This is a genomic window from Klebsiella sp. K-Nf6 (genome assembly GCF_002806655.1).
In the GTDB taxonomy this organism is placed as follows: domain Bacteria; phylum Pseudomonadota; class Gammaproteobacteria; order Enterobacterales; family Enterobacteriaceae; genus Klebsiella; species Klebsiella variicola.
The window spans coordinates 112,152-160,023 of record NZ_PIBN01000012.1; the positions used below are offsets into that span (position 1 = coordinate 112,152).

At 53.9% G+C, this 47,872-nt stretch carries 45 protein-coding genes and 3 pseudogenes (1 of these 48 running past the window's edge); 10 read left to right on the top strand and 38 right to left on the bottom strand.

Annotation, left to right across the window (positions count from 1 at the left end; all coding sequences use genetic code 11):
- The 3 genes in view from CWM61_RS19390 to CWM61_RS19400 are tightly spaced (each overlapping or abutting the next) and all read left to right on the top strand, a layout consistent with a single transcriptional unit that may run on beyond the window.
- Positions 1–303, top strand: the 3' portion of a protein-coding gene (locus tag CWM61_RS19390; protein ID WP_100631735.1) for an FUSC family protein. Its footprint begins 1,749 nt before the window's first position; the window shows 303 of its 2,052 coding nt (coding positions 1,750–2,052); its start codon lies beyond the left edge, outside the window; its stop codon occupies positions 301–303.
- Positions 296–508, top strand: a complete 213-nt coding sequence (locus tag CWM61_RS19395; protein WP_100631736.1) for a DUF1656 domain-containing protein — start codon at positions 296–298, stop codon at positions 506–508. The genes CWM61_RS19390 and CWM61_RS19395 overlap by 8 nt, the downstream gene beginning before the upstream one ends.
- Positions 505–1,425 carry an HlyD family secretion protein gene (locus CWM61_RS19400; RefSeq protein ID WP_100631737.1) on the top strand — a complete coding sequence of 307 codons (921 nt, stop codon included), beginning with the start codon at positions 505–507 and terminating at the stop codon, positions 1,423–1,425. The genes CWM61_RS19395 and CWM61_RS19400 overlap by 4 nt, the downstream gene beginning before the upstream one ends.
- On the opposite strand, the gene cydB is transcribed toward CWM61_RS19400, so the two are convergent.
- From cydB to CWM61_RS19430, 6 genes are all read right to left on the bottom strand, one after another.
- Positions 1,419–2,429, bottom strand: coding sequence for a cytochrome d ubiquinol oxidase subunit II (gene cydB, locus CWM61_RS19405; RefSeq protein WP_100631738.1), 1,011 nt, complete (start codon positions 2,427–2,429; stop codon positions 1,419–1,421). The genes CWM61_RS19400 and cydB overlap by 7 nt on opposite strands.
- Entirely contained in the window at positions 2,426–3,832 is a 1,407-nt protein-coding gene (locus CWM61_RS19410; RefSeq protein WP_012542145.1) for a cytochrome ubiquinol oxidase subunit I, read from the bottom strand. The genes cydB and CWM61_RS19410 overlap by 4 nt, the downstream gene beginning before the upstream one ends.
- Positions 3,833–3,887: 55 nt before the next feature.
- The gene (locus tag CWM61_RS19415) at positions 3,888–4,775 is read right to left on the bottom strand and encodes a manganese catalase family protein (protein WP_100631739.1); all 888 of its coding nucleotides are present in this window, start codon (positions 4,773–4,775) and stop codon (positions 3,888–3,890) included.
- A 16-nt stretch (positions 4,776–4,791) separates the two neighbouring features.
- On the bottom strand, positions 4,792–5,298 hold the full coding sequence (locus tag CWM61_RS19420; RefSeq protein ID WP_074386277.1) for a ferritin-like domain-containing protein: 507 nt from the start codon (positions 5,296–5,298) through the stop codon (positions 4,792–4,794).
- Positions 5,299–5,324: 26 nt separating this feature from the next.
- Entirely contained in the window at positions 5,325–5,819 is a 495-nt protein-coding gene (locus CWM61_RS19425; RefSeq protein ID WP_008807707.1) for a ferritin-like domain-containing protein, read from the bottom strand.
- 89 nt (positions 5,820–5,908) lie between these two features.
- Positions 5,909–6,094, bottom strand: coding sequence for a general stress protein (locus tag CWM61_RS19430; protein ID WP_004150795.1), 186 nt, complete (start codon positions 6,092–6,094; stop codon positions 5,909–5,911).
- Between the two features lie 610 nt (positions 6,095–6,704).
- Between CWM61_RS19430 and CWM61_RS19435 the strand changes: the two genes are divergently transcribed.
- Complete coding sequence (locus CWM61_RS19435) at positions 6,705–7,898, top strand: zinc-dependent alcohol dehydrogenase (protein WP_074386279.1); 1,194 nt, start codon at positions 6,705–6,707, stop codon at positions 7,896–7,898.
- Between the two features lie 107 nt (positions 7,899–8,005).
- Positions 8,006–8,233, top strand: a complete 228-nt coding sequence (locus CWM61_RS19440) for a DUF1272 domain-containing protein (protein WP_012542149.1) — start codon at positions 8,006–8,008, stop codon at positions 8,231–8,233.
- A 54-nt stretch (positions 8,234–8,287) separates the two neighbouring features.
- Here the strand turns inward: CWM61_RS19440 and CWM61_RS19445 are convergent, their stop codons facing one another.
- Positions 8,288–8,833, bottom strand: a complete 546-nt coding sequence (locus tag CWM61_RS19445) for a cysteine hydrolase family protein (protein WP_074386280.1) — start codon at positions 8,831–8,833, stop codon at positions 8,288–8,290.
- 321 nt (positions 8,834–9,154) lie between these two features.
- Here CWM61_RS19445 and CWM61_RS19450 point away from each other — a divergent pair, with 321 nt between their 5' ends.
- From CWM61_RS19450 to CWM61_RS19465, 4 genes are all read left to right on the top strand, one after another.
- Positions 9,155–9,628 carry an OsmC family protein gene (locus tag CWM61_RS19450; RefSeq protein WP_100631740.1) on the top strand — a complete coding sequence of 158 codons (474 nt, stop codon included), beginning with the start codon at positions 9,155–9,157 and terminating at the stop codon, positions 9,626–9,628.
- Between the two features lie 136 nt (positions 9,629–9,764).
- Positions 9,765–10,088: an antibiotic biosynthesis monooxygenase family protein gene (locus CWM61_RS19455; protein WP_012542151.1), complete on the top strand. Its 324-nt coding sequence runs from the start codon at positions 9,765–9,767 to the stop codon at positions 10,086–10,088.
- Positions 10,081–10,473, top strand: coding sequence for an amino acid-binding protein (locus tag CWM61_RS19460; protein ID WP_074386283.1), 393 nt, complete (start codon positions 10,081–10,083; stop codon positions 10,471–10,473). The genes CWM61_RS19455 and CWM61_RS19460 overlap by 8 nt, the downstream gene beginning before the upstream one ends.
- Positions 10,470–11,183 carry an ArsR/SmtB family transcription factor gene (locus CWM61_RS19465; protein ID WP_100631741.1) on the top strand — a complete coding sequence of 238 codons (714 nt, stop codon included), beginning with the start codon at positions 10,470–10,472 and terminating at the stop codon, positions 11,181–11,183. Before CWM61_RS19460 ends, CWM61_RS19465 begins: the two co-directional genes overlap by 4 nt.
- Positions 11,184–11,328: 145 nt before the next feature.
- Here CWM61_RS19465 and CWM61_RS19470 read toward each other — a convergent pair whose 3' ends face one another.
- The 8 genes and pseudogenes from CWM61_RS19470 to CWM61_RS19505 all read right to left on the bottom strand — a co-directional run bounded on the left by CWM61_RS19470 (position 11,329) and on the right by CWM61_RS19505 (position 30,092).
- Entirely contained in the window at positions 11,329–11,769 is a 441-nt protein-coding gene (locus CWM61_RS19470; RefSeq protein WP_008807715.1) for a GNAT family N-acetyltransferase, read from the bottom strand.
- Between the two features lie 281 nt (positions 11,770–12,050).
- A pseudogene (locus CWM61_RS19475) lies at positions 12,051–12,218 on the bottom strand (isocitrate/isopropylmalate family dehydrogenase); the annotation flags it as partial.
- A gap of 317 nt (positions 12,219–12,535) precedes the next feature.
- A complete protein-coding gene (locus tag CWM61_RS28840) occupies positions 12,536–12,859 on the bottom strand; it encodes a hypothetical protein (protein ID WP_123806412.1) in 324 nt (107 codons plus the stop codon).
- A 5-nt stretch (positions 12,860–12,864) separates the two neighbouring features.
- Positions 12,865–13,557: an EAL domain-containing protein gene (locus tag CWM61_RS19485; protein ID WP_021462616.1), complete on the bottom strand. Its 693-nt coding sequence runs from the start codon at positions 13,555–13,557 to the stop codon at positions 12,865–12,867.
- A gap of 355 nt (positions 13,558–13,912) precedes the next feature.
- Entirely contained in the window at positions 13,913–14,971 is a 1,059-nt protein-coding gene (locus CWM61_RS19490; RefSeq protein WP_023322373.1) for a diguanylate cyclase, read from the bottom strand.
- A gap of 422 nt (positions 14,972–15,393) precedes the next feature.
- Entirely contained in the window at positions 15,394–16,803 is a 1,410-nt protein-coding gene (locus tag CWM61_RS19495; RefSeq protein WP_100631742.1) for a tail fiber domain-containing protein, read from the bottom strand.
- A gap of 61 nt (positions 16,804–16,864) precedes the next feature.
- Positions 16,865–29,452, bottom strand: coding sequence for a DUF1983 domain-containing protein (locus tag CWM61_RS19500; protein WP_100631743.1), 12,588 nt, complete (start codon positions 29,450–29,452; stop codon positions 16,865–16,867).
- 62 nt (positions 29,453–29,514) lie between these two features.
- Positions 29,515–30,092 (bottom strand): annotated as a pseudogene (locus CWM61_RS19505) (tail assembly protein).
- Positions 30,093–30,424: 332 nt separating this feature from the next.
- Between CWM61_RS19505 and CWM61_RS19510 the strand changes: the two are divergent.
- Positions 30,425–30,778 (top strand): YebF family protein, encoded by a 354-nt coding sequence (locus CWM61_RS19510; protein ID WP_100631744.1) that lies wholly within the window; start codon positions 30,425–30,427, stop codon positions 30,776–30,778.
- A gap of 25 nt (positions 30,779–30,803) precedes the next feature.
- Here the strand turns inward: CWM61_RS19510 and CWM61_RS19515 are convergent, their stop codons facing one another.
- The 23 genes and pseudogenes from CWM61_RS19515 to CWM61_RS19630 form a co-directional block, all read right to left on the bottom strand.
- On the bottom strand, positions 30,804–31,622 hold the full coding sequence (locus tag CWM61_RS19515; protein ID WP_106426819.1) for a lipid II-degrading bacteriocin: 819 nt from the start codon (positions 31,620–31,622) through the stop codon (positions 30,804–30,806).
- A 113-nt stretch (positions 31,623–31,735) separates the two neighbouring features.
- Positions 31,736–32,449, bottom strand: a complete 714-nt coding sequence (locus CWM61_RS19520; protein ID WP_100631745.1) for a C40 family peptidase — start codon at positions 32,447–32,449, stop codon at positions 31,736–31,738.
- A gap of 1 nt (position 32,450) precedes the next feature.
- Entirely contained in the window at positions 32,451–33,206 is a 756-nt protein-coding gene (locus CWM61_RS19525; protein ID WP_100631746.1) for a phage minor tail protein L, read from the bottom strand.
- Positions 33,203–33,541 (bottom strand): phage tail protein, encoded by a 339-nt coding sequence (locus tag CWM61_RS19530; RefSeq protein ID WP_017880254.1) that lies wholly within the window; start codon positions 33,539–33,541, stop codon positions 33,203–33,205. The genes CWM61_RS19525 and CWM61_RS19530 overlap by 4 nt, the downstream gene beginning before the upstream one ends.
- Positions 33,541–36,876, bottom strand: a complete 3,336-nt coding sequence (locus CWM61_RS19535) for a phage tail tape measure protein (protein ID WP_100631747.1) — start codon at positions 36,874–36,876, stop codon at positions 33,541–33,543. The genes CWM61_RS19530 and CWM61_RS19535 overlap by 1 nt, the downstream gene beginning before the upstream one ends.
- A gap of 232 nt (positions 36,877–37,108) precedes the next feature.
- A complete protein-coding gene (locus CWM61_RS19545; RefSeq protein ID WP_014228914.1) occupies positions 37,109–37,474 on the bottom strand; it encodes a phage tail protein in 366 nt (121 codons plus the stop codon).
- A 57-nt stretch (positions 37,475–37,531) separates the two neighbouring features.
- Complete coding sequence (locus tag CWM61_RS19550) at positions 37,532–37,993, bottom strand: hypothetical protein (RefSeq protein WP_023328090.1); 462 nt, start codon at positions 37,991–37,993, stop codon at positions 37,532–37,534.
- Positions 37,994–38,024: 31 nt separating this feature from the next.
- On the bottom strand, positions 38,025–38,417 hold the full coding sequence (locus CWM61_RS19555) for an HK97-gp10 family putative phage morphogenesis protein (RefSeq protein ID WP_014907811.1): 393 nt from the start codon (positions 38,415–38,417) through the stop codon (positions 38,025–38,027).
- 5 nt (positions 38,418–38,422) lie between these two features.
- A complete protein-coding gene (locus CWM61_RS19560) occupies positions 38,423–38,812 on the bottom strand; it encodes a hypothetical protein (RefSeq protein WP_017880258.1) in 390 nt (129 codons plus the stop codon).
- Positions 38,793–39,131, bottom strand: coding sequence for a phage head closure protein (locus tag CWM61_RS19565; RefSeq protein ID WP_048290172.1), 339 nt, complete (start codon positions 39,129–39,131; stop codon positions 38,793–38,795). Before CWM61_RS19565 ends, CWM61_RS19560 begins: the two co-directional genes overlap by 20 nt.
- Positions 39,128–39,445 (bottom strand): head-tail connector protein, encoded by a 318-nt coding sequence (locus CWM61_RS19570; RefSeq protein ID WP_020317538.1) that lies wholly within the window; start codon positions 39,443–39,445, stop codon positions 39,128–39,130. The genes CWM61_RS19565 and CWM61_RS19570 overlap by 4 nt, the downstream gene beginning before the upstream one ends.
- Positions 39,426–39,713: a hypothetical protein gene (locus CWM61_RS19575; protein WP_100631748.1), complete on the bottom strand. Its 288-nt coding sequence runs from the start codon at positions 39,711–39,713 to the stop codon at positions 39,426–39,428. Before CWM61_RS19575 ends, CWM61_RS19570 begins: the two co-directional genes overlap by 20 nt.
- Positions 39,714–39,771: 58 nt before the next feature.
- Positions 39,772–41,058, bottom strand: a complete 1,287-nt coding sequence (locus CWM61_RS19580; RefSeq protein WP_100631749.1) for a phage major capsid protein — start codon at positions 41,056–41,058, stop codon at positions 39,772–39,774.
- Between the two features lie 77 nt (positions 41,059–41,135).
- On the bottom strand, positions 41,136–42,056 hold the full coding sequence (locus tag CWM61_RS19585; protein WP_100631750.1) for a S49 family peptidase: 921 nt from the start codon (positions 42,054–42,056) through the stop codon (positions 41,136–41,138).
- Positions 42,057–42,092: 36 nt separating this feature from the next.
- On the bottom strand, positions 42,093–43,352 hold the full coding sequence (locus CWM61_RS19590) for a phage portal protein (protein WP_004148010.1): 1,260 nt from the start codon (positions 43,350–43,352) through the stop codon (positions 42,093–42,095).
- Complete coding sequence (locus tag CWM61_RS19595) at positions 43,352–43,531, bottom strand: hypothetical protein (protein WP_020318187.1); 180 nt, start codon at positions 43,529–43,531, stop codon at positions 43,352–43,354. The genes CWM61_RS19590 and CWM61_RS19595 overlap by 1 nt, the downstream gene beginning before the upstream one ends.
- Entirely contained in the window at positions 43,525–45,246 is a 1,722-nt protein-coding gene (locus tag CWM61_RS19600; protein WP_021462603.1) for a terminase large subunit, read from the bottom strand. The genes CWM61_RS19595 and CWM61_RS19600 overlap by 7 nt, the downstream gene beginning before the upstream one ends.
- Positions 45,246–45,680 carry a phage terminase small subunit P27 family gene (locus tag CWM61_RS19605; protein WP_012542168.1) on the bottom strand — a complete coding sequence of 145 codons (435 nt, stop codon included), beginning with the start codon at positions 45,678–45,680 and terminating at the stop codon, positions 45,246–45,248. The genes CWM61_RS19600 and CWM61_RS19605 overlap by 1 nt, the downstream gene beginning before the upstream one ends.
- 248 nt (positions 45,681–45,928) lie before the next feature.
- On the bottom strand, positions 45,929–46,360 hold the full coding sequence (locus CWM61_RS19610; protein ID WP_100631751.1) for a hypothetical protein: 432 nt from the start codon (positions 46,358–46,360) through the stop codon (positions 45,929–45,931).
- A complete protein-coding gene (locus tag CWM61_RS19615; protein ID WP_014228902.1) occupies positions 46,357–46,674 on the bottom strand; it encodes a hypothetical protein in 318 nt (105 codons plus the stop codon). Before CWM61_RS19615 ends, CWM61_RS19610 begins: the two co-directional genes overlap by 4 nt.
- Positions 46,626–46,988 (bottom strand): HNH endonuclease, encoded by a 363-nt coding sequence (locus tag CWM61_RS19620; protein ID WP_100631752.1) that lies wholly within the window; start codon positions 46,986–46,988, stop codon positions 46,626–46,628. Before CWM61_RS19620 ends, CWM61_RS19615 begins: the two co-directional genes overlap by 49 nt.
- A gap of 226 nt (positions 46,989–47,214) precedes the next feature.
- Entirely contained in the window at positions 47,215–47,691 is a 477-nt protein-coding gene (locus CWM61_RS19625) for a DUF2514 domain-containing protein (RefSeq protein WP_100631755.1), read from the bottom strand.
- Between the two features lie 32 nt (positions 47,692–47,723).
- Positions 47,724–47,872 (bottom strand): annotated as a pseudogene (locus CWM61_RS19630) (lysozyme); the annotation flags it as partial.

Genomic DNA, 47,872 nt, shown 5'->3' on the forward strand with positions numbered 1-47,872 from the left:
CCGCAGAGCGGGCCGGCCGCAGGTCAACTGCTGGACAAGATGCTGCACGATATTCGTACCGGCCTGGCGGTGATCCACCTGCGCCGTAGCTATCAGCCGATGGATCGAGAAGCGGCTACCGCTGTGCAGACGCTGCTTGACGCCCTTAAGCAGGAGCCTGATATAGGGGCCCTCGCGCAGCCTGTTGACGCGCTGTTGGCCCACGGTTTACCGGCTGATGCCGCCTCACATGAGCGCGCGGAAGCGCTCATTTCCCTGTATTGCGCCTTACACCGGCCTGAGGAGAGCCAAAGCCATGCGTGATCTCGCGATGGGCGGGGTATTTTTCCCCGGCCTGCTGGTTGTCGGCCTTATCGCCCTGCTCGCGACGCTGCTGTTGCAACCGCTTATTTTCTCCACCCGGGGACTGGGCCGCTTGCCCTGCCGCCCGCTGTGGGGGTTTTCCCTCTATATCGCACTCTTTTTCCTGCTCCTGCAGGAGGTTAACACGCTGGGGTTTGCCGTATGACAGTTTATCTCACTCTTCTGGGCCGCTACGCCCTGACCTTAGGCGCCGTTGCCGCCGCCGCGCTACTGGCTTTCATTCTCTGGAAACAGGAGGCGCAAACGCCCTGGACCCGCGATGGTCGGATGCGGGCCGACGTGGTGCAGATCGCCCCCGATGTCTCGGGGCCGGTGGCCAGCGTGGCGGTGAAAGACAACCAGTGGGTCAATCGGGGAGATGTGCTCTATTCCATCGATCCGCGCTGGCTGAAGCTGGCGGTCAGTAGCGCCCAGGCGGAGGTGGAAGCCCGACGCCAGGAGATGGCGATGCGCCAGGATGCCGCCAGACGACGGGCGCAGATCCAGGGCGTCATCTCCAGCGAAGATCTGAAACAGACCACCAGCGCGGCCAGCGTCGCGGCCGCTAACTACCAGGGCGCGCTGGCGGCACTGGCGCTGGCGCAACTGAATTTAGCGCATGCCACCGTGCGGACGCCGGTGGCCGGGTACGTCACCCATCTGCGGCTACGCCCGGGCGACTATGCCACTGCCGGGGTGACGAAAGTGGCCATTATCGATGGCCAGAGTTTCTGGGTGGTGGGATATTTTGAAGAGACCCGCCTGCGCCACATCCACGTTGGCGATACCGCACACATCACGCTGATGGGGTATGATCCGGTCATTACCGGCCATGTGGAGAGTATCGGACACGGGATCGGCGATACCAATGATGAGACCGGCGCCCTGGGCCTGCCGCAGGTCGAGCCGACCTTCAGCTGGGTGCGGCTGGCGCAGCGTGTGCCAGTGCGCATCCATATCGATACCCTGCCCGAGGGGGTGGAACGGGTCGCCGGTTTGTCCGCGACTGTCTCGGTCATTCCCACGCGGTTGGCGCGACGCGCCGGCAAATCCTCACCTGCCGGCGCGAGTCAGGCTCAGTGATAGCCCTCGCTGCCGGAGACTTTGCCGCGAAAGACGTAATAGCTCCAGGCGGTATACATCAGGATCACCGGGATAATGAGCAGCGCCCCCGGCAGCATAAATACCTGGCTGGAGGGCGGCGCGGCGGCATCCCACAGGGAGATATTCGGTGGAATAATGTTCGGCCAGACGCTGATCCCCAACCCGCTGAAGCCGAGGAAAATCAGGCCCAGCGTCAGGATAAAGGGACGAGCGTGGCTGGCGGGACGCGCGCTCAGGCGCCAGATCCACAGGCTCAGCGCCAACACCAGAATCGGTACCGGCACGAACCAGAAGAAATTGGGCAGCATGAACCAGCGCTCCGCCACGTAGCGCCAGCCCAACGGCGTCCAGACGCTGACCACCGCGATCACCACCATCAGCGCCAGCAGCACTTTGCGGGTCAGCTCGCGCATCCGCTGCTGCAGCGCGCCTTCGCTTTTCATGATCAGCCACGTGGTGCCGAGCAGCAGATAGGCCACCACCAGCCCCAGACCGCAGAACAGGTTAAAGGGGGTAAGCCAGTCCAGCGTCGAACCGGCGAAGCGGCGGTCAGCCACCGCAAAGCCATTGATAAACGCGCCGACGACAATCCCCTGGCTGAAGGTCGCCAGCAGCGAGCCGCCGGCGAAGGCAGAGTCCCAGAAGGTGCGATGCGAGGGAACCGCTTTAAAACGAAATTCAAACGCCACGCCGCGAAAAATCAGGCCGATGAGCATCGCCGTCAGCGGGATGACCAGCGCATCGGTGATCACCGCATAGGCCAGCGGAAAGGCGCCGAACAGCCCAGCCCCGCCGAGTACCAGCCAGGTTTCATTTCCATCCCAGACGGGCGCCACGCTGTTGACCATCACGTCGCGCTCTTCGCCATCATGCACCACGCTGAACAGCATCCCAATACCTAAATCGAAACCATCCATCACGATATACATCAGCGTGGCGAAGACGATGATGACAAACCAAATCACCGAGATATCGATGCTCATGATGCGTTCTCCTCATCCCGCACCGGCTCTGCCGCCGAGAGCGGACGCGCCGGGGTGCCGGCGGTTTGCGAGGTCAGCTCCGTCACCGGTTGCGGCCCTTTTTTAATCAGCCGGAAAATGTAGTAATACCCCACCCCAAATACCGCGCAGTAGACCACGATAAACACCAGCAGGCTGATGGCCATCTGCAGCGTGCTGTGCAACGACACCGCATCCCGGGTGCGCAGCAAGCCGTAAATCACCCACGGCTGGCGGCCCATCTCGGTGGTCACCCACCCGGCGACCAGGGCAATAAGGCCAGCAGGCCCCATGCAGAGCGCAAACCACTGAAAGGGACGCGAGTGATACAGCCGCCGCCGATAGCGCAGCCAGGCGCTGCAGATCCCTAGGGCGATCATCAACACGCCCATCCCAACCATGATGCGAAACGACCAGAAAACGGCGGGCGAATAGGGTCGGTCCTCTTTCGGGAAGTCTTTCAGGGCCGGCACCTGCTTATGCAGACTGTGGGTGAGGATCAGGCTGCCGAGAGCGGGGATCTCGAGACCATAGCGGGTGCGCTCCTGTTCCATATCCGGCAGACCAAACAGCAGCAGCGGCGTGGCCTCGCCGGGTCGGTTTTCCCAGTGCCCCTCAATGGCGGCGATCTTCGCTGGCTGATGCTCAAGGGTGTTAAGACCATGCATATCCCCCACCACCGCCTGGATTGGCGCCACCAGCAGCGCCATCCACATCGCCATCGACAGCATTTTGCGGATGGCCGGCGAGTCGTTGCCACGCAGAAGATGCCACGCGGCAGAGGCCCCGACGAACATGGCGCTGCTGAGAAACGCGGCTATCGCCATATGAAACAAACGATACGGGAACGAGGGGTTAAAGATAATCGCCAGCCAGTCTTGCGGAATGAGATGGCCATTTTCGATGGTAAAACCCTGCGGCGTCTGCATCCAGCTGTTGGAGGCGAGGATCCAGAAAGTGGAGACCAGGGTGCCAAGCGCCACCATGCAGGTGGTAAAAAAATGCAGCGCCGGCGGCACTTTATTCCAGCCAAACAGCATCACCCCGAGGAATCCCGCTTCGAGGAAAAAGGCGGTCAGCACTTCGTACAGCAGCAGCGGGCCGGTAATGCTGCCGGCAAACTGGGAGAATCCGCTCCAGTTGGTGCCGAACTGATAGGACATGACTAATCCGGAAACCACGCCCATCCCAAAATTGACGGCAAAAATTTTCAGCCAGAAATTGTAGAGTGAACGCCAGACATTATCCCGGGTTCGCAGCCACATCCCCTCAAGCACCACCAGGTAGCTGGCAAGGCCGATAGTGATAGCCGGAAACAGGATATGGAAGGAAACGGTAAAGGCAAATTGCAGTCGGGCCAGATGAAACGCGTCAAATTCAAACATAATCCGCACCCATCATTGTGAATCGCCCCGGCGGCAGCCGGGGCTCATGCGAACATCACTTAGCCGATGATGACGTGTTTTGCTTACCAGCACCGAGTTCGGCGCCGGTCAAAGGATCACCCTGCGGGTCAGACTGCGTTCGCTTCAGCATCGCTTTGCACAGCGCTTCCTGCTCTGGCGTCAGGCCGACAGAAGCGCTGCCATCTCCGCCATCCACGGCCGGCTGCGGATCCTTGACATAATCGAAGTGTTTGTCACTGTTCCAGCTGCCGCGTACTTCTCCACCTTCAGACATATTGTAGTAGGTGTTAGCGTACTCGCTAATGGGCGGCAGTTTGCCCGGCGGATAGTTGTTGCGAATCGACTGCAGCGCCTTCTCAAAAGAGAGCTGATGCGCCGCTTCGCGGGTCATCAGGAACGCCAGCGCGTCTTTCACGCCGGGATCGTCGGTCACGTTGATCAGGCGTTCATAGACGATCTTCGCCCTCGCCTCTGCGGCGACATTCGACCGCAGGTCGGCGGTGGGTTCACCGATAGTATCAATGTAGGCCGCCGTCCACGGCACGCCCGCCGAGTTGGTCAGCGGGGGACCGCCGCCGTACAGCAGCGAGGTAATATGGCTGTCATTGCCGTTGGCGGTGAGCGAACGATAGAGTTCCGCCTCGCTCTCGGTGCCCTCCGCCAGAGCTCCTTTGGCCCCTTTATTCAGCATGCCGACCAGGGTGCCAATGATCTCCAGATGGCTCAGCTCTTCTGTCGCGATATCCATCAGCATATCTTTGCGGCCGGGATCGTCATCGCTTAATCCCTGGGTGAAATAACGACACGCGGCGGCCAGCTCGCCCTGAGGACCGCCAAACTGTTCGAGCAGTAAATTCGCGAGCCCCGGATTGGGTTCAGCAACGCGCACGGTATACTGCAGTTGTTTCACATGACGAAACATAGGCCTGCCTCCTGGGTTATTTTTTCGCTTCTACGCCGTCAGCATCTGAACGCAGGAGAAACTGTTCCGTGGTCTGAGGAATATGTTTGATCAGCCAGTCAGCCATGGCCTGCTCTTCTGCCAGAATGGCTTCGATAGCCGGGATGGAGGCGGTATCGCCCGCTTTTTCAGCCGCCGCCAGCAGAGAGGTGTAGCAGGCGATCTCAAATTGCTCGAAGACGTACCCGCTGATCGAGCCTTTGACGATTTCATCGGAAGGAAAGATCCCGCCGATGGACTGGCCGAGAGCCGCCATTTTACTCATCGAATCTTTAATCACCGAGCGCGAAATGTCGTTGCGGTCGAGGATCTCTTCCAGCACGGTAATTTGCCGTTTGGTCTCATTAATATGCTGTTCAATTCTGGCACGGAGATCCGGATAATTATCGATACGGCCAGCCATCGATTCCAGCATGGATTCTGCCTGCTTTTCCATGGCATGCGCATCGCGTAGCCAGTCATGATAATGTTCAACGTGATTCATCGTCATTTCCTCGTGTCAGGGAGCGTTTATTTTTCCGCTTTTTTATTAATATTACCTACCGCCAAATCGGTTAATTTAACGTCGGTTTGCTTTTCTTCTTCCAGCGTTTCGGCCAGCAATTTGACCGCTTTTTTATAGCCCAGCTGTTCTGCCAGGGTGACCAGGGTACCGTAACTGGCTATTTCGTAATGCTCGACCTTTTGCGCAGCGGCAATTAGCGCAGCATCTCGTACCTCATTTTTTTCCGTGCTCTCAACAACTTCATTGGCCTCTTCGATTAATCCTTCCATGGCCACGCATTTCATGCGTTTGATTTTCAGGCCGGATTCCTGCTCAATAATCTGGTCAATACGTTCAATCTGGCCCTGGGTTTCTTCGAGATGAGCATTGAACGCCGCGCTGAGTTTTTCACTGGACGCCGCTCTGGCCAGTTTAGCCAGCCCGCGGGTTAATTGTTTCTCTGCGCTGTAGGTATCTGAGAGCAGGTGAATAAATACATCTTCAATGCTTTTCATATTCATAGAAATACCTTCTGGAGTCAGAAAATAACTGCGAGTCTATATAGACTCGCAGGAGATACTTTCACTTCAGGGTGCAAGGAAAAGGATAATCAGGAATTATCGGACTTGCGGCCACCGCCGTGGCTGTTTTGTCCGCCTTTTTTACCCGCTTCGGACGCACGCTGCGGATCATTTTTAAAGTTCCCGCCGCTGTGCTGACCACCTTTACGACCTGCTTCAGAAGCTTTTTCACGGTCTTCAGCAAAATTACCGGAACCACCACGATGCTCTGCCATATTTCACCTCATGTATATTGGTTATGTCAGTACGATACGAAAATATTCCGTATCACTCGTCGTTCGATATTTAACTCTAGCGGGTAATGCTGGTTAGTCAAATTATTATTCCGTTTTCACGACGTCTTTCAGCAGTAATTCTGAATAATTCTACAACACACATTAAAAATAACCAGACGGCACATCACCGCTAACTTACTGTGTTCAGGAAAATAATACCTGCAGTCCTCACGTTATCTATACAGACGAAGTACCCCTGTTGAGGTATATAACGAAGCGGCGCGGCGAGGCTTCGTCGGCATGAAATTAAGAACTTTTCTAAAGATGACCAATAAAAAAAGCCGCTGGGGGAGCGGCTATCAAATAAAAAAATGGAGCGAATATCATGCATGATTAAGGCTAGCCTTCTTCATCCGAATATGCAAATAGCCCAACAAACCAAACGTAAAATAAGCGAAGCGTAAAATCCATTCAGCAACTTAAATATCACACGCTTCCATTATTTGTACTCTACGCTTTATTTTTACGGTGGTTTATCGGTGGCCATCGCGTCAGGTCAATATGCCTTTGTGCCTGATGCGGTCAGCCGTTCTCTCCAGGAGACTACGCTATGAAAGCACTCACTTATCATGGTCCCCATCATGTCAGCGTCGACACCATGCCCGACCCGGCCCTTGAAGCGCCGGACGATATTATACTGCGCGTCACCGCGACGGCGATTTGCGGTTCCGATCTCCATCTTTACCGCGGAAAGATCCCCGGCACGCACCACGGCGATATTTTCGGCCATGAATTTATGGGGGAAGTGGTGGAAGCGGGTTCCGAGGTCACCGCGGTCCGCAAAGGCGACCGGGTGGTTATCCCGTTTGTGATCGCCTGCGGAGACTGCTTCTTTTGTCGCCTGCAGCAGTATGCCGCCTGCGAAAGCACCAATAGCGGCCAGGGGGCGACGCTCAACCGAAAAGGCATTTCGCCACCGGCGGCCCTGTTTGGCTATAGCGATTTGTACGGCGGCATCCCGGGCGGCCAGGCAGAATATGTACGGGTCCCCAAAGCCAATACCGGACCATTTAAAGTGCCTGACACCTTACCCGATGAAAAGGTGCTGTTTCTGTCAGATATTCTGCCCACCGCCTGGCAGGCAGTAAAAAACGCCGAGATCAAACCCGGCAGCAGCGTGGCTATTTTTGGCGCCGGCCCGGTAGGCCTGCTGTGCGCCTCCTGCGCCAGGCTCAATGGCGCAGAGCAGATATTTATCATCGATCATAACGATTACCGACTCGATTTCGCGCAGCAGCGCTATGGCGCGATCCCGATAAACTTCGACACCCATGACGACCCGGCGCAGTGGATTATCGATAACACGCCGGGACATCGCGGCGTCGACGCGGTGATTGACGCCGTGGGCTTCGAGGCGAAAGGCAGCCTCACGGAAACCGTCCTCAGCAACCTGAAAATCGAGGGCAGCAGCGGAAAAGCCCTGCGCCAGTGCATCGCCGCCGTGCGCCGCGGCGGTATCGTCAGCGTGCCCGGGGTTTACGCCGGTTTCATTCATGGGTTTATGTTTGGTGATGCCTTTGATAAGGGGCTGACCTTCAGGATGGGGCAAACCCACGTCCATGCCTGGCTGCCGGACCTGCTGGCGCTAATTGAGCAAGGGCTGCTCACCCCGGAGGAGATCGTCACTCACCATATGCCGCTGGAGGAGGCCGCGCGCGGCTATCAGATCTTTGAGAAACGCGAAGAGGCATGCCGCAAAGTCATCCTTGTGCCGGGGATGCGGCCCGGGAAGGCAACGCTTTGAGGCGGAAGTTAATCCGCCCTTCTCGGCAGCCAGTTCGGGCCGTGATATAAAAACAGCATGCGTTGACCCGCCGTCGCTGATACAGCCGTTAACCACAGGAGAAGTTAATGCTCGAGTTACGCCCGAATTGCGAATGCTGTGATAAAGATCTGCCGCCAGACTCACCCGAGGCGTTTATCTGCTCGTTCGAGTGTACTTTTTGCCGGGACTGCATGACGGCGCGGCTGCACGGTCGTTGCCCAAACTGTGGCGGCGAACTGGTGCGGCGCCCTGTGCGTCCGGAAGAGGCGCTGCGGCGGCACCCCGCCTCCACCCTGCGCCGCCATGCACAGTAAAATCGGATGAACTGGCGTGGCAAACGGGAGCCATCGAGCTCCCTTTCTTCACCCTTATTTCTCTGCAGAAAAGTGCCACTCTGCGGCGGTCGATAGCGTCACAAATGGCCCGGCAAGCGTGATATTGTGATGGCCGATAATGTCAGGCGCTGACAACCGTTCGTTATCCATGGTTGAGTGCGCATCCGAGATCAGCACCGTCCGCCATCCCAGCGCCGATGCCGCACGGCAGGTCGTGTCCACGCAGAATTCGGTTTTCATCCCGGCAATAACCAGCTGTTTTACGCCGGCCTGGGCGAGCCGATGTGCAAGGTCAGTGTGCTGGAAACAGGAAGGGTACTTTTTAATAAAGACGATATCCCGCTCGCCGTTAACACCCATCTCAGGCAGCAGTTGGGTTAATGGACTTTGTGCTGAGAACGGAGAATCGTCCGGCCCGGTATGGCGGGCAAAGAAGACGGGCACCTCAGCCTGTCTCGCTTTTTCAATCAGCAGGCAAACGTTCGCCAGAAGCGCATCGGCCTGATACGGAGAAACCGGGCTATGGAAAAGCCCCTGCTGCATATCGATAATTAAAAGGGCATGCTCAGATGAAATCATGATGGGTCTCCATTCAGTGTGTCACGAACGGAGAGGTCTCTCCCCGTCCACATTGGCGGGGAGTGAGGATCTGTTTGTCAGGAGCCGGTCACAGATACGCCCACATCACCGCAGGTTACGGTCGTGGTGGTGGTGACGGTGGTGGTAGGCTGAACTGACGTAATCATTATCTGACCTTCACTGATTCCTTACCGATAAAACATAAGCACCATTAAAACGGCTCTTTTCTTATAGCATTGAGCAGATACGGATGGCAATTTATGCGCGATCAACGCAGCCGCCAGCGCATAAATCCCCCCTCCACAGAGAAAAGGCAAACCTATGCAACATGCTTATACCAGCCATATCACATGGACCGGCAATCAGGGCACGGGTACTTCGGGTTACAAGGCTTATGCCCGGACCTGGGATATCGCGGTAAAGGGAAAAAAACCCATTCATTGCTCAAATGACCCATTGCTGGGCGGCGATCCCGGCAAAATGAACCCGGAAGATCTCGTGCTCTCTTCTCTTTCAGCCTGTCACATGCTGTGGTACTTACATCTGGCCTCCGATGCCGGCATTACGGTCATGGAATATCAGGACTCGCCGGTGGCAATGGGTGAAGTGTTAAAAGGGGGCGCGGGTCGCTTTATTTCTGCCACCCTCAGGCCGAAAATCACCGTACTACCAGGTACCGATCTCGACGCCGCCACGGCCATTCATCAGCAGATCCATCACGTCTGTTTTATCGCCCGTTCGGTCAATTTCCCGGTCAGTTACCAGCCTGAATTTATTATCTTTAACGCAGAGTAACGCGTTTCTGGGACGGTAATTCGGCGCGCAGGCGCTGTGGCTGAGGGTATCCCCCTCAGGCATATTTCGCTACAGACCGAAGCATCCTGCTCGGGCCGTCAGTAGACTGAGGGGAAATTCACCACGGAGCAGACTGATGATTGCGGTACTTTTTGAGGCCGACGCCTTACCAGAAGCACAGGAAAGATATTTACAGCTTGCGGCCGGGCTGACGCCTTTGCTTTCAGACACGCCGGGGTTTATTGCCATTGAGCGCTTTCAGAGCCTGAGTACGCCCGGCAAAATCCTCTCGCTATCCTGGTGGGAAGATGAAGCATCGGTGGCCAACTGGCAGCAAAATGAGCGGCATCTGGCTGCTCAGCGCGAAGGCAAAGCATCGATTTTTTCTTACTACAGAATACGCGTTGCCCGCGTGTTCCGGGATTACGCATCGGATCGGGGAGCGCAGCCAGATGTATGACATTCACGTAATTCTCAGCAACACGCCGGGCTCACTAGGCGCAATGGGTATGGCACTGGGTAACAACGGCGTGGGCCTCGAAGGCGGTGGCGTATTCACCACGCCTGAGGCCGGACATGCGCATTTTCTGGTGGAAGACGGTGAGAAAGCCCGCAGGGTACTGATCGAGGCCGGCTTTGTCGTCAGCAGCGTATGCCATCCTCTGATCAGAAAGTTACCTCAGGAGCGACCAGGGGAACTGGGCGACATCGCAGACACCCTTGCCCGCAACGGCATTAATATTCTGGTACAGTACAGCGACCACCGTAACCGGCTCATTCTCATTACCGATGATGACACCCGGGCAGCGGAAGTGACCAAAAAATGGGCCATACTTTCTGAATGAATCGCCTGAAAACGCAGCAAGACAGTGAGCCAGAGGAGGCGCTGGAAACCTCTATGGCGATGGTAGCCTCAGCCCTCTCTGACCCGTCAAGGGTCAGTATTCTGTGCGCGCTGATGGACGGGCGCGCATGGACGGCCACGGAGCTTAGCACAGTCGCCGAGGTGTCTGCCTCCACCACCAGCGGGCATCTTGCCCGTTTGCTCAGCAACGGGCTGGTGGTGTGTCTCGCGCAGGGGCGCCACCGCTATTACCGCCTGGCGGGCCCGCATATCGCCGCGCTGCTGGAAAACCTGATGGGCGTCTCTATGCAAGCGCATAAGACGCTTCTCCCCAGCACGCCAGTTAATCTTCGTTACGCCCGAACTTGCTACGACCATCTGGCTGGCGAACTGGCGGTGAACATTTATGAATTTATGTTGCGGGAAAAATGGCTGGCGACCGATGGCCTGGCCCTGACGCCAGCCGGTAAAGCCCAGCTTGAACGCCTTGGCGCAGAGCTTAATGCCCGCCCACGGCGTAAGCCTTGCTGCCCCTGTCTTGACTGGAGCGAAAGACGTTTTCATCTGGGAGGCGATGCCGGATCGGCGCTGATGGCACTGTTTGAGCAGAAAGGATGGATAACCCGCACGCCGGGATATCGGGAAGTGCAAGTGACGGATAGCGGCAAAGCGGCGTTGTCCCGGCTGTTTAATCTGAAAGTGAGCGGATAGCCAAAGCCATTCTCGCTCCTTAGCAGAAAACGAATAATATCCCTGGCGTTTGCTCTGCCATCATGCCTGCAAAATCGATCATGCAATATCACTTAACGCGTGCAAAAAACGCAAGCCCATCGGCTCGCGTTATAGCGCGGGCAAATTACAGCAGCTTGTTATAGACGTAAAATTGAGTATCCCGTACAAAGCCATTACGCTCATACAGCGCTTGTGCTCGGGTATTATCTGTCGCGGTACTAAGCATAATAAATGCCGAATCGCTCTCCTTCGCCAGTTGCTCTGCCCGGGAGATTAACGTCTGTGCGACACCGAGCTTGCGAGCGGATTCATCAACAAACAGATCATAAAGCAACCAGATACGCTTCATCTCGAGAGAGCAAAACAAAGGATAGAGTTGCGTAAAGCCTACCGCTTTTCCATCAACCTCGGCGTAAAAAATCACGGATTCATTAAGCTGCAGGCGCTTGAGAATAAAATCTCTGGCTTGCGATGCATTTTCTTCGACCTCGTAGAAACGACGATAACCGAGATACAGAGGAAGGAGGGTATCCACATCATGTGGTTGGGCTTGATAAATTTTCATACAAAAACCTCATAACAATTACGCCTTTAATTGTATTACAAATAATCCTGTCTGTCTGCCCCTCTACAGGGATGAAGGCTTTGACTGTTGGAAATCCAGACATAAAGTTCTAGAACAGTCATGGCTTTAGTGCGTTCTTTATTGACGGAGTGGGGAAAAAAGCAGTGTGATTTTCAATCAGTTTTGGGGAGAAATTTGGGGTGAGTTTTGGAAAAGATTTTCCAGACGCCAAAAAAACGGGAGCCCATCGGCTCCCGCTTTTACTTAATCCACCAACGGGATTACATGTTCGCGATGATCGCGTCGCCAAACTCTGAACATTTCAGCAGCTTAGCGCCTTCCATCAGACGTTCGAAGTCATAGGTCACGGTCTTGGCGGCAATAGCGCCTTCCATGCCTTTGACGATCAGGTCTGCGGCTTCGAACCACTGCATATGGCGCAGCAGTAGTTAACTAACAACATCATTACTTATTGATTTAAAAAGAAAAATAGGTGTTTTTGATATGTGGTTAATGTTTTTAGCCTAAGCCCTAACCTATTGAAATTCATTAGTATATTTTCAGTTTTGATAACTGGCTTTGAGTTTTTCAGCTCATCTGGAGGGTGAATTATTAGCCAATAATACTCACTCCCTGTGAGTCGGGTTAAATATTTCGGATGTTCTAATTCATGCTTTGAAAGCATTATAAAAATACTATAAAAAAGCCTCGAAATTCGAGGCTTTCATTGAAAGCACCATCACTATAATATTATTTTAATAATTATCTACCATGTGATTATTGCTCTTTTCCAAACCATCTTCCCTTTTTTCTCTTCTTTTAAATACAGAATCTTTTTCATAATAAAATAAAAAACAAGAGAAAACGCAATTATAGCAATATATGCACCGATACCGAAAGATACCAGAAACACAACTAAGATTCCAAAGAGCGCAACCAGTAAAGACGTGCCGATAGATACCAAATTAATTCTTGTGCGAGCGTCTCTTGATACATATCCTTTAATCTGAAATGCATGGCAACTTTGGCAGTGGTCCTCAGCAATTAAATATGCACCACAAAATGGACATTTTTTATCTTTTGTTATCATTTATTTTAAATCTCGACATAATAGTAATCGCTCATCCACAACCTTCCCTGGCAAGCGCAATCAACAACAGAATGTACTTTATTTTTTTGTTCTATTGTCTCAACTCCCTCAACAATTACGAAATTGCAGTATGATTTTACTTCATTTAATATCTTAAATAATTTACTCTCATACTGTATTTCCCAGAAATAATCTTTATCGATTTTTATACATTCAAAATTAAACATCTGAATAATTGTAATACTTGTTAAACCCCTCCCAAAATCATCCAGCCATACTGGACACAATTTCGAAAGACACTTTAAGTCAATCATACAGCATTTAGTATTAAATTCATGAAACTCTTCGTTAATCTCAAAGGCAATGTTTTTTTGTTTTTTTAAGTAATCGCTAATATATTTATCATTCAAGATATAATCGCTAATTAGACTGTCAACATTCAACGAAACTGGCTTTAACTTCAATTTAGAAGCATCAATTTCTTCAATTGTCAATATCTGTTTATTAAACAAATCGATTTTTTCTTTGTCACTTAGTGTGCTGAAACAAAAAGCACTTTCATTAGCAAGATAACCATTAGCATTCTTTTTTTTGACATTTTTCGTGAGAATTTCCCAAGAATGTACAGAACCATCTTTTTTGTAAGATGGTTCTAAAACAAATCTACAGGATTCTATTTCCACACTGTTCTTTATCATTAAAAAAACACCGGAACTAAGAATAATCCTAATCGTGTCATAATTAAATATGAAAGAGAAATAGTTTAAAATGATCGATAACGATCTAATGATAGGCAAAAACTATCATACTTTGAGTATCGATCGATTATTCAAATCAAATGAAAAGGAAGGTTAAAAAAGAAACATGATTTCAATATTAAAGCTATTTGGATCAGATAGTTGCATTACGCGAGTGACTTGGGTGGCAGATGTCCAATGTAAGTTGAAAGGCGCTTATGGTTTCGAAGAGATTTATCCTTGTTATAATTATGGATAATAAACGTTCTTAAACATATATATGTATAAAATCATGAGAAAAGAAATCATATCTTCTTCAATTATTTGGCATGCAATATCCATTCTTTCCGTTACGTTTAACTTCATATAGCATTTCATCAGCCTCTTTGATCCACTCGATGATTGATTCTTTATTTTCTGCACAAGAAATACCGATACTGACAGTACAGTACATATCTTTGTGGGAAGGCAATGAAAGATCTTTAATATTTTTTTGAATTAAATGAACCATAGCTATAACAAGCTTGTTATTACTGTTGTTAACAATAATAGCCAACTCATCGCCACCAATCCTTGCTGGCACGTCCTTCACACCAGCGCACTCTCGTAATATTGTTGATATACGAGATAACACCGCATCGCCTACTTCATGACCATAGGTATCATTAATTTTTTTAAAATTATCAACATCAATGAGCATAAGATATGAATGAATTCTTTTTTTACGCGTCGCACGAAAAGCACTTTCCATTTTCTGCTCAAAAAAACGGCGATTTGGAAGATCTAGACCAGGATCCATCAGGGCCTGCTTTTCCAGTAACTCCCTTCTTTTCCTCAACTTTATAGATAAATGTCTTGAAACTACACTCAATACAATGGGATAGCAGGTTGCCAAGGGTAAAGAAAGCAATACCGTTCGGGTACTGAATTCAATCGTATATCTGAAATCATTTGCTAACCAAACTGTCAGGAAACTAATCATCATACACGTTAATGCTGGTTTTAAAATTTTCCATCCACCAGCAGCATAGCGATCAGCTATTTGAACTGAAATTATGAATAATGATGGAATTGGACTAACTTGCATTACGGCTATCCAGATACCAGCCCAGAATGAATCAAGTATCATATTCTTTTTTTCAGTACCCAGCATATCCTTCGACATCATGCTTGCCAGATAAGCAACCGATGGCCAGATGAGTGCATTAAGAATTAACAAGGCTATTGTTATTTTTTGATGTGACTGCTCCTGGAGGACAGAGTATATAGGGAGAAAGCAAAGAACGACACCTATCTGACGTAAAAAATATACTCGTTTAATAAACGATGAATTTCTATCAGAAATGTATTTTTCATCCGGGAAATTTGTTAACATAGAAAGCCTATTAAAAATCGCTAAGAACCGATATCACTACAACCCATTAAATAACAAGATAAAACCGCCCTGCATTACAAATTTATAACATAGGTGTAAAAATTACAAGATTGCACCTCAATTAATTATCAACGTGTCAATAATAATATTTAGCATCCATTACCCTGAATCTATCTTTATGATTTCTATCTGATGGAAAGTAATACTTTAGTTTTAAATCCTTAAACATGAAAACCCAACAGGATTTAGCACTATTGCATTATTAATTTTGGTAGGTTATTAAAAAACGACACAACATCTGACCAGTAGAAGTTTACTTGAACTTACTTATCGTTTACTTCAAATTATTCTGTGATGTACACAGCAATTAATGTCGTTTCAGTTGCCCCCGGCAAGTGCCTCCGGGGGATTTTTTATGCTCCTCAACTTTCTAGGGCGTCAACTCGCCTAAGCAAATCCTGTACCACGGTCACCAAATCGGCGATGATTGCCGTGTAATCCACATTCATCACGCTGAATTTTTCGCCATCAATCTCCTGCTCGATGCCGAGGAAAGTATACAGATCGTCAGCTTTTTCAGCCTGCTGGGCGATAAATCCACGCCTCCGGCGCGTTTCACCCTTCATGTTGAACTCGCATACCCCCAGCGCGTTAATGCGCCTGGAGGCACCTTCCCGAGATTCCGTAAAATCCTCTTTAAGCCGCACGTCTGAGCCGGTGGTCAGGACGTCCCCTTTGCCAGTGGAAATGGTGCCGCCAGCACGGAAGATCCATGCATCAGTTCGGCCATAACCATCGAGATAGACAACCGCCCTGTGCTCCGAACCCACAGACTCCTCAACATAATAGTTTGCTACCGCACCACGGGCATCGCCAAAGCCGCCACGCCCTTGAATCATCGACTGGAACGGTGCGCCGGTGATCAGTTGTCCATTCGCTGGATTGCTCGGGGCAACGCTTCTCGCCATGAGTGCTCCCCAGGCGTATAGATGCTTTTTACACATAAAGGCCCCTTCGAGAGTCAGCTCACCTGCTACGTTCTCGATAAGCCGTGTTGTGTAATCGGCGGTACTATCGTTGAAATGAAAGTCGATGTATGGCGTACTCATCGATAGCTCAATGGCCTGCGCAAAATATTTCCCCGCGCTGATGTTGCCCGGAACAGCCAGATTGCCGGCGCTATCGACCCCCATAATCTCCGTCTGGGTATCTTCAGGGCTGATGGTCGCCTTATTTCCTTTCACCACGCTGAAGCGCGTTCCGCTGCCCACCATCAGCTTCCCGTAGGTGCCTGATTTTTTGACCAGTCCAATATCGTTGTTCCTGCCAAGAATAAAACCGGCATTATCGCTGGTTATAACCTGCGAGCCGTCGAGGTCGTTTCCTCCAGTGAGTTTTGCCAGTGCGTTAAGATCCGATGCCTTCGCCATCCCGGCTATCGCCGGTACGGTCACCTGCTTTCCGGTGCTCGGGTCAGTCAGGGTGATATTGCCGCTGCCGGTCAGGGCCATCGACCAGCCCTCCACCACACTACGCCAGAATGCAAATGCGCTGGCCAGCTGGTTAGCAAACGACGAGGTGCTGGCGGTTTCAGCGGTAATAATGCCGTAACTGGCACCGGAAAATGCGGTGGTGATATTCCGGGTCAGCGTCAGTTGCGTGTCGCTGTCCACAGATTTGATCGCATACAGGTCAGCACTACCGCTGCGATAGACCACCAGAATCGACCCGGGCAGTATCCCCAGCGCCTCCTGTGACCATTTTGTTGTCGCACCTGTCACCCGTGCCTGCGACGCTGCACCCGTGACGGTGCCGACTTCATACATCGCCATAATAAAGTTCCTCCTGGATGGTTTTCCCTGGAAAAAGAAAAGGCCCCTGGCGGGGCCTTTGTTAGCTAAATGAACTGCTGTCCGTTCGGAAGGCGGTTGCGGTGATGTTCTCGACTGTGCAGGTGTAATCAATCGCGGCATTTCGACCTGTAGCCTTGATAAAGAAGCCGACATTGTTGTAGTCAGCATCCAGGCGCGCGGCAAACCGCAATTCAAAGGCCGTGGTGCCAGCTGTGATATTACCGGCATCGACGAAGATACGGCGGGTTACCTCCTGCCCACCAATGTTGAACGTAATATCAGAGGTATACCCCAGGCCACTGCCCGTCCCATAGGTCTGGCACACCAGGGTGCAGGCCAGAACCACTGTCATGCTATACCCCCTGTTCTGATACGCACCGTTCCGCTGTACCGTCTGGTTGCGGCGGAAGGTCAGGCTGTCGTAACCTTTTGCCACCGCAATGTCACCGATGAACGCATCCGCCTGGACAGTGCCACGGAACACGCCGCTATTCGCTTCGACCCTGCCACGAACGATCACGTTATTGAACTGCGAAGAGCCATCCTTGGCGATACGCCAGCCTTGCGACCCGTCAACAAAGTTATTCGAGCGGATCTCGTTGCCGATCTTCGCGTTCGTGATGGAACCGTCCGCGATTTTGGTTGAGGTCAGGGAACTGTTTTTGATACGTGCCGTATCGATATACAGTTCATTGCCTTCGGCAATCATCACCGGCACTGCCGTCGCATTGTTACGGTTAAACAGCGAGAAGCGGTCGGCGTAGAGGATCATGTCGCTTGTTTCACCATTGCTGCCCAGCGTAATCCCCGCGCCAACATTCTTCCCGTTAACCGTCTCAACCTTCATCGACCACAGCGAACTCACCGTACCATTCACATCCGCCACGGTTTTAGCGGTGTTTTGAACGGAAGCGCTGAGATCCCCGACACTGGATGTCAGGGTCGTCTGCTGCGTTGCCAGCGCCTCCAGTGCCGTTGCATGCGTCTGCTGGGTACTGGTGATACTGGCCACCGATTTAATCGTGTTGTCCAGCGTCGTCTGGTTTTTGATGTTGGCGGCCGCCTGCGCGTCAATCTGCGACTGAAGCGAGGTATTCAGGCTGGCCTGTGTGCTCTGGCTGTCGCTCAGCGTCTTCGCCATGTTATCGACGCGGGAGTTGGCGTTATCCACTTTCGTGGCCAGTGCCGTCTGCTGCTGCGCCTGGGCAGTGATTTTCCCTTCGGCATCCGTTACGCGCGCCGTCAGGCCGCTCACGGCACTCGCCGTCGCGTCTGAGGCATCCTGTGCCGCTTTCGCATCGGTAACATCCGTGATGACCAGATCGTCGATATACAGTGAATAGCCAGGGGTACCGTTGCCGGTGGCGCCACGGGTGGAGATCCAGACCACCGCGCGTGTTCTGCCTGCCCCGTTGTTACTGGCGATCCCCGTGAATTTCACCCACTTATCGCGCGCGCCCAGAGAGGCTTCGCTGACAGTGACCGCCGCCTGCCAGGCATTTTGCCCGGCAGCATTCTGCGACTGGATACCGACCAGCGTTGTCCACCCGGAGGAGGGTGCCTGATCCGCCGGCATCATGGCCCAGAACTCAAACCGGAACTTCGCGTCCTCACGGACTGACTGCCAGGTGCCAAGCTGTTTATCGCTGTTGCCGCCGTTGTTCTCATCCCGTCTCAACTTCAGGCTCTTATCGCCGGTGAATTTCTGAGACGCCACCACAACGGCGGTGCCGCTCCCGCCCAGCACCTGGCCATCGCTGTAGCTTTCAAACGTACCGTCAACCCACGGATTAGCTCCCTGAGTGCGGATGGTATTGATGGTGCTGGTCAGCGACGTGATGCTCTGCGACTGGCTGGTGATGGTGTTTTCCACCTGGCTTACGCGACCGGTCAGTGAACTCACCGCGGACGTGTCAGCCTTTTTACCCAGCTCAGTATTCATCGTGGTCAGGCTGTTCTGCAGACTGGTGAGCTGCTGCGACTGCGAATCCAGTTTACCCTCGGCAGACGTCATCCGGGTGGTCAACCCGGTGACAGCGCTTTGCTCAGCTTTCTGACTGACCGCCGCATTCGTGACGGCCAGATCGCCGCTGAGTTTCGTCAGCTGCTGCGCCTGGGTGGTGATAGCCCCTTCAGCAGCGGTGACGCGGGTATTCATCTGAGAGATGGCCCCGGCATTAGCCGCGATATCCTTTTCATCCGTAACATCGAGGACATGGAAATCATCAAAATACATTGCCCCCGCGCTGAGGAAGGTTGTCAGCTGGAAACTGGCCGTCGTGGTCTTCGTGGCTTTCCAGTCAAACGTTACCAGTTGCCAGCCAGAACTAAACGGTCCGTAGTTTGAGCCGACCAGCAGGCCAGTGCTGTCGGCCACACGAAACTTCGTGTTACCCGCATCTTTAATCGTGGTCCCCGAGTCCTGCTTCGCCCATACCCCCATGCGGTAGGTACGGCCCTGCGTGATACTGATTTCCTGTCCGACCAGGTTCGACTGGCCGGCGGACATTTTCAGCGCCTTGTTACCCGAGTGCGGAACCTGTAAATCGGCCACCGTCGCGGTACTGCTCCAGCCGGTAAAGCCCGCCGCGCCGCGCTCAAAACTGCCGTTGACAATGAGGTTGCCCGGCATTTTCCCGCTGGCGTCAATATCCGCTGCCGTCTGGCTCAGGCTGTTACTCAGTTGCGTCAGAGAATCCCCCTGCGCACTGAGTGTTTTGCCCTGCTCCGTGACCTGGTTCTGCAGGGTGTTCATCGCGCTTGCGTCCGCTTTTTTGTTCACGTTCGCATTCGTCGTGGCCAGATCGCTGCTGAGTTTTGTCAGCGCGCTGTTAGCTGCCGCGATGTCATTCCCCTGCTGCGTCACCGTGCCCTGCAGCTGCGTCACCGCTGTCGTGTCAGCCTTTTTACTCACCGTATCGTTTGTCGACCGGAGGCTGTTCTCCAGCGAGGTGGTCCGCGTGCCGATGCTGCTGAGCGTATCGCCCTGCTGGCTAACCGTGGTGGTCAGTGAATCCACCGCTTTTGCAGTCGCATCTGCGGTTTTCTGCGCACTGTTCGCCGCCGTCACGTTACGCATATGCCAGTCGGCAGCGTACCAGACGGTGCCGAACGGGCTGCTCTGATTAACCTGCAGGAACGGCCGCAGCAAGCTGGTATCGGATGGCACCGTAAAGCGCCAGGTGGCTCGTTTCCACGCGGAGGTGGTCCTGGTGTTGCCCCCGGACGCTTTCGCTCCGATGCCACCGGTGGCGGTAGTGGCCCGACCGATATAGAAGTTAAAGTCAGCACTGCCGGTACCACACGCTACCAGAGCAGACATTTCGAAAACGTCGCCCGGTGTCACGGCGATGTTGTTGATTTTTGGCACATGGTCTCGCCCGGCCAGCCGGACGGCATACCTGAACGGGCAGTCAGCCGGCACACCATCGGCGGTGGTCTCCACCACGTCATAACCCATGCGGTCATACTCCGGATCAAATGACGGGTTTGGAATGTAATCATCCCCGGCAGCATTCCCGGCGTTCACCGCCGCCGTCAGGCTGACGATGTTGCTGTTGGCTGCCGTGAGGCCTGCCTCGGTTTTCTCCACCCGGCCAGTCAGCGCGTTAAGCGCCGTCTGATCCGCTTTGGTGTTGACCTTATCGGTGGTGCTGCTCAAATCGCCCTGCAGCTTCGTGATAGCCTGCCCCTGGGAGGTGATTTTGCCTTCCGCACTGGTGACCCGGCTGGTGAGATCACTCACCGACTGCGCGCTGGCCTTTTGTGCCACGTTGTTGTTGGTGGTGTTCAGGCTGTTCTGCAGATTCGTGATGCTCTGAGACTGCGCGGTCAGTTGCCCCTCGGCATTCGTCACCCGACTGGTGAGGCTGTTAATGGCCGATGTGTTCGCGGTAATACCGCTGGCCGCATCATCCGGACTCGGTGACCAGTCGGTCATCACGGTCCCGGTTTCCAGCTGAGGGCGGCAGAGCCAGACTTCTTTGTCGGCAGACGTCGCGCTTTCCAGACGCGCGGCAATCAGCCGTTTGGTGCCACTGGTGGCAGGAATAACCCATTTAACCCAGTAACGCGCCCATGCGGTGGTCAGTTTCGTGACCGCCTTGCCGTCACCGGCCCCGCCTTTAACGCCCTGGCTGGTTTCCGTGGTGGTGGTGTTCGACGGGTTATAGAAATAACTCGCCATCTCCTGCCCGTCATAAGCCCCTTTCGCATAGAAACTGAATACAAATTCCGTACGCCCGGTAACGTCCAGCGTCTGTTCATCCAGCTGGGTATAGCCGGATGCACCTTTCGCCAGCCGGGTGTAGGCCACGCGGTCGCCCAGATAGGTTTCTGTGGCGTGGCGGCTGCTCCATCCCTCCAGAGTGTCCGCATTGCGGATAAGATTGGTCCCGCCCACGGCCAGGGAGGAAAAGTTGTTTTCCAGGTTCGTCAGCGCGCTGCTTTGCGTGGTCAGATCCCTGCCATGCTGTTCAACGGTGTTCTGCAGGCTCTGCAGCGCCGTTGCATCAGCCTTCTTCGCCACATTGCTGTTAGTCGTATTCAGGCTGTTCTGCAGGTTGGTCAGGCTGTCTCCCTGCGATTTCAGGCTGCCTTCGGTAGCCGTCACGCGGGTCGTCAGATTCGTCAGCGCGCTGGCATCGGCCTTGCCGCTGATATCCTTACCAAGTTGCGTCACATCCGACTGCAGTTTCGTGATCGCGCTGCCCTGAGACGTAATATTCTTCCCGTTCTGCGTGACTGACGCGGACAAACTGGAAAGCGCCTGCGCATTCGCATCGGCGGCATCGAGCGCCGCTTTCGCATCGGTCACGTCAGTGATGATCAGATCATCAATCAGGAAGGCGTCACCCAGGCGAACTTTTGGTGTATTCGGGATGGAGATCCTCACCATTGCCTGTTTCAGCGCGGTTCGGTTGTTGGTCAGATAGCCACTGACTTTTGTCCAGTTGTCCACCGACAACTCGGAGACTTTCACGTTCAGGCCAGGCCACGACCAGCCATTGGCAGAATCCTGGAAGGAAAATCCGAGCACCATATAAACGGTCGGATCGGCGGTCGAGCCAGCCGGCAACTTAACCCACGCCTCCACGTAATAGACCGCGTTATCGCGAACCTGCATGCCTGAAAAGATATGGGTATCGTTATTATCCGTCGCGTTCGGGTTGTACTCCGTACTGCGCGTAACACGCAGGCTTTTGGTCCCGCTGTGAGCAGCTTCACTGGTGATAACGGCGCGGGCATTACTGAGAACATCGCCGACGGCATAGGATTCAAAACTGCCGTCCGGCAGTACGTTGGCTCCCCGTGTCGCCTGCTGCTTCAGCGATGTATTCAGGCTGGTCAGGCTGTCGGCCTGGCTACGGATATCCTTTTCAGTCTGGGTAACCCGGTTGGTCAGTGAACTGACCGCCGACGCATCAGCCTTCTTCGCCACATCGCCTTTGACCCCTTCCAGCGCGTTATTCAGCGCCGTGATGGATTGCCCCTGCGATGTCAGGGTGTTCCCCTGGTTCGTCACCGTCCCGGTCAGAGACGAAACAGCATCGCTGGTCGCCTTGATGTTGGTTTCATCGGTGATATCAAACACCCGGACGGAATCGAGCCAGATTTCACCGTTTGTCGGATGAGAATAAAGTTTGAAGTTCTGCCCGTCCGCGCCGGCAGCCGTCAATCCGGTTTCCCAGGTAATGGTTTGCCAGTCAGTGGTCAGCGTGACCGTTTTATCCTCATACGTACTGTCCGTCTGGCCGATTTTGTTCTGGCGACGGATCAGCAGACTCATCGCGCCGGAAATACCTTTGGCCTTCACCACCACCCGATACTTGCGCTGGCCATTCAGTGGCACCGGCTTGTTGTTGTTGGAGAAAATGCCCGGACTGGTGTTAGTCGTCCGGTTCAGCCGGACCCCCGCTTTCCCGTCTCCGAAGTCGCCAAAGGTCACACCGGCTGGATACTGAATATCCCAGGCCGTGCTGCCCTGCAGAAAATCAAAGTTCGGGATCAGGTTGTCGCCGGCGTTGCGGGTGGCCGTCAGCACATTCGCCAGATTTGTCAGCTGCTGGCTCTGTGTGGTCAGTTTCCCTTCCGCCTCTGTCACCCGGTTATCGACCGAAGTCAGTGCCGTTGCATCGGCCTTCTTCGACACATTGCTGTTGGTCGTGTTCAGGCTGTTCTGCAGGTTCGTCAGCTGCTGGCTTTGTGAGGTGATGGCCCCTTCCGCTGTGCTGACCCGGCTCGTCAGTCCGGTAACGGCGCCGGCGGTGGCATCGATGTCCACCCGGTCGGTAACGTCAGTGACGTAAAAATCATCGAAGTAGCGGCTGCCGCTAATCAGATAGTTACTCAGCGTCACCGGCAGGCTGGCTGTCTCCGTCGCTTTCCAGCGACCGGAAATCAGGGTCCAGTTTGTCCCCACCGTACCGCTGTTGTATGGACGCTCAAAAACCGGCTGGCCGGCAGAGTTGCCGATCCGCAGCTTGTTGTTCCCCGCGCCATTATCCGTCGTCGCTCCGGGTTCCTTGACCCACACCCCGATTTCATAGGTTCGCCCCTGAACAAACGGGATGTATTGCCCCGGAGTCACATTCCCCGGATCAACCTTCAGCGCCCGCGTCCCGCTGTGAGGAACGGAAACCTCCACCACACTGGTCGCGGTTGACCGTCCGGTGTAACCATCCAGCCCGCGTTCAAACGAGGGATTCACGACCAGGTTACCCGGTATCTGCCCGCTGGCATCGATATCTGCCGCGACCTGCGAGAGGCTGTTCGACAGGTTCGTCAGCGAATTGCTCTGGCTCTCCAGCGTTTTGCCCTGCTGCGTCACTTTCGTGTCGAGCGTGGCCAGCGCTGTCGCATCGGCTTTCTGCGCCAGCGCTTTATCGGTATTCGCCAGATTTCCGGTCAGTTTCGTGATGGCGCTGTTCGCAGCAGTCAGGTCGTTGCCCAGCTGTGTGACGGTATTGGTCAAATCCTGCACCGCTGTCGCATCAGCCTTTTTGGCCACTGCGGCATTGGTGGTTGCCAGCCCGTTTTCCAGCTGAGTTGTCCGGTTGCCGGTCGAGGTCAGCAGATTACCCTGTTGCGTCACGGTGGTGGTCAGGGAGTCAACCGCCGCCGCGGTGGCATCCGCAGTATCCTGAACCTTTTGCGCCGCTGTCACATTTCGCATATGCCAGTCCGTAACGAACCATACGGTGCCATACGGGCTGTTCTGCGAGATCTGCAGGAACGGGCGGATATAACCCCTGTCCACCATCGCCTGCGTGACCTTGAAGCGCCAGGTGGTTCTCTGCCAGGTCGCGGAGGGTGATTTCCCGCCCCCCGCCATGAGTGGCGCACCGGTGCTCGTATCTGGCCGAACCGCGGTGCCAACATACAGATTAAAATTCGCCGTGCCGGCGCCGCAGGCAACCAGTGCGCTGATCTCAATCACATCGTTAAGCGTGGCCGGGAACGCGGCAAAGTTAGGATGGTGATCCCGGCTGGCAATTCGGGCCGCATAACCATACGGGCAGCCCGGCGGGACCTCCTCAGCCGTCGTGGATACCACGCTGAACCCCATCTGGTCATACGCCGGGTCAAACGTCGGGTTGGGAATTAAATCCCCGCCTGATGCGTTTCCGGCCCGTACAGCGGATTTCAGCGAGGTAATGTTGGCGTTAGCAGCCGTCAGCCCGGATTCCGTCTTCTCCACTCGTCCGGTTAGCGAGTTCATCGCCGTCTGATCCGCTTTGCTGGCCACGTTCGCGTCTGTCAGCGTCAGCGCATTCCGGAGCTGGGTGATGTTCTGCGAATTGCTGACCACATCGTTGCCAATCTGGCTGACATTCGAGCTGAGCACGCCGGCTGCGTTTGCCAGCGCGGAAACCCCGAGACCGGAGTACATCTCAGCAACCTTGTCTGACAGCTTCAGGCCCAGGTTGATATACGCCTGGCCGGTCCACTGATTCACCAGAAACTCAACGGTGTTCCAGCCGGCTTTCAGTTCAAAACTGACGGTATTCCAGCTGGCGTTACCCCAGGCGACCTGAACCCCATTCACAAATATGGCGCCGGTATCATCAAAAACCCTGGCGCCGGGCGCCAGTGTGATGGTGGTATCTGCGGCCACTTTCACCTGGCAGGAATACAGCGCGATCAGATAGCTGCCGGCGGACGTAAAGTCCAGTTTGGCCGCGTCGGCCACCTCATCCACGACCGTTGGCGCCACGGCGCGAACATCGCTGAATGACGGGACTGTCCCGGCGTTAGCCAGCTGCACAGGATAGAGTCGACGGGACCAGCGATTCGGCTGGCCATTGACCAGTTGATTCGACAGGCTGGTGATGCTGTCAGTATTGCTGCGAATATCCTGCCCGTTTTGCTCTACCTGCTGCGTTAAGGCAGTGACCGCAGCCGCTTCGGCTTTCTTCGCCAGCGCGGCATTTGTCGTGCCCAAATCGCTCGTCAGTTTCGTGATGGACTGACCCTGGCTGGTTATCCTGTCACCCTGCTGGGTAACAACAGACTGCAGCCCGCTCAGCGCCTCATTCGTACCAGCCAGGCCCGTTTCCGTCTGGCCAACCCGGTTAGTGAGCGATGTTAACGCGGCGCCCTGCGATGTCAGCGTGGCGCCCTGTTGCTCAACTTTCTGCGTCAGGGACGTCAGCGCGGCTGCATCGGCTTTTTTCCCGAGGCTGGTTTCCAGGCCACCGATACGGCTCGCCTGCGCGCTCTGCTCTGTCGTCAGAGAACTCAGTTCACCAGAAACAGCAGCTTTGTTGTCGTTAAACTGCGTCTGCAGGGACTCTCTGGCCTTAACTTCCGCCGAGATGGCGGTAACGCGCGCAGTTTTTTCCTGGTACAGCAGCCCGGAGGTGACTTTCTCCAGGTCGCTCCCATCATAGGAGCCACGCATCTGCGCCGCCAGCGTGCTGCGTGCCTGCGCTTCGGCGGTCAGCGCGTTACTCAGCGTACTGCGCACATCCTGCAAAGCAGCCGTACTGGCGCCGGGTGCTGGCCGGCCAACGGCGATCCAGTCGAATTCGATAAAGTTGCTGGCATCCTGCTGGTTCGTCAGGTCCAGGCGAATACGATCAATGTTCCCTGTCCACGGAATATCACGCACCGTCAGGGTTGCCACCCCATCGGCATATTCCGGCTCAGCAACAATGTATCGCTTCGTGTTATTGAAGTTTTCGCCGGCAGACACCCAGCGGATCTCACCAGCCCAGACTGGTTTGCCGGTTTTACGAAAGCGCAGCATGATGAAGCGGTACGCCGCACCATCGACAGCCAGTCCGCCAGGAGAGGTAATGTACGGATCGGTGGCGCTGTCCGCCGGGCGTAACCAGCCATCCTGTGACACACCCGGTACGCCGGCGCTGCCGGTCCAGCCCTCGGTCGTCTGATTGTTGAAATGCCAGATAACCTGCGAATCGAACTGGATATTAGCGCCGGCAGCGAGGCTGGACATTTCCCGCGCCAGATTTTCATCGGCGGTCTTCATCACCTGAGTCAGGCTCTCGATACTCGCCTCAATCCCCTGCGTTGCCGCCAGCAGTTCATCAGCGGCCTGTGACGCCTTCGCGTTAACATCGGCGATACGATCCGCGGTCTCCTGCTTCACCGCATTGGTCAGCGTGGTGTTGACCTGAGACAGCGACTGCTTCAGGCCATTTTCGGCAGTCTTTATCTGCGCATTCAATGCGGCATCGCCGTCGGCCAGCGTTTTGCTGACCCTGGCAATCTCCAGGTCGATGGTGGCGTTGATTTCCGCAGCCGTATCGGTGACTGACTGTCTTACCTGGGTGATGCTGTCGGTCAGCGACTTGTTCACAGTTGCGATCTGCTTGTTCGCATCTGCGACGGCGGATTTTGCCTCCTGAACGCCTTTGTTTGCCTGAGCCAGACCAGAATCGAGAGCCTCATTGACCGAGGTGATCTCATCCGTGATGGTTTTATTCACGGCGGAGATCTTCCCGTCAACATCAGCAGTGATGCTTTTCGCCGATGCATCAATATCCTGGCTGACCTGATTCGCCTGGTCTGCGGCTTCCTTACGCAGAGCTTCAGCGGTCTGCTCCAGTTCCTGCTGCGTATTGCGGATACCTTCCTGCGTTTCGCTAATGGTGCGCTGCGTTTCCTCCCAGGCAGCCGTATCCTTGATCGCGTCGGTCAGGTTTTCGTAGTAGTCATCAAAGTTATCGCTGGCCATCCCCTGGACCCAGCCGGTCCACGGACTTTCATTGCCAAGACGATCCACAAGGCGCGCCCGATACCAGAATTCTGCGCCCATACTGAGGCCCATCTGCTGATAGCTTTTCCCCGGATAGGCCACGTCTGATAACGGCATCGGCGCACTACCGTCCTGATTTTTGCTGTACTGCAGTTCGGTGCGCAGCGTATCCCCGGAGCCGGTCGGGAACTCCCAGCTAACCTGGACCCCATGAACCAGCGAACGGGTTGCCAGCGCCAGCGGTGCCAGCGGATCGCCGACCTTGCCGGTCAGGGTTTTCTCTTCGGAATACGCCCAGCCGCTCGAGATCTCCGCCGCATTTATCGCGCGGACACGAACCAGGTAACGACCGGCATAAATGCCGCTGACCTCAAACGAGGTGGTCGAGCTGCGCGGTACATTAATCCAGTTCCCGTCGTTACGGCGCCACTGTGCCTCATAGGCAATAGCACCGCTGACCGCTGACCAGTTAACCTGCATCGTTTCGACGCTGATCCCCTGATTCACGACCGAGCGGGATGTGATGACAATATCGTCAGGAGGTGACTGGTTGCCCGCCGGCAATACGCTAACCGGGCGCTGGTCGATAATAGCGCCGGTATCGATGCGGGCGAATTTATCCGGGTCATGTGCCACGCCGGTGATCGTGAGGGTAGCATCGCTGTTCTCTTTTACCCCTGTAACCCGGTACTGCTGCAGGAAGAGGTCATCGGATTCAACGGCCCAGACGCATTCCCGTTCTGGCGTCTCACTGTACGCCGTTGTGACCGTAATCTGCCGGCGTCCGTTAACAGCCTGAATAGTCCGGCTCTGTGAGCTCCCGGAAGGCAGATTTAGCTGGAGGCGGTCGCCAGGTTTGGCATCCACATCACGATCCAGCGTAATCACCCGGCCATTCACCGCGCTGATTCGCCCGCCGTTGACCCGTCCAGCCAGCAACTCATCCGCCAGGGCAATGATATAACCGGGTTGAGGAATGCGACCGTCCAGCCCGACATCAATTTCGACCATGCGGTCCTTATTGTTGGTCAGTATGCCCCACAGCCCCTTACGGTGGGCTTCGCTCTGGCGCGTACAGCCAATCGCCGTCATTTCGAGCTGGTTAAAACTGTAGCGGGAAACCAGTTCCGGGATAAACGCCGGCTCCATTGCATCAGCATAAGCATTATCCGGATCAGACCAGGAAACCAGGGCGTTGGTGTACCGAACCTGGCTGCTGCTGCTCGAATAACGGGGTTTGCCGACAATATTGGCGCGCGTATAGGTAAAATCGACATCACGCGGCATATCAGCCTGCACAACAATCTGCTCACCGTTCCAGCAGGTCATGCCCCGGAAAATGGCGGCAAAGTCTCGCAGCACGGTGTAAGCATCGTTGCGTTCCTGGACATAGACATTACAGGTATAGCGCGGCTCCATGCCGTCACCACCGCGCCCGTCAGGAACCAGCTGATCGCAGTACTGTGCAATCTGGTACAGCGTCCATTTCGAAATATTGGCGCTGCTCAGACGATTACCGAGACCAAAACGGTCAGCTATAACAATGTCGTAATAGATCCAGGCCGGGTTATCCGTCCAGGCCCATTTAAACCCGCCAGTCCAGACGCCGGTATATTCGCGGGTTTCCGGATTGTAGTTATCCGGCACACGAATCACTCGCCCACGCGGCTCACAGGAAATTTGCGGAATGGAGCCATTAAACTGGCTGGAGTCGAACTCGATATAAAGCAGCGCGGTGTTGGGATAACGCAGCTTCGCGTCAATCACTTCGGTATAGCTCTGCAGCGTCATCACGTCGCCAACTTTTACACTGTTCGCATCCGGAGAGATTTTACGCAGGCGTAGCGTCCAGGTACTGCCGGCCTGGGGCAGATCAATACGATGGCTCCGCTCATAACCGGAGGTGGTTTTACCCGTGACAGCGGTTTCCAGTACCGTCTGCCAGGCGCCGCCGTCGGTCTGCAGGTCAATTGCATACTTGACGGTATTGCCCACCACGTCGCCGTCATCTTCCTGTTTCATCAGGGACGGCCATTTCAGACGAACACGAACGGCAGAAAGCTGGGTATTAGTAAAGGTATGGGTCCAGGCTGTCTTGCTGGAAACTTCCGCTCCTACACTGATTTCATTTTCAGTACCGGGAATACCCTGAATATAAGTCTGTGCCTGCGTGCCGGGGCGAAATTCCCAGGACACGCCACTGAAGTTTTGCGAACCATCAGCATTTTCAAGCGGGGTGCCATCAAGATAAATATCTTCCCCGGTTAAACCACCTGCAAATTCACCCTCACCTAATGCGAGCAGAATTTTGGCTTTCGCAACGGACTGTAAATCATCCGGCTGTTCCGTCGGTGTACGCTGCTTTGAGCCGCCACCCTTGCGCCCTTTAATTATGTTATTTGCCATATTACGCCCATAAAAAAAGCCACCGCAAGGTGGCCTGAATTGGATGGTTTACTGATTAAAACTTATTGCTGGTCTTCTACGTAAATACCGGCAGATATAATGGCGCCGCCAATTCGCCGTTTGCCATAAAGCAAAGGGACTGGGTATCCCTGAGAGGCAGTGTTCGTCACGCCCCCAAAGGCATAGGACGCTTTATTGTCAGCGGATTCTTTTCGTGCCAGGCCAGCTGGCTGTGGAGAAAGCATCTGAACGACGCCGCCGAGCATCATAGCGCCGCCTCCCATCATCACGTTTACGCCCCACGCCTGGCCGAATCCGAAAGTGGCTATAGCTCCAACCGCAACGATGACCGTACCCAAAATAGTCTGAAGAAAACCGGCTTTTTTGCTGCCAATAATAACCGGTACGATGCGGATCAACTCCTCCCCAACAGGGTAACCTAACTCATCCAGACCAATATTTCGCTTTCCTCTAAAGACAGCAAAAGTTAATCCTTTTTCCTTACTGTGAATCAAGAATTTTTCAAACCCATCTACCGTACAGCATAGCGCTTGCACAGCCTCTTTTGGCGTGTCAATTAATCTCTCGTGATATTTCCCAAACGTTTCCCCAGAACACCACAAAGCTTTATTTTTTTCATACGCCCCCCTTGGAACCAGTAAAAATCGCCAATTAGCGTTCGATATTAAGACAGGTACAGCGACATAAAAAATGTAGATCGATGAAATGTATATCAAAAAAAGCACCGAACTTACCATTTTAAAAACCATTCATTACGCCACGCCGTAAATAATTAAGCGAAAGATAAATCAATAACTTACAATGCAATGTTCTAACAGAATGGTCACCTGCCCTATAATCATCGTCGAATTATTTTAAACTAATGCCCTCGTACATTGAATTTGCGATTACTTTATCTTACACTCAGCCTGCACCATGCTTAATAGGATAAAACAGCGAAAGGGTATCTCTATGCAGAAATGGAAAAAATACAGCATAAGTGTCATTGCGATAATAGCTATATTATACGTTTTGATTGAATGGCCATTCAAACCAGTAAGACTATGCCAGGAAGTCACGGACGAGCAGGCCTTACAAGAAGTACAGGCAGATTTTAATAGATTATTACCTCGCTACCCTTCTGCACAGGAGAAGCTAGGAACTTTAACCCCAGAATTAACATGGGATAAGGTTGAAAGAGGGACGGACACCGCCGACAAGACAATATCGGTACCTTTTACTGCCAGTGGTACCAAAGGAACGATCAATTTCACAGGTATCTACACCTGTGATACTGGTAAAATTGAGTATTCCTCAGAACCTTAGGGCGGTTTCCCGCCCCTGGGAATGCTTAGCGTTTTCCTGAACCAGAAATGTTAATCTGACCGGGCAGTGAAATCTGGTATGGCTTACCAGAGAATGTACTGCCCAAGAAAGTCAAAGACTCAGCTATCGGTCCGCGGAAGTTTCCAAGATTGAAGTCATATGTGTCGTCATACGCTCTGATCACACCATTGTAAGTCCATGCACCATTACCCGTGACATTCAGGGTACCTTCTGTCTGAAGTGTAATATGCCCAAGATAAGCACCAGCGGTAATGCTATCCGTTGATGTATCCCTACTGAATTTAACAGAAACAGGGATCGCGCCAGTGACACCACTGTTTACCAGTTTCATTAGCTCAGGAATTTGTTGTGGTGTAACTTTTAAACCTACATCAGGTAAATTAACAAATCGGGTTTCACCATTACCCCAAAGATAATGTGCAAACGCTGCTCCCGGCGTTACTACACTACCACTCATTTGCTTAAGGTTCATCGAACGATAATCATAATTAGCTGGAGCTGGAGAGCGACTATGAAAAGCGTCATAAACAAGAGTTTTCGGGTTTTTTACCAGATTGGTATCAGCATTACAGAGGTAACGAATATTATTAGCCGCGACCTGAATCGTCATGGGGTCTGAGGCTCCATGTTTTTTAATATATTGAACAAGCCAGTTCAACTGATCCGCACAAAATTTTTCAGACTGATAATAAGGAAGAGTAACTTGTAGAAAAATTTGCCCTTCAGATGGACCAGAAATGGTTGGACTAAACATGCCCCCACCATATGACAGGTTGCCAACAGGAGGGACAGATGCGGTGACAGTCATTGTTTCGCCAGACATAAATAATTCCTCTTTGACGGTTAAAATATCAAAAAAATACTGTACATATATACAGTACAGTTGATATTAAGCCTTGGATAAGCAGGTGTCAATGTTAATAAAATTAAAGTTGTTCATCCCAGAAATGAAACATGTCGAACAATTTTCATTGTTCTTTCAATCCAGTACCCACCATACGGCACGCGCTTGCTGAGATGGCCATATAGGTGATGCAGCAGCAGGTTCCCTTCCAGCAGAATCCCGGCGTGGTTCCACTTATCTGCCTGCACCTGCATGATCACCATATCACCCGGTTGCGGTGGACCATCAAACTCACGGAACCCGCATTCATACCAGCATTCCTGATAAAAATTGTCCGGATACTCCTTTTCCCACCACGGATAATCGACGCGGTAATCGTGCAGCTCGATGCCGTGGGTTTGCCGAAAATAGCTCATCACCAGGCCCCAGCAATCGTAGTGGCCCAGCACGAATGGTCGCTCGAGGAGCGGCAACTCACCACGCGGGTGGATAGTACGGAGATCGCCTTCTGGCAAGCTGATAATATGCCAGGGGAGAAGGGTCGCGTCGCATTGCGCTTTATCCAGTTCGCTCGGCTGGGTGGTGGCATCAGGATGGCTGTGAACAATACCGGTGATCGTTCCCCATTCCTCAACCTCCGCATAATCCTCCGGCGCCAGCACAAAATTATCTTTCGACTCTGTGGCCAGGTTCCGGCAGGGGAAATAACGCTCCGCTCGCCCCCTCTGGGCGACGAGGCCGCAGGCCTCGCGCGGATATTCTGCCGCCGCATGTTCCTGGATGGCCTTAATCGTTTTCTGACGCATATCAGCTCCTGATTAATGAGGTACCGGGGAACCCGCCAAACGGCAGTTCACTATTCTCACCATGACGTAATTTGCAGGCCGTGAGCGTTCCATTGCAGACATCCTGCGACGGGTCATCAACTGGCTGATTGTTCCTGTCAAAATACCGGGTGCCGGCATAGTCGCACCCATTACCACTGCGGTACTGATTGCGGATACACCAGGTGCAAATCGCATGCAGCTGGCGAGTGGGGATCATAATCCCCTGCAGGGCAAACGGGCTGGAGAGAGTAAATTCCACCTTCTCATCGTCTTCATAATGCTTTACGTCAATGAAGAAAAGGCGCCGTTTCTCCTGAGTCTGATCAGCTGAGGCATTCCCGTCCGGAAAGTTCTTCGCATCGAGATACTGTTTTTGCGTGTCGTGGATGACAACCCGCGCCAGAGCCAGATCGTCGTAATGGAGACAGAGCGCGGATATCTTTCCGTCGATGTTCCCTACCCGCAGCGTTGGCTGCGCGTCGTTGCCCGTGGTGGAGGACTCGATCCCTTCGATTTCACATGGCCATGCTTTATATTCCCGCCCCTGCCACCAGATGCTTTTCGCCGGCAGCTTATCCAGGTCGCCGCCAGCGGCGAGGATTTCGGCTGCAGTATGGGGAACGTTATAGCCGTGGAAATACAAAACCTCATCCAGGCCAAACGCCTGACCATCGATCTCCAGGAGACGAACCTCATCGCCTGGCTCTAACTTCTGATAATTCGCGTTAAGGCTCATGGTTTAAATGCCTGAATAAAAGTGGCTGAAAGTGAGTAATTTCCGCCGCCCAGCGGCACCGGTTTATATTGTTCGCAGCGGTAAAGCCCCACCTCTTCCAGAGGCGGGGTCCACTGAAACGCACGGGTGCCGGCATGTCGGTCGAGGAACTGCTTAATCGGACGGATATAGTCCTCCGTACCGACAAAACTCAGCTCCCAATCCTGTGATCGGGTGTTAATACCATCGCCGGATACCTGCGCATACCCGTCACCGAACTGCGCCTTCCGGACACGAAAGTTAACGGTCTGCTGGGGATTAACCCGCGGACTCCAGGTGAATATCTCAATAGCCATCAACGTTGCCCTTTAACTGCATTCCAGACCATCCCGCCAGGGCGCATATCCTGCGCCATCAGCTCCCTGTATTTTTTCTCCACAAACGAGCCGATCTGCTGGCCAAACTGCTCAAAACCAGACGGCGCCTGCGTTGAGGTGTTTCCGCCTTCAATCGTGATAAAGACTTTTGGCCCTTCCGACGCGCCGGCGTTCTGACCACCACCGACAGCGCGTACACCCAGCGAACCATCGCCGGCACGCGTCAGCGGCATGATGGCCTCCGGCCCGGCCTCGCCAAATACGCCGGCCCCTTTTGCGAAAGCGAAGAACTGCGGAGAGTCGTAGACCTGGTTGCTGTATGCGCTCAGCGACGGCGAGTCGTAAACGCCGCCTTTGGCGTTGAACTGGAAGTTACTGGCGGCATTCTGGATCGCCGTCCCCGAGCCTGCGCCCGCAGCGCCCGTGACAACGCTGGTCCCGACGCCCACCACGCCCATAATGGTTTGCATGACGAAACTGGTGACCAGCGCCTGAGCGGCCATATCAACGAGGTTTTTTATGATCGACTGCGTGAGCGAGGAAAACAGATCAGCCATGTTCTCCTTAAAGCTTCTCGTCCGCGTCAGCATGCTCGTCAGGAAGTTGCTTGAGCGCTCATGGGCCGTTTCAAATAACCCGACGGCCAGGCTGTGGAATTCTCCCTGTGATCGGTATAACTCCAGTGACGTCTGATACTGCGCATCGGCGGATTCTTTCGTCGCCTTCTGCATCAGCATTTCGTACTGTTCTTTGCTGATCGCGCTGCCCTGGTAGTACGCCTGCAGCAATGCCTGCCGCTGCGCAAGCTGATTGCGCAGCGAGACCAGTGGATCAACTTCGCCGGCGATATCCAGTGCCGGCGCAGCGATTTCATCGGCATGCGCCTGCAGCAGCTCTTTAGCAGTATCTCTGGCCAGCGTTATTCGTGCGGCCTGGTACTCTTTTTCATCAAGAAGGCGGGCTTTGAAAAGCTCAGCCTGGTCCCGGCTGGCTTCCAGCTCTTTTCGCAGAGTTTCCTGGGCAGGGGAATACTGCGCAGCCAGATCCAGTCGTTGTTTCTGGTAGTTCTCTGCATTCATTAACAGCGCGCGCTGCAGGTCAGCATCACTGGCACCATTTTTCTTCGCCGCTTCCTGCAGCTCCCTGTTGCTATCCTTTTCCTGCAGGTTAATTCTGGCCAGGCTGGACGCATGGGCTTGTTCAATTTGCTGCCGCAGCGTTTTAAACTGGTCGACCTGGGACTTACTGCCTTTCCCCGTGCCGGTACCGCCATCGCCGCCCCAGGGATTTCCATCTCCGGTCTCTTTGGGGGGCGTGCTTAACGCTCCTTTCAGATCGTCCGTAAGGGAGGTTATTTTTCCCGATAAACCCAGCTGAGCCAGTGTTTTTGCATCACTGACTCGCTTAATGTTTTCCTCGGTTTTGCGGAGTCCCTCGTTAACGCTATCGAGATCCGCCCGCGCCCGCGTCTGGTCTTTTGTCACCCCTTCCAGCTGGCCGAAGGGGTCAAACCCTTTCAGGCTACCGATACGACTGTCGGCATCCTGAATCTCTTTTATCAACTGGTTACGCTGCACGACCTGGTTTTCGTACTGATCCTCCAGGTCGAACTGTTTCACATTTAACTGGTTAAGCGAGAGGCGCATCAGCGCTTCACTGGTTTCCACTACAGCATCTTTTAAATCAATGGCTGACTGCCGGGCTTCCTTTGCCTTCTCATGAAAGTAAAGAATGCCTGAGCCGGCCAGCATCGCGGCGCCGAACGGACCACCGATTAAATTTAATGCGCCTCTTGCCAGCCCCACCGCAACGGAAGCCGCGCGGGCCGATATCGACATCTGCCGGTTTGCCGCTGCCAGTTTCAGTTTCGCCTGGCTGGCCAGATTGGTTTGCTCAGTTTCCTGCCGGATAAGCCGGGTAAACTCATCCTGGTAACTGATATTCATCCCGTACTGTTTAGCCGTCCGCTCCATCTGCCGGTAGTGGCCAAACTCAGCGTCGTTCTGTTTCAGGATGGCAGCTGTCGAATCCAGCGTTTTGCGGGCAATATCCGCATCAGCCTGCGCCCGCGCTTTTACCGCCGCCTGGCTTTCCCGCCAGGCCGCGATATTCTCCCGCAGCCCTGCAGTCAGTTTCGTGGATAACACGGGGATCAGGCTGTAAAGCGCCACGCTGGAGACGGTGTTGAAATTGTCTGCCAGGCTGTTCAGTGCCTCCGTGGCAACCTGAATCCCGCTGCGGAGTGGCCCGTTACTGCTCTGGCCGATCTTAATGACCATCCCTTCAAACGCACTGCTCAGCCCCAGCAAATCGCCGTTCAGGTTGTTAACCCTGATGGATGCCTGCTCATGCGCCGTTTTGGTACCGGTCAGGGAAGCGGTCAGCTCATCAAGCTTTGAACGGTTCTGGACCAGGATAGACGCCGCATTCAGGTTCTCCACGCCAAACAGTTTTACGGCCTGGGCCGTGGAGAGATTTTTCCCGGAAAGAGTGGTCAGCGCCTGGCTGAGACCAACCACGGACGGCTTGAGGCTCTTGTCCGTGCCCTTTTCCAGATTCAGGATGACGTTACGCAGCGCCGTGCCGGCTTCACCGCCTTTAATTTCACGCTCTGCCAGCACCTGAATCGCGGCATTCAGCTGCTCAAAACCAACGCCGGCCTGTGCGGCTGCGACGCCACCATTTTTAATGGCAGCCGCCGTATCCACAATCTCCGACGACCCGTACTTCGCGCCGGCGGCCAGTACGTTGATATAACGATCCGCTTCCTGCGCGCTCGCCCCGTACTGGTTTAAGGAAAGCGCCAGCGTTCTGGTCGCATCGGGCAGCGTTGTGCCGGCGGCCTGCGCCAGGATAAGCGCGCTGTTCGTAGCCTTCTGCAGTCCATCGGACGTTTTTAAAAGCTCCGGTTTAGCCGACGCCATCAGCTTTAACGCCTCGGCGGCCTGGCTGGCGCTGTACTCTGTCGTGCGCCCCATTTCCTGCGCAGCCAGATCCAGCGCTTTCATTTCAGCAGCAGTCGCACCGGTGATGGCCTGCAGGTCTGATAATGCCTGTCCATATTGTCTGGACGTGGTGACGATCGTGCCGATGGAAAGGCCGGCTCCTGCCAGCCCCGCCAGCCGGCTGGCCATCCCGGATATCGACAGACCGACCTTCTTATAGGCGTCCTCCGTCTTTTTCGCGTCCGCCTGGGCATTACGGTTAAACCGTCGTGACTGGTTCTCCGCATCGCCATACGCTCCCAGCAGCTGGGATTTAAAACTGGCTGCGTTCAGGTGCAGCCCGACCGCTAAAGATGCGACGTCTGCCATTACATTAATGCCCTCATGACTGCCGCGCATTCATCATCGACCCGGGATGGCGCAGGTGTGGTTTCGGTAGGTGGCGCGTTTTCATCGCCAGGACGGCGGAAAGTGCCCTGTTTCAGGAAGTAGGCTCGCCAGTGGTACAGAGTGTTTGCCGGCAATGCGGCAATTTTGGATGGGTCAGGCTCGCCCCAGCGGTCGGCCAGCCAGAAGATCAGCTCAAGCCAGGGCGAGTCACTCAGTTTTTTTCCGCTTCCTCCAGCTTGCCAATTGCGTGTTGCTTCACTTTTTCCACTGCGGCCAGCAGTTCGGGGTTTTCATGGGCCTTCAGCAGCTCGGCTGCCGTGGGTTTAAATTCATCCGGAATGGCCGTTCCATCCGGCTGAACCAGTGCATCGATGACGATCTGGATGACTTGCTCCGATGCCTCGCGCGCTGCGCCAGCTTTTGCGGTTTCAGCCATTTTCTCTTCGTAGCTGATGAGGTAATCCCCGGTCAGGCGGCGGATGAATACGGTGGCGCCAAATAACTCGGTTTTAATGACGGTTGGCTCCGATTTAAGCAACGCGGATTTCAGCGTGGACAGGTAATCTTTATCTTTCACAGGTAGTCCTTAAAAATAAAAAGCCACCCGAAGGTGGCTGTTTAAAGGTTAAGTTAATCAGGCACCGCCGGAGACAGCGACGGTTCCCCAGGCGATCTTGTTCTGTTTACCCTGAACAGTGATCTGGATGACCTCATTCGCCGGAGCGGCGATTTCATTCATCTGCCACCCGGACAGCGCCAGGAGCATCGTCGCTGTTCGCTTGTTGGGTAATTCGACGTATAACTGGATGGTCTTGCGGGCCTCTGCTGCGTTCAGCAGCGCGGCAAAATCGGTATTGCCCGGATCATCAATGAAGCCCAGCGACTTTTCAGGCCCGTCAGGCAGATCGCTGATGGACTGTTTCTGCTTATCCAGTAACGTGGTGCAGTCGACAAAGCCCCCCGTCTGCCCCATTGCACCCAGCGCTTTACAGTTAATCAGCGGTTTCAGCGCTGACGTGGCAGCGCCAGGCTCTCCGTATTTCACAATGGTGCCCGCCGGCAACATCGCATATTCAGGCGAAGTTTTATCAGCCATGTTTCTCTCTCTTTTTATACGGCAGCGGATGCTACCTGTTTTCAATGCCGTTTCGGATTTCCACGGTTAACACGCGCAAAACGGTCTGGAGGTTGTAATCCAGGGCGGGTCGGATAAAGGGGTCTGCAACCTGTTTAACCGTGCCAAACTCCTGCGCCAGCGCCTTCATATGGTGCTGCTTGCTGGGGCCGACACGGAGCGTTACAACCGCGTTCCCTTTACCCTTGCGGGTGGAAGAGCGGATTTTGATTGAGTCCCGCATGTGCGGCCCGGCAGACGTTTCGTCAAAGCCGGCATGCTGCTTCATATCTTCCTCGACGACCTTTAGCGCTTCGCGCCCGGCATCCCGCAATACCTTCGTCGCCACTTTTTCGCCCAGGGCCATTAACTGCCGCTCCAGCTCATCCAGCCCTTTAACTTCCATTCGGATCACGAGGAGTCCTCCACGTAGTGAATGATGAAATCGCGGGTCAGGCGATACTGAATGCGACGATTCGTCAGCTGGTTTTTATCCTGATGGATACCGCCTCGCTCCACATACTGAACCGGAATACCCTCCAGCTGGCCATGAACGACGGACTTCAGTTCCGTCCAGATTTTTTTATCCAGCTGCAGCAGTGAGGTGTAATCATCAAGACGGTACAGATTCACCTGGATACGGGCTGAGACGATCCCCGTTCGCAACATTCCCGAGACCATTTCCGGGTCAGAGATACGCTGAAAGGTCGCACCTTCCTGGACCGTGTCCGGCAGTAAAAGCGGATACGCATTCATGCCGGTGATGCGCTCCAGCGCACCCTTAATCGCCAGCTCTATCATGCCGCCCGTCGGCCTCCCCCGTGATAATGATCCGGTCCGTTTTGCGGTCGATATTCCGGACGGTATAAACCAAATTTTTCGTCGTGATTTTCCAGTCTAGGTCGACCAGAACCCCTGGATGGACGGTAAAATGGCGGGTTTCCACTACCTGCTGCTGATCCAGCGTTCGGACTTTCCTGCCGGATACCAGCTCGTCCTTCGCCCAGGCTTTCCCCGTCTCAACCAGCTTTTCTGGCAGAGGTTCGCCCAGCGGCCCCCGCCCGGATTGCATATAGCCAATCACAATGCGGCAGGTCATTTCTCCCGGTTTCAGGTTCATAGCGTATGCTCCTGCAGAGGAAAAAGAAGATGCCTCACCGCAGCGGTTTCCAGCCACTGTCCGGTATGGCCATTCAGATACGCATCGCTGACCAGAAACTGAATGGCCAGCCGGATATCTTCATCCGCGATAAATCCGCGGACGGTCTCCGGGAGTGCCTGCAGCTCTTCATCACTGGTGACCAGCTTGCAGTAATAATCACGCTCGATGCTCCGCTGCGCGGCGTTCACCATTTGCGTGAGCATGGCGTCATGCTCCGTGAAATCCAGTTCCAGGCGTAGCTGGGTTTTCACATCATCCAATGTCAGTATCAAAATCGCTGTCTCCCGGCTTCGGTTTCAGCGCGCGTTCGGCATCCTTCGGCCATACCGCGATACGGCGCTTAACCAGCTCTTCGGCGTGCGATCCTTCAAACCACGCGATATCACCACGGGAATAACGGCTATGCGGACCGAGGAACACAACTGATTTACGTTCTGCCTGTGCGACCACGGTCGCATGGTTGACCTGTACATCCTCGGTCGCATGGTTGTCCTGTACGACCGTTTCTTCCGGCTCTACTGCTTTACTTTTCGCAGCCATAGCATTCTCCTTAAAGGGAAAAGCCCGCATATGCGGGCTTTATTAACAGAGGGGGGGGTTAGAACAGGACGCCGGTACCCAGAACCAGGCCTTCCGGATGACGGAAGCCAATATCGTGTTCGAGGACGACGCGGATCAGCGACTGGTTTCGCGCAAACGCGGAAACTGGGTTTCCTTCGGCATCCGGGTAGGTGGCTTCTTTGGAGAAATCGACCGTCATGGCGCCATCTTCACCGATAACAACATCATTGAAGTCAGCGAAATAAATTTCCGATTCCTTGCCACTTTCGCCCAGGTTAACCGGAATAGCGCTGGTATGCTGAATCGGATAGCCCTTGAGCATCCCCTGCGCCATTTCCGGGTAGACTTTGTTGCCGTTGCCGTCACGCAGGCCAAACAACTTCATATAGGTACGGTTCGACATACCCCAGCCGCAACGGATCATCAGGCTGTTGCCATCCATCGCCATCAAAATAATCTTGTCCAGGTACTCATCAACCGTGTTCAGGTTGATCGTGGAACCCGCTTCCCACGGCAGCAGGCGGTTCCACTGCGTCGCACGCGCCTTCATACCAATTGGTGTATCGCCGGTACCGTCATCGCGCATAAACGCTTTATCCTCACGAACAGAGATGGCGGTCAGAATATCCTGCAGGACCAGCTGCTCAACGTTAAAACCGGCGCGGCCAATCAGCTGGTTCGACATCGGGACCAGGGCGATCATGGTTTTGGCATTCAGTTTTACATCGTCGAATTTTGATTCAGACGATTTGGCATCCTTTCCTTCGCCGGTGTAGCTGGCCGTTGCACCGCCAGCCGAGCGCGGTAACGACAGATTACCGTTAGGCAGCGGAATGGAGCGGGCGCCCAGCTTACGGACGATGGTACGGTCGCTCAGCAGCTCGATGACTTCGTTTTGCATGTTCTCCGGGATGAGCGCCCCACCGGAACCCGCAGCGGTGGAAATGGCCATCGATACAGACTGATCATTCAGTTCTTCAGCGGCAAAGACCGCTGCATCACGCAGATCCCCCTTCGCTGCGGCAATCGACATCACCATGCGCGTCATGCCTGCGCCTGTGTATTGCTTCGGCTCAGCTTTGACGATGACTGCTGGTCCAAGCTGGGTAGCCTTGACTGGCTTTGCGACCAGCGCCGCAGCACGTTCGGCGGCTTCCAGGCGTTCAATTTTGGCGCTGATATCAGTGAACTGCTGCTGCAGGTTCGCAAACTCCGTCAGCTGCTCAGCTGTCAGCGTGCCGCCGCTGGCGTCAATGGTTGCCAGGGCCTGAACCTGTTCGTTGATACCCGCACGCTGACGACGCAATTCTTCAATATGTGGCATTTTATTTCTCTCTTTTTAGACATAAAAAAAGCAGCCTGCTGGCTGCTTAAGGTGACGCGGTTTGTGTTTGCGCCGGGTTACATTTTGGTTTGCAGGTCCATCGCGGCTGCCTGCATCTGAATGGAGGTTTTTTGACGGGGTTGCTGATACTTTGTCGCGATAGCATTGATCGCCGCCTGGGGGTCAGAGACTTCATCCGCCAGGCCGGCAGACACCGCGCCAGGGCCAAAATACAGCCCCGCCTGCGTATCAATGACGGCCTGCTGCTTCAGGCCGCGATATTCGGCCACCGACCCCGTAAACGTCTCGTACATATCGTCGATCATGCCCTGGAACATACCCAGCGACTCTTCACTCAGTGGTTCATGTTGGGTGCCGTTATTTTTGTTATCTCCCCGGTAAATGGTGGTGAACGTCAGCCCCATTTTTTCTTCCATCTTCGACGTATCGAGGTGCTCCATGATCACACCAATCGACCCCACGCCACTGGTCTGGCTGACGATGATTTTGCTGCAGGCCGATGCGATGAAATACGCGGCGGAATACGCGCTGTAGTTCACAATCGCCGTGATGGGTTTCGTGTCACGAGACTGATAAATGTAATCGGCCAGCTCCTTGCACCCCACCGCTGCGCCGCCGCCGGAGTTAATATCCAGAACGATTTCGCTGATTGAGGGGTCGTTTAACGCCGCCTGCAACTGCCCGCGGATCCGCTCGTAGCTGGTCAGCTCGGAGCACATCGCCGTAATCTGCCCCCGGCGTGGAACGAGAATGCCATGAACGGGGATCACCGCCACCCCGCCTGCGGGCTGGACCTGCTCAGCAGCAGGTGATTTACCCGGATTCAATGCCATCTGAATGGCGGCATCTTCGGTGATCCCCTGAATACGGGGGATGAGCACCGCTTTCACGGAGTCCATTGTTTGCCGCGTCACGTAATGCGGCACGCCAAAGACCATATCTGCCAGGTGCGGCAGGTTAATTAATTTCGTTGTCATGTTGTCTTCCAGGTCATCCCGCGCGGCGGGAAATAATCAGGCTCTGGCCAGAAGGGTTTCGATTTCGGCCAGCTGTTTTGCTGTCGGCGACTTATCGCCAGGAAGGATCTTCGCGCTGTCGACCATATTGAGCGGCGTCAGGTATTTGTCCCCGCCAGCAATTGGCGGCAGATTCTCCATACGCCGGATATCGTTAGTGGATAGCCATCCCCACTGGCGGCCCAGCGCATACGATTCATAGCGTGACTTCTGGTCGCCTCGCAGCAGCCCGGAAACGTTGAACTCGATGTACAAATCGCGGCGTTCGCTGGGCAGAAGCAGATCGCGCTGCAGCGCACCCTCATGGCGTTTCAGCCATGCCAGCAGCGTGTACATCACGAACTGCAGGCCCTGGTGCTCAATGTTGTTGTTGGTCGCTTTCGCCAACATCTGCACCATATGTGGCGGGATTTTATAGAGCCGGCAGACCTCTTCCACGCCCCACTGCCGCGACTGTAGCAGCTGCGCCTTTTCGTTATCCTGCGACAGTTGTTTGTAGCTCATGCCCTCCTGCAGCAATGCCACAGAGAACATATTGTGAATACCGGAATGGCGCTCGGTCCATTTCGCCAGCAGGCGATCAATAGCATCCTGGCTTTTAATGGTCGCAGCCTCTTTCGGACGCTCTATCACCCCGCTCATCGTTGTCCCGCGCCGGAATGTCGCGGCCGCATGCTCCTCAACCGCCAGATTCAGCCCCAGAACATCGGCGTTCGTCTGAATGGGGGAACTGCCGATATAGCCATCCAGAGAAAAGACCTTCACATGGTGCATCATGCGCATCGGCAGAATTTCGCCGACTTCCGGGAGTTGGTAATACGGCATACCGTCCGGCCCTTTCAGCACAATCACCTTTTTCGGGTTAATGGGGATCAGCTCTTTCGGGTAGCCTTTTCCGTCCCGTTCGATGATCGAGTAGCAATTTCCCTCCAGCCCCAGCAACCCCTGCTGCTGCTCGAAATACTCGAATGAGGTGTCTTTCCTGTTGGGCTGGGAGTGAATCAGGTCATAAACCGGGTGGTCCGTCGCACGCTGGCGCCCGCCATTTTTATCCCGCCGGTAAAGTTCGCACGGCAGCTGCGCGACGGACTCCGCCAGGAGGGTTACACAGGCCCGGACCGCTGAAAGTCCAAGAGCGGTTTCCGGCGTGATTATGATGCCAGTTTTGCTCTGGCTTGAACGAACCCCGCCCAGCATGGCTTCCCAGAAGCTATTCCCCGAGTATTGTCGGCCCCTGAACATCTGGGGTAGGAACATTATTCACCTCCGCCATTGCTGACGCCGGAGGAAAAGGCCCGGGTTGTCATATATGACCAGCCCAGACAAATAATCCCTCCTGTTATCAATCCCACTGATGGAGAAATAAGCCAGGCGCCTGCTGATAACAATCCAGCACCAGTGAGGCCGACAATAAAACTCAGAACTGAAATTAGCATGCTATATCTTCCTCATCATATACGGATGTCATCACTGAACTGTTAAGCATGGCGCGCCCCAGCCCCATCATTAAACCAACCGCACCATCTATCTTGTTCTGCCGCCCTTCTTTCCCGGGACGCACAATATCGTCACTTCCGGGAAGGTACTGGCCGACGATGTTGGAAATACACCAGTTCATGACGGGGTGTCCGTCATGATGGAATCTCCCCGAGATGAGCGCAGCCTCAATCTCTCTCATAGGATCACTCATATGGGTAAAATTTTGTCTTATCTCGACAGGCTCAAGCCCCTCTTCCTCAAGCATGTGACGTAATGAAGTCGCGCCATAAGGATCAATGGGGCATTGGGCAATTTTTACGGTATTCCGCAGCTTCAGGATCGTTTCAAATATCAGCCTGTAATCAACTTCGCCACCATCGGTCGGGATCAACTTACCCTGCCGGACAAAGGACTGATAACGTTCTGCGGTACTTTTCAGCGCGGTCTCCTGCGAGTAAATGGTTTCTTCTGGTGCCCAGAACAGAGGAGAAACACAGTAAAAATGTGTTATTCCGTCTATTTCACGACGAAAAACTGGAACCACGGCATTGAGGTCAACTTTCGAGGCCAGATCTATACCCAGCCAGCATTCTTCCCCTTCAAAATCTGACAACTTAAGGTTTTTATCGGCTGCATCCATCCATTTTCTCAGGTCGTAATAAGCTGATTTTGCGCTTACCCAGCGATTGAAATGCTTGGTCAGAATCTTGTTTGTCTGCCCGGGCGTCGACATACCCAATAATTGTTTAGCCCGGAGAAAATCTGCTTTTACCGAAATGCCATAGTTGGGGTTTGCCTTGATTAATGCCTCAGGAGTCGTCCAGTCATCATCGTCATCAAGGCCATAAATCAGCCCAAATATGGTTTCATTTTCCTCGCCATTACGGGTTCTCCGCAGGATCTCGACAACCTGAGTACGCTTTTCATAGCAAGGGGATGTAATGTCATAGCCGGCGGTGGTGATGATCAGTGTCATCGGTTGTTCACGAGCCCCCATACCGGTGGTCATGGTAGTGTAAAGCGCATCAGTAGTATGTTCGTGATATTCATCAATGATGGCGCATGATGGCGAATCACCATCCCCCGGGTCACCGATCACAGGCGCAAAAACCGAACCGTCAGGGCGCGTCATTTTTTTTGCCCAAGGTTTTATCGAGAATTTTTGCCGCAATGCCGGCAGCTTTTTCACCATTTGCAGCGCCGGAGAAAATACCTTCCATGCCTGTTTTTCAGTCGTGGCGCCGCAATAGACTTCTGCACCATGCTCGCCATCTGCACAAAACATATAATTTCCTACAGCAGCGGCAATAGCGGATTTCCCGTTCTTCCTGGGCACCTCGATATAGATTTCAGAGAAACGACGCAGGCCTGTCTTCTTGTGTACCCATCCAAACGGTACGCCAAGAGCGAACTTCTGCCAGGCTTCAAATTCAATCCGGAGTTTACGCCGGGCCCATTCCCCTGAGGTATGAGGCATTTTCTGGGCAAAACGAAGAAATCGTTCTGCTTTGTTTTTATCGAAGCGGTAGGGCCAGTGGGGATCCTTTGCTCGTTCGAGGTCGTCCAGATGTCGCTGACAGGCAAGTATCGTTAACTGACACGCCAGAATCTTCCCGCCAACGATATCCCGCGCATACTGGTTCGCTGCATTGACGTTCGGATAGGTTGCCATCAGTCAAACTCATCGAATTCATTCCCGTCATCATCCGGATCCTTTTGTCCGCTGGTCATGCGAAGACGACTGAGCGGATCTAACCCCAACAGAGAGCCCAGGCGGGCAAGCTGGGAAACCGAGTCATTCCGGACATTAACTGCAGGGTGTTTTTTCAGGCCCCCCATTTCACTTTCTGAGGTCAGTCCGCTGGCCAGCATTTTTTCGGCTTCGAGCATCAGATGAAAAGCATTGCAGTAAGCCAGCAACAAAGGTGCGTCCTCCAGCTCAAACACCCCTCGGTCGATGAGTATTTTGCTTTGCGTCTTCCACATTCTTATTGCCGCCTCCCCCATTAACTCAGCGGGAGGCGCAATACGTGTTAATTTGCTTTTTTGCCCGGTGGGTAAAGTGGGTTTTCGGCCACCACCGGACGATCGAATTCCTCCGGCCATAAACGTTCCTTTGATAGATGAAACCTTCCGGAAAAAAGTTTCTTATTTCTGGCGTGTAAAAATAGACTTCAACGGGCAGTCCCTAAGCGCGAAAGGGGTCAGGGATTTGCTCCCCCCTACCCCTGGCTGCAGCTGCCTAAGTCGAGATGGAGGTCGTCATTCCTGCTACTCCGGCGGAGAATACGGTTCGCATTGCGTGGGCCGGCATATCTCAGACGTTCAATGAACACCAGTTGTTATACCGGCGGTCAGGATCCTGTCGCTGTAGCAGATCCTCCATCGGCCTGCAGTACGCTTTCTGGAAGCCGTTCATCTAATGGCTGGTTCTCGAAAACCTTCATCCCAAACTGACCGATCCAGGTGCTAACTGAGTTGATGTTCCCTGCGATGAAGTCGGTCACCTCGGCGATCAATCCTTTAACGACGACATCCGTGCTCTGACGCCAGTAATTCTCAATCGCGACCAGCAACGGATCGGAACCATTACTGACAGATTGTTCACCTACGCTATACGTTTTTTTCTTCGCGCTATCGGTTATACATCGCAGCTGGCTGGTCTGGACGGATCCAACCTCTGCTGCAATTACCTGCATCGTCAACGTAGCCACTTTGTTCCCGTCTGCATCAGCGCTGGATGCATAGAACATGGAGAGCGTCAGATCCGTGCGTTTATACATCATTGCTTACCTCCCCTACGATGGCGGGAACGACGACCGCCGGGAAACGGAGATTGTTGATCCTGTACCAGCTCACCCACTAAAGGTTCCTGAGCCGACTCAGCAGCCGGTGCCGGTGCAATATCATGCGCAATCGTCAGTTTCAGCAGTGGGCGGCCGCCCTGGACATGCTCAAAATGGATGCCATGCACGGCTTCATTCATTCGTGACTGACCATCCGTCTCCAGAACGGTCAAAACGCCATCAACGTATTCAATTTTGAAACTCTTCATCGGGTTCTCTCTGTTGCTGTTTTCTTGCTGTGGCAGGTCCAGCACAATGACTCCAGATTAAAGTCATCATCGGTACCGCCATGAGCTTTAGGAATGATGTGGTCGACACTTGAGGCTTTCGTGGCAATACCGTCTCGCCTGCAGTTCTGACAAAGGTATTTATCCCTCTTCATGATACGGGCCCGTTTAATTTCCCACGGTCGACCATAACCACGTTCCTGCCGAGTTTTTCCGGGCTGGTAGTTACGCCAGCTATCACCAGCGTGTTGCTGCCGATGCATCTCACAGTATCCTCCGACATCATTGGTCACAGTCGCGCATCCTCTGTGCCGGCAAGGTCGTTTAGCTCGTGGCGGCATAAGCATCCTCGAGCATGAGTTGAGGGAGAGTTAAAGCGGTACTGTCGATGGTAAACTCTGAAACGGGCAGCGATGAGCATGACAATCTGTCACACTCAATCGCCACCAGCTTCTCGTCTACGTATGCAATTTTTAAGTTCTTCATCGCGTTACCTTTTGCGAATAAAAAAGCCCCGCAGATGCGAGGCCATTCAGTTGATATCCCCATAAAGGGATAAACATCATCTTATCCCTTACTGGGGATAGACGTTCTTACTGATTCGTAAATCCGCTCACAGGTCATTCCTGCTGTGTAGCGTTCGTCAGCGATTGCAGCATACCGTCGAGCTTCTTCTGCAAGGTTGCCAAGCATGTCGGCGAGCACTCCGGCGGTGGCGCCGGTTGTTTTGCTTCTGACGGTAGCGGCAAGACTTGCGGTGTGGCTTGCGGCGTCCAGGCGGGTGGCAAGTTTTTTTGCCTGCTGCCGCAGCTGGCTAACAGTATCAGAGAGATTAGCGGCAGCAGTACGCGCTGCAGCTGTTTGCGCTTGAGCATTTTTTACGGCCTCATGGCGGGCGATCAGACGCCCCTGTTCAATCATCCGGGCGGCGGTTTGCGCGTTAACTTCCTGGGACGATTCGTCGCTATCACGTTCTGCCCACCGCTTTTCCCATGCCCGATCGCTCCAGGTTAAACCAGCAACAAAGGCACCAGCAATAATCATTACGGCGATAGCTGGCTTTAAGTAGGCTGCACTCACTGGTCAATCCCCCAGCAAGTCAGCGCACTTTCCTGATCACGGCGTGTTACCTGCCCATAGCAGTTATTGGAGCGCACCCGGCAATCCTTCCCTCCGTCTTTTATCCACCAGCGAATCGCTTCACATGCGCCTTTACGATCACCGG

Bases quoted from the DNA above. Each gene is read 5' to 3' on its own strand.
- CWM61_RS19530 (WP_017880254.1), bottom strand. From the start codon at position 33,541: ATGGCTATTGAGATATTCACCTGGAGTCCGCGGGTTAATCCCCAGCAG.
- CWM61_RS19500 (WP_100631743.1), bottom strand. From the start codon at position 29,452: ATGGCAAATAACATAATTAAAGGGCGCAAGGGTGGCGGCTCAAAGCAG.
- CWM61_RS19490 (WP_023322373.1), bottom strand. From the start codon at position 14,971: ATGTTAACAAATTTCCCGGATGAAAAATACATTTCTGATAGAAATTCA.
- CWM61_RS19525 (WP_100631746.1), bottom strand. From the start codon at position 33,206: ATGAGCCTTAACGCGAATTATCAGAAGTTAGAGCCAGGCGATGAGGTT.
- CWM61_RS19565 (WP_048290172.1), bottom strand. From the start codon at position 39,131: ATGAACCTGAAACCGGGAGAAATGACCTGCCGCATTGTGATTGGCTAT.
- CWM61_RS19580 (WP_100631749.1), bottom strand. From the start codon at position 41,058: ATGCCACATATTGAAGAATTGCGTCGTCAGCGTGCGGGTATCAACGAA.
- CWM61_RS19605 (WP_012542168.1), bottom strand. From the start codon at position 45,680: ATGGCCGGAGGAATTCGATCGTCCGGTGGTGGCCGAAAACCCACTTTA.
- CWM61_RS19620 (WP_100631752.1), bottom strand. From the start codon at position 46,988: ATGCCGCCACGAGCTAAACGACCTTGCCGGCACAGAGGATGCGCGACT.
- CWM61_RS19465 (WP_100631741.1), top strand. From the start codon at position 10,470: ATGAATCGCCTGAAAACGCAGCAAGACAGTGAGCCAGAGGAGGCGCTG.
- CWM61_RS19550 (WP_023328090.1), bottom strand. From the start codon at position 37,993: ATGGCTGATAAAACTTCGCCTGAATATGCGATGTTGCCGGCGGGCACC.
- CWM61_RS19590 (WP_004148010.1), bottom strand. From the start codon at position 43,352: ATGTTCCTACCCCAGATGTTCAGGGGCCGACAATACTCGGGGAATAGC.
- CWM61_RS19455 (WP_012542151.1), top strand. From the start codon at position 9,765: ATGATTGCGGTACTTTTTGAGGCCGACGCCTTACCAGAAGCACAGGAA.
- CWM61_RS19585 (WP_100631750.1), bottom strand. From the start codon at position 42,056: ATGACAACGAAATTAATTAACCTGCCGCACCTGGCAGATATGGTCTTT.
- CWM61_RS19600 (WP_021462603.1), bottom strand. From the start codon at position 45,246: ATGGCAACCTATCCGAACGTCAATGCAGCGAACCAGTATGCGCGGGAT.
- CWM61_RS19420 (WP_074386277.1), bottom strand. From the start codon at position 5,298: ATGAATCACGTTGAACATTATCATGACTGGCTACGCGATGCGCATGCC.
- CWM61_RS19395 (WP_100631736.1), top strand. From the start codon at position 296: ATGCGTGATCTCGCGATGGGCGGGGTATTTTTCCCCGGCCTGCTGGTT.
- CWM61_RS19555 (WP_014907811.1), bottom strand. From the start codon at position 38,417: ATGGAAGTTAAAGGGCTGGATGAGCTGGAGCGGCAGTTAATGGCCCTG.
- CWM61_RS19435 (WP_074386279.1), top strand. From the start codon at position 6,705: ATGAAAGCACTCACTTATCATGGTCCCCATCATGTCAGCGTCGACACC.
- CWM61_RS19495 (WP_100631742.1), bottom strand. From the start codon at position 16,803: ATGGCGATGTATGAAGTCGGCACCGTCACGGGTGCAGCGTCGCAGGCA.
- CWM61_RS19430 (WP_004150795.1), bottom strand. From the start codon at position 6,094: ATGGCAGAGCATCGTGGTGGTTCCGGTAATTTTGCTGAAGACCGTGAA.
- CWM61_RS19485 (WP_021462616.1), bottom strand. From the start codon at position 13,557: ATGATAAAGAACAGTGTGGAAATAGAATCCTGTAGATTTGTTTTAGAA.
- CWM61_RS19520 (WP_100631745.1), bottom strand. From the start codon at position 32,449: ATGCGTCAGAAAACGATTAAGGCCATCCAGGAACATGCGGCGGCAGAA.
- CWM61_RS19515 (WP_106426819.1), bottom strand. From the start codon at position 31,622: ATGTCTGGCGAAACAATGACTGTCACCGCATCTGTCCCTCCTGTTGGC.
- CWM61_RS19445 (WP_074386280.1), bottom strand. From the start codon at position 8,833: ATGATTTCATCTGAGCATGCCCTTTTAATTATCGATATGCAGCAGGGG.
- CWM61_RS19575 (WP_100631748.1), bottom strand. From the start codon at position 39,713: ATGGCTGCGAAAAGTAAAGCAGTAGAGCCGGAAGAAACGGTCGTACAG.
- CWM61_RS19470 (WP_008807715.1), bottom strand. From the start codon at position 11,769: ATGAAAATTTATCAAGCCCAACCACATGATGTGGATACCCTCCTTCCT.
- CWM61_RS19595 (WP_020318187.1), bottom strand. From the start codon at position 43,531: ATGCTAATTTCAGTTCTGAGTTTTATTGTCGGCCTCACTGGTGCTGGA.
- CWM61_RS19460 (WP_074386283.1), top strand. From the start codon at position 10,081: ATGTATGACATTCACGTAATTCTCAGCAACACGCCGGGCTCACTAGGC.
- CWM61_RS28840 (WP_123806412.1), bottom strand. From the start codon at position 12,859: ATGATAACAAAAGATAAAAAATGTCCATTTTGTGGTGCATATTTAATT.
- CWM61_RS19510 (WP_100631744.1), top strand. From the start codon at position 30,425: ATGCAGAAATGGAAAAAATACAGCATAAGTGTCATTGCGATAATAGCT.
- cydB (WP_100631738.1), bottom strand. From the start codon at position 2,429: ATGAGCATCGATATCTCGGTGATTTGGTTTGTCATCATCGTCTTCGCC.
- CWM61_RS19410 (WP_012542145.1), bottom strand. From the start codon at position 3,832: ATGTTTGAATTTGACGCGTTTCATCTGGCCCGACTGCAATTTGCCTTT.
- CWM61_RS19450 (WP_100631740.1), top strand. From the start codon at position 9,155: ATGCAACATGCTTATACCAGCCATATCACATGGACCGGCAATCAGGGC.
- CWM61_RS19400 (WP_100631737.1), top strand. From the start codon at position 505: ATGACAGTTTATCTCACTCTTCTGGGCCGCTACGCCCTGACCTTAGGC.
- CWM61_RS19535 (WP_100631747.1), bottom strand. From the start codon at position 36,876: ATGGCAGACGTCGCATCTTTAGCGGTCGGGCTGCACCTGAACGCAGCC.
- CWM61_RS19425 (WP_008807707.1), bottom strand. From the start codon at position 5,819: ATGAATATGAAAAGCATTGAAGATGTATTTATTCACCTGCTCTCAGAT.
- CWM61_RS19625 (WP_100631755.1), bottom strand. From the start codon at position 47,691: ATGATTATTGCTGGTGCCTTTGTTGCTGGTTTAACCTGGAGCGATCGG.
- CWM61_RS19560 (WP_017880258.1), bottom strand. From the start codon at position 38,812: ATGATAGAGCTGGCGATTAAGGGTGCGCTGGAGCGCATCACCGGCATG.
- CWM61_RS19415 (WP_100631739.1), bottom strand. From the start codon at position 4,775: ATGTTTCGTCATGTGAAACAACTGCAGTATACCGTGCGCGTTGCTGAA.
- CWM61_RS19440 (WP_012542149.1), top strand. From the start codon at position 8,006: ATGCTCGAGTTACGCCCGAATTGCGAATGCTGTGATAAAGATCTGCCG.
- CWM61_RS19610 (WP_100631751.1), bottom strand. From the start codon at position 46,360: ATGATGTATAAACGCACGGATCTGACGCTCTCCATGTTCTATGCATCC.